Origin of the sequence: Serratia sp. B501, assembly GCF_051172315.1 — a bacterium.
In the GTDB taxonomy this organism is placed as follows: Bacteria; Pseudomonadota; Gammaproteobacteria; order Enterobacterales; family Enterobacteriaceae; genus Serratia; species Serratia ureilytica.
The window spans coordinates 558602-615511 of the sequence record NZ_JBPIZB010000001.1 but is presented as its reverse complement, the minus strand read 5'-3'; the positions used below and the strand labels follow the sequence as shown (position 1 = coordinate 615511).

52 protein-coding genes (2 of these 52 only partly in view) are annotated in these 56910 nt (G+C 60.4%); 21 read left to right on the top strand and 31 right to left on the bottom strand.

What is annotated here, in order from left to right; translation table 11 throughout:
* A protein-coding gene (locus ACSBQV_RS03170) for a LysR family transcriptional regulator (RefSeq protein WP_099782982.1) crosses the window boundary here: on the top strand, window positions 1-542 show its 3' portion. It extends 370 nt beyond the left edge of the window; the window shows 542 of its 912 coding nt (coding positions 371-912); its start codon lies off the left edge, out of view; its stop codon occupies window positions 540-542.
* 290 nt (window positions 543-832) lie between these two features.
* Window positions 833-2002, top strand: a complete 1170-nt coding sequence (locus tag ACSBQV_RS03165) for a cupin domain-containing protein (RefSeq protein ID WP_099782980.1) — start codon at window positions 833-835, stop codon at window positions 2000-2002.
* Between the two features lie 122 nt (window positions 2003-2124).
* Here the strand turns inward: ACSBQV_RS03165 and ACSBQV_RS03160 are convergent, their stop codons facing one another.
* From ACSBQV_RS03160 to ACSBQV_RS03145, 4 genes are all read right to left on the bottom strand, one after another.
* Window positions 2125-2535, bottom strand: a complete 411-nt coding sequence (locus ACSBQV_RS03160) for a GNAT family N-acetyltransferase (RefSeq protein WP_099782978.1) — start codon at window positions 2533-2535, stop codon at window positions 2125-2127.
* A 271-nt stretch (window positions 2536-2806) separates the two neighbouring features.
* Window positions 2807-3772: a nucleoside hydrolase gene (locus ACSBQV_RS03155; RefSeq protein ID WP_099782976.1), complete on the bottom strand. Its 966-nt coding sequence runs from the start codon at window positions 3770-3772 to the stop codon at window positions 2807-2809.
* Window positions 3769-4824, bottom strand: coding sequence for an adenosine deaminase (gene add / locus ACSBQV_RS03150; protein WP_099782974.1), 1056 nt, complete (start codon window positions 4822-4824; stop codon window positions 3769-3771). The genes ACSBQV_RS03155 and add overlap by 4 nt, the downstream gene beginning before the upstream one ends.
* 489 nt (window positions 4825-5313) lie before the next feature.
* Entirely contained in the window at window positions 5314-6657 is a 1344-nt protein-coding gene (locus ACSBQV_RS03145) for an MFS transporter (RefSeq protein ID WP_143557056.1), read from the bottom strand.
* An 84-nt stretch (window positions 6658-6741) separates the two neighbouring features.
* Here ACSBQV_RS03145 and ACSBQV_RS03140 point away from each other — a divergent pair, with 84 nt between their 5' ends.
* Entirely contained in the window at window positions 6742-7656 is a 915-nt protein-coding gene (locus ACSBQV_RS03140) for an AraC family transcriptional regulator (RefSeq protein ID WP_099818268.1), read from the top strand.
* A gap of 39 nt (window positions 7657-7695) precedes the next feature.
* Here the strand turns inward: ACSBQV_RS03140 and ACSBQV_RS03135 are convergent, their stop codons facing one another.
* The 6 genes from ACSBQV_RS03135 to ACSBQV_RS03110 form a co-directional block, all read right to left on the bottom strand.
* Entirely contained in the window at window positions 7696-9159 is a 1464-nt protein-coding gene (locus tag ACSBQV_RS03135) for an aldehyde dehydrogenase family protein (protein WP_434991410.1), read from the bottom strand.
* Between the two features lie 22 nt (window positions 9160-9181).
* Complete coding sequence (locus tag ACSBQV_RS03130; RefSeq protein WP_033634470.1) at window positions 9182-9931, bottom strand: SDR family NAD(P)-dependent oxidoreductase; 750 nt, start codon at window positions 9929-9931, stop codon at window positions 9182-9184.
* 127 nt (window positions 9932-10058) lie between these two features.
* A complete protein-coding gene (locus ACSBQV_RS03125) occupies window positions 10059-10691 on the bottom strand; it encodes a LysE family translocator (RefSeq protein WP_099782968.1) in 633 nt (210 codons plus the stop codon).
* A 67-nt stretch (window positions 10692-10758) separates the two neighbouring features.
* Window positions 10759-11574, bottom strand: coding sequence for an AraC family transcriptional regulator (locus ACSBQV_RS03120; protein WP_168177257.1), 816 nt, complete (start codon window positions 11572-11574; stop codon window positions 10759-10761).
* Between the two features lie 167 nt (window positions 11575-11741).
* Complete coding sequence (locus tag ACSBQV_RS03115) at window positions 11742-12587, bottom strand: MBL fold metallo-hydrolase (RefSeq protein ID WP_232095588.1); 846 nt, start codon at window positions 12585-12587, stop codon at window positions 11742-11744.
* A 168-nt stretch (window positions 12588-12755) separates the two neighbouring features.
* The gene (locus ACSBQV_RS03110; protein WP_099782966.1) at window positions 12756-13499 is read right to left on the bottom strand and encodes an SDR family oxidoreductase; all 744 of its coding nucleotides are present in this window, start codon (window positions 13497-13499) and stop codon (window positions 12756-12758) included.
* Window positions 13500-13609: 110 nt separating this feature from the next.
* On the opposite strand from ACSBQV_RS03110, the gene ACSBQV_RS03105 reads away from it, so the two are divergent.
* Window positions 13610-14503: a LysR family transcriptional regulator gene (locus ACSBQV_RS03105; RefSeq protein WP_099783203.1), complete on the top strand. Its 894-nt coding sequence runs from the start codon at window positions 13610-13612 to the stop codon at window positions 14501-14503.
* A 29-nt stretch (window positions 14504-14532) separates the two neighbouring features.
* On the opposite strand, the gene ACSBQV_RS03100 is transcribed toward ACSBQV_RS03105, so the two are convergent.
* From ACSBQV_RS03100 to ACSBQV_RS03055, 10 genes are all read right to left on the bottom strand, one after another.
* Window positions 14533-15117, bottom strand: a complete 585-nt coding sequence (locus ACSBQV_RS03100) for a LysE family transporter (protein ID WP_099782964.1) — start codon at window positions 15115-15117, stop codon at window positions 14533-14535.
* 237 nt (window positions 15118-15354) lie between these two features.
* Window positions 15355-16659, bottom strand: coding sequence for a c-type cytochrome (locus tag ACSBQV_RS03095; RefSeq protein ID WP_099782962.1), 1305 nt, complete (start codon window positions 16657-16659; stop codon window positions 15355-15357).
* 11 nt (window positions 16660-16670) lie between these two features.
* Window positions 16671-17129, bottom strand: coding sequence for a (2Fe-2S)-binding protein (locus ACSBQV_RS03090; RefSeq protein WP_033650458.1), 459 nt, complete (start codon window positions 17127-17129; stop codon window positions 16671-16673).
* Window positions 17129-19351 carry a molybdopterin cofactor-binding domain-containing protein gene (locus ACSBQV_RS03085; RefSeq protein ID WP_434991409.1) on the bottom strand — a complete coding sequence of 741 codons (2223 nt, stop codon included), beginning with the start codon at window positions 19349-19351 and terminating at the stop codon, window positions 17129-17131. Before ACSBQV_RS03085 ends, ACSBQV_RS03090 begins: the two co-directional genes overlap by 1 nt.
* A 201-nt stretch (window positions 19352-19552) precedes the next feature.
* Window positions 19553-20377 carry a M55 family metallopeptidase gene (locus tag ACSBQV_RS03080; protein WP_047575890.1) on the bottom strand — a complete coding sequence of 275 codons (825 nt, stop codon included), beginning with the start codon at window positions 20375-20377 and terminating at the stop codon, window positions 19553-19555.
* A gap of 15 nt (window positions 20378-20392) precedes the next feature.
* Window positions 20393-21448: a P1 family peptidase gene (locus ACSBQV_RS03075; RefSeq protein ID WP_099794529.1), complete on the bottom strand. Its 1056-nt coding sequence runs from the start codon at window positions 21446-21448 to the stop codon at window positions 20393-20395.
* Window positions 21449-21620: 172 nt separating this feature from the next.
* Window positions 21621-23720 carry a peptidase domain-containing ABC transporter gene (locus ACSBQV_RS03070; protein ID WP_099784675.1) on the bottom strand — a complete coding sequence of 700 codons (2100 nt, stop codon included), beginning with the start codon at window positions 23718-23720 and terminating at the stop codon, window positions 21621-21623.
* The gene (locus ACSBQV_RS03065) at window positions 23713-24987 is read right to left on the bottom strand and encodes an HlyD family secretion protein (RefSeq protein WP_099784677.1); all 1275 of its coding nucleotides are present in this window, start codon (window positions 24985-24987) and stop codon (window positions 23713-23715) included. The genes ACSBQV_RS03070 and ACSBQV_RS03065 overlap by 8 nt, the downstream gene beginning before the upstream one ends.
* 261 nt (window positions 24988-25248) lie before the next feature.
* On the bottom strand, window positions 25249-25527 hold the full coding sequence (locus tag ACSBQV_RS03060; protein ID WP_099784682.1) for a hypothetical protein: 279 nt from the start codon (window positions 25525-25527) through the stop codon (window positions 25249-25251).
* Window positions 25528-25837: 310 nt separating this feature from the next.
* Window positions 25838-26581: a sulfite exporter TauE/SafE family protein gene (locus ACSBQV_RS03055; RefSeq protein WP_099784679.1), complete on the bottom strand. Its 744-nt coding sequence runs from the start codon at window positions 26579-26581 to the stop codon at window positions 25838-25840.
* 107 nt (window positions 26582-26688) lie between these two features.
* Here ACSBQV_RS03055 and ACSBQV_RS03050 point away from each other — a divergent pair, with 107 nt between their 5' ends.
* Entirely contained in the window at window positions 26689-27570 is an 882-nt protein-coding gene (locus ACSBQV_RS03050) for a LysR substrate-binding domain-containing protein (protein ID WP_099784681.1), read from the top strand.
* Between the two features lie 6 nt (window positions 27571-27576).
* Here ACSBQV_RS03050 and ACSBQV_RS03045 read toward each other — a convergent pair whose 3' ends face one another.
* The 4 genes from ACSBQV_RS03045 to ACSBQV_RS03030 form a co-directional block, all read right to left on the bottom strand.
* Window positions 27577-31146, bottom strand: coding sequence for a molybdopterin cofactor-binding domain-containing protein (locus ACSBQV_RS03045; protein WP_434991408.1), 3570 nt, complete (start codon window positions 31144-31146; stop codon window positions 27577-27579).
* A complete protein-coding gene (locus ACSBQV_RS03040; RefSeq protein WP_046686997.1) occupies window positions 31139-31681 on the bottom strand; it encodes a (2Fe-2S)-binding protein in 543 nt (180 codons plus the stop codon). The genes ACSBQV_RS03045 and ACSBQV_RS03040 overlap by 8 nt, the downstream gene beginning before the upstream one ends.
* 85 nt (window positions 31682-31766) lie before the next feature.
* Complete coding sequence (locus ACSBQV_RS03035; RefSeq protein WP_028128198.1) at window positions 31767-32240, bottom strand: MarR family winged helix-turn-helix transcriptional regulator; 474 nt, start codon at window positions 32238-32240, stop codon at window positions 31767-31769.
* A gap of 66 nt (window positions 32241-32306) precedes the next feature.
* Window positions 32307-33365, bottom strand: coding sequence for a 2,5-dihydroxypyridine 5,6-dioxygenase (locus tag ACSBQV_RS03030; RefSeq protein WP_046686996.1), 1059 nt, complete (start codon window positions 33363-33365; stop codon window positions 32307-32309).
* Between the two features lie 326 nt (window positions 33366-33691).
* On the opposite strand from ACSBQV_RS03030, the gene ACSBQV_RS03025 reads away from it, so the two are divergent.
* From ACSBQV_RS03025 to ACSBQV_RS03005, 5 genes are all read left to right on the top strand, one after another.
* A complete protein-coding gene (locus ACSBQV_RS03025; protein WP_033645813.1) occupies window positions 33692-34843 on the top strand; it encodes an FAD-dependent monooxygenase in 1152 nt (383 codons plus the stop codon).
* Window positions 34840-35634, top strand: a complete 795-nt coding sequence (locus ACSBQV_RS03020) for an alpha/beta fold hydrolase (RefSeq protein ID WP_046686995.1) — start codon at window positions 34840-34842, stop codon at window positions 35632-35634. Before ACSBQV_RS03025 ends, ACSBQV_RS03020 begins: the two co-directional genes overlap by 4 nt.
* A gap of 15 nt (window positions 35635-35649) precedes the next feature.
* Entirely contained in the window at window positions 35650-36402 is a 753-nt protein-coding gene (locus ACSBQV_RS03015; protein WP_099782943.1) for a maleate cis-trans isomerase family protein, read from the top strand.
* A 9-nt stretch (window positions 36403-36411) separates the two neighbouring features.
* Window positions 36412-37041 carry an N-carbamoylsarcosine amidohydrolase gene (locus tag ACSBQV_RS03010; RefSeq protein WP_033634448.1) on the top strand — a complete coding sequence of 210 codons (630 nt, stop codon included), beginning with the start codon at window positions 36412-36414 and terminating at the stop codon, window positions 37039-37041.
* Window positions 37042-37183: 142 nt separating this feature from the next.
* Entirely contained in the window at window positions 37184-38494 is a 1311-nt protein-coding gene (locus tag ACSBQV_RS03005; RefSeq protein ID WP_016927840.1) for an MFS transporter, read from the top strand.
* Window positions 38495-38625: 131 nt separating this feature from the next.
* Here ACSBQV_RS03005 and ACSBQV_RS03000 read toward each other — a convergent pair whose 3' ends face one another.
* The 3 genes from ACSBQV_RS03000 to ACSBQV_RS02990 form a co-directional block, all read right to left on the bottom strand.
* On the bottom strand, window positions 38626-39846 hold the full coding sequence (locus ACSBQV_RS03000) for a hypothetical protein (RefSeq protein WP_099782941.1): 1221 nt from the start codon (window positions 39844-39846) through the stop codon (window positions 38626-38628).
* A gap of 137 nt (window positions 39847-39983) precedes the next feature.
* Entirely contained in the window at window positions 39984-42185 is a 2202-nt protein-coding gene (dcp, locus tag ACSBQV_RS02995; protein WP_099782939.1) for a peptidyl-dipeptidase Dcp, read from the bottom strand.
* A 106-nt stretch (window positions 42186-42291) separates the two neighbouring features.
* A complete protein-coding gene (locus ACSBQV_RS02990; protein WP_099782937.1) occupies window positions 42292-43206 on the bottom strand; it encodes a LysR family transcriptional regulator in 915 nt (304 codons plus the stop codon).
* Between the two features lie 103 nt (window positions 43207-43309).
* Between ACSBQV_RS02990 and ACSBQV_RS02985 the strand changes: the two genes are divergently transcribed.
* Complete coding sequence (locus ACSBQV_RS02985) at window positions 43310-44476, top strand: MFS transporter (protein ID WP_099782935.1); 1167 nt, start codon at window positions 43310-43312, stop codon at window positions 44474-44476.
* Here the strand turns inward: ACSBQV_RS02985 and guaD are convergent.
* Together guaD and ACSBQV_RS02975 are read right to left on the bottom strand one after the other, a co-directional pair.
* Window positions 44458-45774, bottom strand: coding sequence for a guanine deaminase (gene guaD, locus ACSBQV_RS02980; protein ID WP_099782933.1), 1317 nt, complete (start codon window positions 45772-45774; stop codon window positions 44458-44460). The two genes, ACSBQV_RS02985 and guaD, sit on opposite strands and share 19 nt — an antisense overlap.
* The gene (locus ACSBQV_RS02975; RefSeq protein ID WP_143557055.1) at window positions 45731-46060 is read right to left on the bottom strand and encodes a hypothetical protein; all 330 of its coding nucleotides are present in this window, start codon (window positions 46058-46060) and stop codon (window positions 45731-45733) included. The genes guaD and ACSBQV_RS02975 overlap by 44 nt, the downstream gene beginning before the upstream one ends.
* Window positions 46061-46202: 142 nt before the next feature.
* Here ACSBQV_RS02975 and fecI point away from each other — a divergent pair, with 142 nt between their 5' ends.
* The 5 genes from fecI (at window position 46203) to ydfG (ending at window position 51742) form a co-directional block, all read left to right on the top strand.
* Window positions 46203-46727: a ferric citrate uptake sigma factor FecI gene (gene fecI, locus ACSBQV_RS02970; RefSeq protein ID WP_046686988.1), complete on the top strand. Its 525-nt coding sequence runs from the start codon at window positions 46203-46205 to the stop codon at window positions 46725-46727.
* The gene (gene fecR, locus ACSBQV_RS02965; protein WP_099782931.1) at window positions 46724-47680 is read left to right on the top strand and encodes a ferric citrate uptake sigma factor regulator FecR; all 957 of its coding nucleotides are present in this window, start codon (window positions 46724-46726) and stop codon (window positions 47678-47680) included. Before fecI ends, fecR begins: the two co-directional genes overlap by 4 nt.
* 114 nt (window positions 47681-47794) lie before the next feature.
* Window positions 47795-50146: a TonB-dependent Fe(3+) dicitrate receptor FecA gene (gene fecA, locus ACSBQV_RS02960; protein WP_099782929.1), complete on the top strand. Its 2352-nt coding sequence runs from the start codon at window positions 47795-47797 to the stop codon at window positions 50144-50146.
* A 199-nt stretch (window positions 50147-50345) separates the two neighbouring features.
* Window positions 50346-50867, top strand: a complete 522-nt coding sequence (locus ACSBQV_RS02955) for a GNAT family N-acetyltransferase (protein ID WP_033650472.1) — start codon at window positions 50346-50348, stop codon at window positions 50865-50867.
* 125 nt (window positions 50868-50992) lie between these two features.
* Window positions 50993-51742 carry a bifunctional NADP-dependent 3-hydroxy acid dehydrogenase/3-hydroxypropionate dehydrogenase YdfG gene (gene ydfG / locus ACSBQV_RS02950; RefSeq protein WP_033642989.1) on the top strand — a complete coding sequence of 250 codons (750 nt, stop codon included), beginning with the start codon at window positions 50993-50995 and terminating at the stop codon, window positions 51740-51742.
* Between the two features lie 36 nt (window positions 51743-51778).
* Here the strand turns inward: ydfG and ACSBQV_RS02945 are convergent, their stop codons facing one another.
* Window positions 51779-52105: a YnfA family protein gene (locus tag ACSBQV_RS02945; RefSeq protein WP_004938563.1), complete on the bottom strand. Its 327-nt coding sequence runs from the start codon at window positions 52103-52105 to the stop codon at window positions 51779-51781.
* 148 nt (window positions 52106-52253) lie between these two features.
* Here ACSBQV_RS02945 and ACSBQV_RS02940 point away from each other — a divergent pair, with 148 nt between their 5' ends.
* Entirely contained in the window at window positions 52254-52622 is a 369-nt protein-coding gene (locus ACSBQV_RS02940) for a DUF1283 family protein (RefSeq protein WP_033633135.1), read from the top strand.
* Between the two features lie 89 nt (window positions 52623-52711).
* The gene (locus tag ACSBQV_RS02935; protein WP_033642988.1) at window positions 52712-53011 is read left to right on the top strand and encodes a DUF1161 domain-containing protein; all 300 of its coding nucleotides are present in this window, start codon (window positions 52712-52714) and stop codon (window positions 53009-53011) included.
* A 51-nt stretch (window positions 53012-53062) separates the two neighbouring features.
* Here ACSBQV_RS02935 and ACSBQV_RS02930 read toward each other — a convergent pair whose 3' ends face one another.
* A complete protein-coding gene (locus ACSBQV_RS02930) occupies window positions 53063-54550 on the bottom strand; it encodes an MDR family MFS transporter (protein ID WP_099782927.1) in 1488 nt (495 codons plus the stop codon).
* A 509-nt stretch (window positions 54551-55059) separates the two neighbouring features.
* Between ACSBQV_RS02930 and ACSBQV_RS02925 the strand changes: the two genes are divergently transcribed.
* The 3 genes from ACSBQV_RS02925 to osmW form a co-directional block, all read left to right on the top strand.
* Complete coding sequence (locus ACSBQV_RS02925) at window positions 55060-55776, top strand: ABC transporter permease (RefSeq protein ID WP_033642986.1); 717 nt, start codon at window positions 55060-55062, stop codon at window positions 55774-55776.
* Between the two features lie 64 nt (window positions 55777-55840).
* On the top strand, window positions 55841-56698 hold the full coding sequence (locus ACSBQV_RS02920) for a glycine betaine ABC transporter substrate-binding protein (RefSeq protein WP_227711513.1): 858 nt from the start codon (window positions 55841-55843) through the stop codon (window positions 56696-56698).
* A 9-nt stretch (window positions 56699-56707) separates the two neighbouring features.
* Window positions 56708-56910 carry the start of an osmoprotectant ABC transporter permease OsmW gene (gene osmW / locus ACSBQV_RS02915; protein WP_015377782.1) on the top strand. The gene runs 448 nt beyond the window's last position, so 203 of the gene's 651 nt are visible here — the first part of the coding sequence; it begins with the start codon at window positions 56708-56710; its stop codon lies beyond the right edge, outside the window.

Here is a 56910-nt window from a genome sequence, read left to right as displayed (position 1 = left end):
TCACCACTCAACTGGAAGAAGCCGGCAGCGGCGAACTGATGGAGGCGTTGCTGGAACAGCGCCTCGACGCCGCCTTCGTGCGCTCGCCGGCCAACGGCATTCCCGGCCTGAGCGTCGAGCCAGTGCTCAGCGAGCCGATGATCGTCGCCCTGCCGCTGGGCCACCGGCTGGCGCAAGAAACGCAGCAACCGCTGCCGTTGGCCGAACTGGCCCACGAGGCGTTTATTCTCTATCGCCGCCCGGCCGGCCAGGGGCTGTACGACGCCATCCTGGCCGCCTGCCACCGCGCTGGTTTCAGCCCGCGCATCGTGCAGGAAGCGCCGCGCCTGCCGGCCACCCTCAGCCTGGTGGGCGCCGGATTAGGGGTGTCAATCGTGCCCGGTTCCATGCGGCGGCTGGGCGGCGACGGCATCGTCTACCGCACCCTCGCCGCAGAAGCGCAGCTCAGCGCCCCGCTTTACCTGGCGCTGCGCCGCAGCCCGGCTTCGCCGATCGTCGAGCGCTTTCGTCAGCTGGTGCTGGAGACCGTGGGGCAGTCATGAAAAGCCCGAACGGCCAATAAAAAATGACGTTCGTTTATTATTTATTTAAGCCTGTGAGCGGTGAAAATTAATTCCAATCCATGACTATTCAACTTCCGGTTAATTAATTAAACCCGCTCTCACTTAGTAACAAACGCAAACAAATAAGCGCCTACCCAATAAATTCCAGCCACTAGGATTTAAGGGTCACCGCCTGTTCCCACCGATGACAAAAAATCATTTCAATGGCGATCGCGCCTTCCCTGTCGCCTGCCTCTGCGGGCGCACGGTTTTATATTGGAGAAAACGCTATGCTATCGCGTCGTGATATATTGAAAGTCTCCGCCGTCAGCGCGGCGGCCGCCGGCATGATCGGCGGCATCGCTAAAAATGCCGCTGCCGATGACCATCGCAATATCGTGCCTCCCAGCAGCTATCAGCCGCCTGCCGATGCACAGCATCTCTATAAGTACAAATTCACCGACAGCAAAAAGCGCAGCCTGCCCAACGGCTGGGCGCGCGAAGCCACCGTCGAGCAATTCCCGATCTCCGAAGGCGTGGCGGGCGTCGACATGACGCTGGAGCCGGGCGGCGTGCGTGAGCTGCACTGGCACGCCATCGCCGCCGAATGGGCGTTTATGCTCGAAGGCCATGCGCGCATCACCATCCTCGATCCCGAAGGCAAATGCGAGGTGGCGGATTTCGGCCCCGGCGACGTGTGGTATTTCCCGAAAGGCTATGGCCATTCCATTCAGGCGCTGGCGGACGGCGCGCATTTTATTCTGGCGTTTGATAACGGCCACTTCTCCGAATTCGGCACTTTCAGCATTACCGATTGGGTGGCGCATATGCCGAAAGAGGTATTGGAAAAAAGCGTCAACATGCCGGCGGCGGTATTTTCCAAGGCCAAACAGGGCGAAGCTTATATTGTCGGCGGCGCCGTTCCGCCCGCTCTGCCATTGCCGAAAAACGACGGCGGATTAAATAATGCCCCGCTGACCCACCGCTATGAATTAATGAAGCAAAAGCCGTTCTTTGAAAATGACGCCGGCAGCGTCCATTTGGTGTCGTCGAAAGAATTTCCCATTTCCACCACCATGACCGGCATCATCGAGATCGTGAAACCCGGCGCGATCCGGGAATTGCACTGGCACCCCAACGCCAACGAATGGCAATACTATATCGCCGGAAAGGGCCGCATGACGGTGTTCAGCTCGCACGGCCACGCACAGACGGAAGAGTACGCCCCTTCGGACGTCGGTTACGTGCCGCAGGGCTTCGGCCATTACATCGAGAACATCGGCGATGAGGATTTGAAGGTGCTGATCGTGATGGACAACGGCATTTATCAGGATATTTCGCTGTCCGACTGGCTGGCGAAAACCCCGGCCTACCTGCTGGCGGATAACTTCAACAATCAGGTTGAGGACTGGCAGGATCGGCCGAAAGACAAACGGGTCATGTCACGGCGCAGCCGCTGACGCCACGGCGAGGGAGAGACTCCCTCGCCATCCGTCACATCGGCCAAAGCGTCATATTTCATATTAAGAACAACACCTTGCTCTCAGTGAGTTAACCGAATTCCTTTTATAAAAAACAGATATTACAGTTGTTTGTTCAGATAGGAGCGTGTTATTTCATTGCCGCAATCCAACTCGCCAATCATTTGAAAACCCTGTTTCAGGTAGAAATTGGGCGCCTGAAAGCTAAACGTGTCCACGGAGACGCTGGCGCATCCCAACTGTCTGGCATGAGCCTCTGCAGCTTCCAGCAGACGGTGGCCTAAACGCCGGCCGCGCTGCGCTTCATCAATCCAAAGATAATGGATGTAAAAAACGGCCCCGTAAGACTCTGCATAAAGTCCCGCGATTATTTTCTCATCGCCGTCTTTATAATAAACACCATACTCGTGAGCATTTAATCCCATGAACTTTGAATTAAATCTATCGAGCTGGCCCTCCAGAAAGGAGCGTGCATCATTGTCATGATGCAACGTTAAATTTTCATTTTCCACAACATGTTCCGCATATATAAAATAAAAAAAGAAGATTGGTTAATACTTTATGGCTCGGCTTAATTCGGCAAAACGCATCAATAATCAGACTGTACAGGGGCAACACTGTACTCAACATGCGCTAAACAAATACCAAACGCATCCATCGATTTGGATTCGTACGCCTGCGGATCGTTAAATCCTACCCGATCTCTTGCCCCCTTCTTCAGTGCTCATTCAGAGGCCTCCGGAAAGGCCTCTTATACACTCAGACGTTGTCGATAGAGACGAATTACGCCAACGACAACAGCTTCGCGAGCAGCAACTCCGACATATTAATCTCGGTGCTTAATACCACATGGCAGTTGGCATCGGGCTGCGGCGGATAGTTCATATATCGCCCCCGCATATCGCACAGGGTTTGCCCGCGGCCTGGCCCGTCGGAATCATCGATCGTCACCTTCACGTTAGGCGCAAGGCAGGCGCCGATGCCCTGCACCGCCAACACCGCAGCCACCGGATCGTGCAGCGCGCAGGCTTTGCGGCCGTAGGTATTGATATAAAACTGGATATACCGTTCCAGCATTTGCCCTATCGCCTGCGCAAACCGGCTCTCGCCCGACAGCAGTTTGAGCCGATCCGCCTCTTCAAAGGTATGCGACATGGTGACATCAAGCGGCACCATCACGATATTCTTCATCGCCTTAAACACCATGGCCGCCGCCTCCGGATCGCAGGCAATATTCGCCTCCGCAACGGGCGTTCGGTTGCCGGGCGCCAGTGCCGCACCGCCCATGATCGTCAGCGTGCCGATAAGCTCTCCTAGCGCGGGCTCAAGCTGCAAGGCCTTGGCGATGTTGGTCAGCGGGCCGGTCGCCAAGATGTCCAGCTCCCCCGGGTGCGCTCTGGCCAGCTCAACCAGCAGCTCGGGGGCCGACAGCGGCGCCAGCTTGGCGTGTGAGGCTTCCAGCGCGATGTCGCCGATGCCGTTGTCGCCGTGTATATGCTGCACATCGCAAAGATACGCCTGGCGCAGGTAGTCCCGTTCCCCCACGGCGACGGGGATCGCGGGAAAACCGGCCAGGCGGGCAAGCTCCAGCGTATTTCTGGCTCCGGCATCGGCGGCGACGTTGCCGCAAACCGTGCCGATCGCCAGAATATCCACCTTGTCGCTTTCTGCAAGCAAATAGCCCAGCGCCATCGCATCATCGATGCCGGTATCGCAATCAAAATATAATTTTATTTTCTTCTCGCTCACCGCTTGTCTCCATTTTCTGTATTAAGAGAAGCAACCCAAGGGGCCATTTTCTTCCGATACGTCATTTTGGCCTCGTCGCCGGCAAAACTGGCGGCAAAAGCATTCAGGGCCACATCGACGATATCCTGGGTGGAAAATGCAAATTCGCTCTGACAGATCAGATATTCATCCACCAACGTGGTGTGCAATAAGACCGGGTCGTCGGTATTGATGGTCGCGATGACCCCGGCATCCCGCAGCCGGCGCAGCGGATGTTCCGCGTAGCCGGGATAGACGCCCAGTTTGATGTTCGAGGTCAGGCATACGCCGATGGGGATGCGCCGTTCAGCCAACAGCGCCACGACGGCCGGGTCGTCTATCGCCCGAACGCCGTGATCGATGCGGTCGGCCCCCAGCAGCAAGATGGCGTCGCGCACGCCCTCAGCGCCGCTGGACTCCCCGGCATGCACGGTTCGCTTCAACCCGGCCCTGCCCGCCTGGGCGAAAGCCTGCGCGAAACGCGCACCGCTGCCTTTGGTGACGGCCTCATTGCCATCGACGGACAGCGCGACCACTCTGGGGTGCCGCAGCGCGGTTAAAAAATCCACCAGCTCACTCGCCTCGGCGGCGGTTTGCCGGCGGAGCAAACTGACGCACAGCCCAACGGACGCCAATCCATCTTCTTCGGCCGCGCGCAAGCCGGCGTCAATCGCGTCGATCATGTCACCGAGCCTGCCGCGCCACGCTTTCCAATGGGTCGGGTTGAAAATCAGATCGGCGTACAGCCCGCCATCCCGCGACAGCCGTTGTGCATAGGAGTAGCTTAACTGCGCCAGGCGTTCACGGCTGCTCACCAGGCTGCAGGACCAATCGAGGAAATCGAGAAAGTCGGCAAGCCCGTTAAAATTCAGCAGCTCGTCCTGCTTTCTGGGCATCGGTATCCCCGAGGATAACGCCCATGCCGAGAGCTGTTCCGGCTCAAAGCAGCCCTCCAGATGCACATGCACTTCCGCCTTCGGCAGGGAAACCATCTGCGCTCGAGAGAGCGTGGTTTGGTTTACATTCCATTCCATAAAATGGCTCCCAAGGGGTATTTATGCAGGCCAACGAGCACGTTTTCGCGCACCGTGAGTGACGGCATGAGTGCGAAAGCCTCGCTGAAGAGGGAGTGAATGCGGTAAAAAACGCGGTGAGACGAGGAATGATCTAGGGTAAGCATCGCAATATGTTAATCCTGTAATGAGTCAGACGGCAGGCCATCCAAAAATTCATCAACAGGTCAGTAACCTATGCGTGAGGCAACCGGTGAAGGCGGACATGCCTCTCATCACCGAAGCCGGCACGGCATCACCCCATCCTCACTGCAACGCCCGATTTCCGTGGGCGCCGGCAAAAAAAGTATGGGGCCGTTCTCTTACCTGAACCTATGTAGAACATGGCGTGTTAACCGCAGATTGTTCGCCGGGCATGCGCGGCAATCGCCAGCAATCAGCGCCAAAACACGCCGCCAAGCTTATGGAAGCCAGGGGGGCTTGTAAAGCCCTTCCCCAACGCCGGAAACGTCAGGCCTTTCTCAGCAACAGCGCCCACAGCGCCAACATGGCAAAGGTGATGTATATCGCCATAAAAAGGACAATGGCGGCGAACAAGGCGCTCACTACCCCTATTTCATCCGCCAGCCAACCTGCGGCCGGCGGCATGATATTGAACAAATAAACGATAAAGTAAAACTTCGACACCGCGTTCCACCCAGGCGCCGCAAGCGAGAGCTTATTGACCAGGATGGCTCCGCCCACAAAAACCGCGCCGTACGAGAAGCCGGACAGCGCCAGACTCACCGCTGCGGTGGCTACAGAACCGCTCTCAAGCGCCATGGTCATCATCACCATGGAGAAAACCTGCGCAATCAGCCCTAGTACCAAAGAAAACTCAGGCTTCAGAAAACGCGGGATCGTGAACTGCACCACGCCGGCCACCAGTAAATAACCGGTGGCGATATAGCCAAAGCCCGCGGGTGACTGGAGCCCGAAGACCCGGATCGCGGCCGTCGGCCCCAGCGACAGGATCAGCGCGGCGTATGACCAGGAGATAAACACGCACAGCGCAAGCAGATAGAACAGCGGTTGGCTAAAACCGGCGCCCTTTTCTGCCGTTTTCGTGTCCGCAACGCCGAGGGTAGGCAATCCTTTCTTCGGCCAAAGCAGGACGATGGCGATCGCGGAGAGGAAAACCAACGCGGCGATGGTCACCGCCGGCGAAGTGAGCGGGTAAAACGCCAGCTGGGCGTAAACGCTGCTGATCACCGGGCCCAGCGCCAGGCCGGTCACCAAAGCCAGGCTGCCCAACAGCGCGGCGCGTTTGGCGCTGTCGCCGCGGCTGACGTTGATCAACAAGATGTTGATGATGGCCGTGGCCGTACCGGCCCCTAAACCGGACATAAACCTGAACAGGCACAGCGCCTGCAAAGAACGAGCAAAGGAAAAGCACAGCGTAGGCACCACCACCACCATCAGCGACACCACCACCAGCAGCCGGGCATTTTTATCGGTGATGGTGAGCCTGCGTGATAAAAACAAGGCCAGCAATACGCCAAACCCGTAGGAAGAGAAAATGAAGGTCAGGTCGATATTACTCAGGCCAAGGGTTTCTTGATAGAGGGGATATAACGGCGTAGGAGAGCCGCTGTTCAACAAGATAAAAAATAAAGCGATCGTCAACGCCGCCAATAGGCTCACCTGGCTGCGGTTTGTCTGGTCAGAAGTCATTATGCCACCATCATGGAAAATACCGATCGTAGCACCCGACCGGATCGCGAACTTTCGCGTTCGCACTTTTTTTCTTATCGTTCGGACAGGACGGCGGGATAGCCTGTACACCGGCTGGCGCCTCACCCATAATGCGTTCACCTCGCCGCACTGCCGGGGTCATGCATAACCCTGGCGCAATAGCGACTATGCTCAACAGTAAATGCATCAGACAAGCAGGTAATAATGGATCCGTTATCCGATATTGTTTCCAGGCTAAAAATCAGCAGCCAGAAAATTGTGACGTTTGACATGAGCGCCAATACCAAAGCGCTGTTTCCCGACTATTCCGGGATGAAAATTTATATCGCCAAGCGCGGATCTTTTTTCATTAAACTGGCGGGCGACGCCAACAGTTACCCAATTGAACAAGGCGATGTGCTGATTTTATCCAGCGGGCGCGAATTCAGCATTTTTGATAACCCTAACGCGCCGGCCATCGATATAACAAAAATTCACGTGATGAAAGACCGCTCATCCTGCTTCAGCAACGGCGGGTGCGATTTCTCCTTTGTGGGTTGCCGCTTCGTATTTCAGATCAACGATACCTTCCGCTTTATCACCAGCCTGCCCGAACCCATCGTGATCAAAACGCAGCGGGAGGAGAACGCCGGCATCAAGGATTTCCTGAGCCGTCTCTCGTCGGAGATAGAAACGCCAGGCCCGGGCAGTGAACTTATCACCGAGCATCTGCTGCAGATCATTTTGACGCAGGCGCTGCGCATGCTGCTCTCTTCCGGCGCGCTCGGCCGCGGCGAGGGCTGGTTTTACGCGATGGCGGACAAACATATTGGCCTGGCGCTGACCCGCATACACGACCAGCCAGGCAGAAAATGGCGCCTGGACGAGCTCGCCGGCGTGGCCGGCATGTCGCGCACCGCCTTTACTACCCGATTCAGAAAGCTGGCCGGCTACAGCGTCAACGAATACATTCGCATCTGGCGTTTTAGCCTGGCCATCGAGCGAATGGTCGCCAATAAAGAAAAAATATCCCAGATCGCCTTTGACCTGGGATATGAATCGGAAAGCGCTTTCAGCACCGCGTTCAAGAAAAGCATGGGCGCGTCGCCAAGGAGTTATATCGGCAGCCATACCCCCTGAAGCGGCCAACGGGGGCACGTCCCTGTGCCGATCTTATCCTTATTCTGCAAACCAGACCGCGGGCAGATCCGTCTGCAGCGTGATGGTTTTTATCTGCGTGTAGGCATTGAGCGTTTCCTTGCAGAACTCGCGGCCGATCCCGCTGTTCTTGTAACCGCCGAACGCGGTGCCATCGGTAATGTTCGAGTAGCGGTTGATCCAAACGGACCCGGCTTCCAGCCGGTCTGCGGTGACCAGGGCGTTTTTCAGGCTGCGGGTGTAGATCCCCGACGCCAGCCCATATTCGCTGTCGTTAGCCTGGGCGATCATTTCGTCGTAGTCTGACCATTTGATCAGCGTCAGCACCGGCCCGAAAATTTCTTCCTGGCAAATGCGCATGCCATTTTCCGCAGCAAAAATCGTCGGCTCAATGAAGTAACCGTGCTCGCAGCCGGCGACGGCGCGGCGCTTGCCGCCGGTCAGCAGGGTGGCGCCCTCCTCGAGGCCAGTCTGAATATAAGCCAGCACTCGCTTGCCCTGCTTCTCAGAAACCAGGCAGCTGACCCGGGATTGCTCGGCCAGCGGTGAACCGACGCGCACCCGTTCGAAAGCCGTCACCAGTTTGGCGCTGAAACGGTCGTAAATGTCCGCGTGGACGAACAGCCGGGTGCCCGCCAGGCAGGACTGACCGTTATTGTGGATGGCGGCAAAGGTCACGTTGTCCACCACCGCGTCCAGGTCTTCGATGTCCGGGAACACAATATTGGGGCTCTTCCCGCCCAGCTCCAGCGTGACGGGCACCAGCCGCTCCGCGGCGGCCTTGGCCACCCGCTTGCCCACCTCCGTGCTGCCGGTGAACGAAAGCTTGCGCACCTTGCGGTTGCCGGTCAGCGCCGCCCCCGCCACGCTCCCCAGCCCGGTAATGATATTGACGACGCCGGCAGGGAAAATGTTGGCGATCATCTTGCCCAGCTCCAGCGTAGAGAGCGAGGCGTTTTCATCGGCCTTCAGCACCACCGTGTTGCCGGTCACCAGCGCCGGCGCCAGCTTGAACGCCGCCATGATCGCCGGCGCATTCCAGGGGATAATCTGCCCGCAGACGCCGAGCGGCTCCCGTTTCGCCAGACTGTAGCCGTCCGCGATGCTTCTGCCGCTGTCTTCGTGCCCCATGACAACCGCGGCGAAATAGCGATAGTGTCTGACCGCCGTTTGATAATCGCGGCGCACTTCGCTGATACAGCGGCCCACATCCCGCGCGTCGATTTGCGCCATTCTTTCCAGATCGCTTTCCAGCACATCCGCCAGCTGCGCCACCAGGCGGGCGCGGACCTGCTGCCCTAATGCCTTCCAGGCGGGGAAAGCCGCTTCCGCCGCCAACACGGCGCGCTCGACGTCCCGTTCGTTGCAGTAGTGCAAATCCGCCAGGCGCTCCCCGGTCGAGGGGGAAATAACGGGATGAATGTCCGTGCCATCCAGTTCGAATACGCCGTTAATCAGTGGCCCGTAGGCTTTATCTAATGTCATTTCTGTTCCATTCTTCGCTAAATTAATGCAAACCGCCGCCGACGATCAGGCTCTCGCCGGTCACCCAACCCGCCTCGTCAGAGGCGAGATAGGCCACGGCCGGGGCGATATCCTCCGGTGTGCCGATGCGCCCCAGCGGGGTGATGGATTCAATGTGCGTTTTAAAATCGGTATCGAAAAAGCCGCTGTCATGCACGCCTTCCGTGATGACTAAGCCAGGATTGACCGCATTGACCCGGATTTTGCGCCCGCCAAGCTCGTTGGCCAGCGTCTTGGTGATCGAATCGACCGCGGCTTTGGAAGCGGTATAAACCAGCGAATTGGCCGGCGTAAACGAGGTCACGCTGGAGCTGATATTGACGATGCTGCCGCCCGATTCAGGCATGGCGGCGACCGCCGCCTTGCAGCAATAAATCAGCCCTTTGACATTTAAATTGAAGTGCCTTTCATATTCCGCGTCGCTGAATGCTTCCAGGCTATTGGTGGCATAAACCCCGGCATTATTGACCAGCACGTCCAGGCGACCATACTGCTCGACAATGTTTTGCATCAGGCCGTTGACTTCGGCCTCAATGCCGACATTGGCCTGCAGCGGAAAAGCGACGCCGCCCTGCTCATTGATCTCTTTAACCAACCGGTTGGCATCTTCACGCCCGCGGGAATAGTTAATGAAAACCACGGCGCCTTCCGCCGCCAGGCGTTTAGCAATGGCTGCGCCAATTCCCTTTGAACTGCCCGTCACCAGGGCAACTTTATTTTCAAAGCGTTTCATTCGTCATTCTCCTCAGTGTCTGTGAAACTCGGGAGAAGATTACGGTAAATGCTCGCCGAGCAGCATAGCGGGGCGAACATAAAACCTTATCGAACGAACAACTTTGCCCAAAAGAGAAGTGGCATTTTTAGAGTAAACGCGCGGCCAAAATGGTGCAGGCTAATAACAGAATGACGCCACCGAAGCATTTATTGATATAAATCCCGATGACCGGACGCCGTTTTATCCTCAGCGCGATCTTTCCCGCCAGAAATACCAGGGGAACTTCAATCAGAAACATGATGACGATGAGTTCAATGCCTAATATCAGCATCTGCATTCCCGGCCTGCCCGCCTCCACTCGAATAAACTGCGGAATAAACGCCAGCATGAAAATAATGGCCTTGGGGTTAAGCAGGTTGGTCAGCAATCCTTGCGAATAGAGCCTTTTGCCGCTTTTGCGCTCGCCGTGGCTTTCCAGGCCAATCGCATTTGCCTGGGTAAAAATGCTCAACCCAACCCACATGATGTACAGCGCGCCGCCGATGACAAAAAGCTGATACAACAGCGGCGAAGAGGCGATCAGCGCCGTGACGCCGGCAATCGCAAAACAGACATGGCATATCACCCCGGTGACCGCACCCAATACGGTAATCAGCCCCGCTTTCGTTCCCTGGCTGACGGCGTTGGACAATGCGCAAAGCATATCGGCGCCGGGAATAAGCGTTAAGGCGGCGGCCGAAAGGGCAAATAAACCCAGCGTGGATAATTCGATGACCATGATTTTCTCGCGTCGTAAATAGGCGCATTGTCGGCCCCCATAAGTCAGCGAGATAGAACGATATTGCTCAAATGCAGCGATCGCGATAGCCGCGCGGCGTCACGCCGTAACTCGACTTGAACGCCCTGCCCAGGTGCGACTGATCGGCGAACCCGCAGGCGATGGCGATTTCCGCGATGTCGCCGCCCCGGGATAGCAAGGCCTTCGCCTGCTGCAACCTAAGCTGCCGCTGATAGCGACTCGGCGACAAGCCGAATGTTGCCGAGAACTGGCGGCAAAGGTGAAACCTGGACAGACCGGCGGCCTGCGACAGCCTCTCCAGACGCACTTCCCGCGCCGGGTTATCGTGCAGATACTCTTTCGCCCTGCGCAAGCCCGGTGCGATGCCGGCGTCTGCCAATGGCGCGCGCCGCGGGGAACACACCACCAGCAGATCCGCCACACAGTGGCTCCAGGCCACCTCCTGGTCGAAACGGCTGGATTGCGCCGCGGTCAATACCGTCGCGGCCTCACACAGCCGGTTGGCGAAAGGCGCATGGTCGATATGCTTCCCCTTCACTGCCGGCGGCAGAGGCATCTCCATGTTTTCCGCCGCGTCCAGCAGCATCTCGTGGCTGGGGTAAAACATGAAATAATGGCATCCCTCTTCTCCCAGCACCGTCCCGGCATGCATCTGCCCCGGCGCGATGAGGCTGACTTGCCCGCTGCTGACGATACCGTCGGCATCGCCTTTGGCGCTGTTGTTATTGGCGCCGCGCAGGACAACGCCAATCGACCAGGTATCATGCCAATGCACGTCAAACCGATGGTCTGAAAAGTCCGCGACGAGCAGTTCAAGCCCGCCCAATGCGTCAAAACGATGCATAAATGCCGAATTGCCCATCCTCTTTTACCCGTTTGCCGGTTATCCACAGCGGCCAAAATAACACACAACGTACCGTGTGAAAGCCCTGCGCTCTGCACGGAAGCGGCTTTCTGAACGTCGGCAAAAAGGGGCCGCCTGGCCCCTTCACATTATTCGTCTGCCTTCTTGCCTTGCTCTCATGCCGATTAATGTGGATTCATCGCGCCATAGTTCAACGGCTGCCAGTCGTAACCTTTCCCTTGTTTATTGATGTAGCCAAGGCCCGGGAAAGACAAATGCGCCCCTGCGACCAGCGCCCTTTGCTGCGCGAGGTCATCGAACAGCCGCTTGCGCTGCGCAACGGCGGCGGGGACGTCGATGTCATAGGCGATGGCGACATTCGGATCGGGAAACTGCACCGAGCCGACGTGGATCATATCCCCCAGAATCACCATCTTTTGCCCTTTGCTTTCGACGGCGAACACGCTGTGCCCTGGCGTGTGCCCACGCGTATCGATAGCCGAAATGCCCGGGGTGAGCACCTGATTGCCTTCAAACGTTTTGAGTTTCCCCGCCGTGGCGTAAGGCTGCAATGAGGCGATGGCGGCATCGAAGAAACGTTTATCTTTCTCTTCCGCCTGCCGTTTTTTCTCTTCGCTCAGCCAAAAAGCGACTTCGTCTTTTTCCACCCAGACGGTGGCGTTCGGGAAGGCGAGACGCTTGTCCGCCATCAACCCGCCCACATGGTCGGGATGCAGGTGCGTTAAATAAATCTCATCCACCTGCTCCGCCTGATAGCCGGAAGCGTTCAGGTTTTTCATCATTTTGCCCAGCGCTTCGCCATGCAGCGCGCCGGTGCCGGCATCAACCAGAACCAGTTTGCTTCCGGTATTGATCAGGTAGGCGTTCACCGAGGTCGGCAACGGTAGCGACAGGTTGTTGGCCGCCATCGCCTTTTCAAGCTGCTGCGGCCGGGTGTTGATCAAGATTTTATCGGCGGGCATCGGGCTGATGCCGTCAGACAGGGCCGTCACTTCCACATCGCCCAGCATGATCCGGTAAAACCCGGGATTGTCTATTGTAGAAAAAGGCGCCGCGGCCATTGCAGCGGCAGAAAAAGCGGCGAAAAAGGCGCCAATAAGCAGATTGCGACGCATAGAAAACCTCATAACGATAAGAAGATACGGCTAAAAGCCCTGCTGGGAATGCCCCCTGGCGATTTAAAACTCCTGCACGGTCGGCCTGATGACAATCTCACTCACGTCCACATCCGAAGGCTGCTCGATCGCATAGGCGATGGCGCGCGCGATGGCATCGGCAGAAATTGCCTGGCTCTGGTAGAGTTCGCCGACGGCCTGCAAACTTTCCGCGTGCGAACTGCCCTGTTTCAGTTCGGTGTCGATCAGGCCGGGGGCGATCGTCGTGGTTCTGATCTTCCCGCCGACTTCGTGACGCAAACCTTCGGCGATCGCGCTGACCGCGAATTTGGTGCCGCTATAGACCGTGCCGCCGGGGCTGAACACCTTCTTGCCGGCAATGGAGGAAATGGTGATGTAATGACCGAATTGCTGCTTTTCGAACAGCGGCAAGGTTGCCGCGATGCCGTACAGCACGCCTTTCACATTGATATCGATCATCCGTTCCCATTCATCGACCTTTACGGCACTCAGCGGTGCGATTGCCATCAGCCCCGCGTTGTTGACCAGGACATCAATCTTGCCAAACTGCCTGACGGCCTGGGCGATCATCGCTTCGACCTCCTGGCGCTTCGTCACATCCACCTGCAGCGCCAACGCGGTGCCGCCGTCGCCAACGATTTGCCGAACCAGCGCATCAAGACGATCTTTCCTGCGCGCCGCCACCACCACCGTCGCCCCTTGCGCGGCCAGATGTAATGCGGTCGCCTCGCCCAGCCCGCTGCTGGCGCCGGTAATCACCACCACTTTGCCTGAAATACGGTTCATTTCTCGTTCCTCTTGTTAGGGTCAGTGCGAATACTTTATCCGCCGTTTCCGCCCGGTAAATGGAAGTGTTATGCTTTGAGAATTCCATTTTTTGGAACAAAGAGGTCAACATGCAAAACAGACAAGAAGCCTTGCGCATTTTCTGCGCCGCCGCCGAGGAGATGAACTTTAAACACACGGCGACCAGGCTCGGCATTTCCCCGCAAAAAGTGACCCGAGCCATCAAAGAGCTCGAGTCGGTGCTCGGTGAGCAGCTGTTCCACCGTAATACCCGCAGCGTGAAGATCACGGATTTCGGCCTCGGTTTTCTTGAGCAGGCCAAAACGGCGATGGATCAGTTGAACAGGCTGTTTCAGCCGCAGGGGAAAGCGGCGGAAGATCTCGGCGGCGTGGTGCGCATTACGGCGCCGCATACCTATGGCAGCGAGGTCGTCATGCCGATACTGGCGGAATTCGCGCGCCAGTATCCTGCGATTACGATCGAGTTCCACCTGTCGAATATCCACAGCGATCTGGTCGAAGAAAGAATTGATATCGGCATTCGCATCGGCTTTCTGCACGACCAAACCTGTATCGTTCGCCAGCCCAGAACCATGCCTTTCCATCTGGTTGCCTCGCCGACGCTGCTCGATCGCCTGCCGCCGCCGGAGCAGGTAGACCAACTCGCCCATCTGCCGATTGTCGCGCTGGTGAACCGCAAGACCGGGCGCTACTGGCCCTGGGAATTTAGCCAAAAACGTTATCTCTACCCGAAGTCCGCCGCCTTCGTCACCGACACGCCCGATATAGAGCGTAAAGCGGTGCTCGCCGGTTTAGGCTTTGGCCAACTGGCCGGGTATTTGGTTGAAAAACACCTCGCTGCGGGTGAGCTGGTAGCCGTTCTGCCGGGCGACGCCCCGCCGCCCTGGCCGGTCAACCTCTATCATACGCATCAGCACGCCTGCCCGGCGCGCGTGCGCGTGGTCTTTGATTATCTTTTCAATCAATTAAGCCAGGGCGATTAACCGCGGCTCACCTACAGACCCCGAACAGCTTAAATAATCATTTTGCAGGCGAAATAGATCAGCACGGCGGCCATGGTTATATTCACCGCTTTGAAGTGCCTCAGATAAGCTTTTTTGAGAAACGCCCCTGCGACCGCCCAGGTCAGCGTGCCCAAACACGCTATCAATGCTGTGACCAGGCATGCCCCTAAAATGAACAACAGGCCGCTACCGACCGGAATGATAAAAGCGGAAATGGCCGTTATGGTGAACAGTATGATTTTTACATTGATAACCTGAAGAACAAAACCGCTAAGAAAACCATAACCGTTTTCGCGTTGTTCCTCGTCAAAACGGCTGCTGGTGGCAATTTTATACGCAAGCCAGACCAGATAAATAAATCCCAGTCCTCTTAAAAAAACGACAGCCGCCGGAAAGGTGAGCAAGATCCAGGAGGTCAATGCCCCCGTGACCAACATGGTCACGCCCATTCCGGCGCCTATTCCCAATAAAAAGGGGGCACTGCGCCTAAGACCGAGCGCCATGACCGATGCCAACGCAACGATATTGTTGGGGCCGGGCGTGAAGGCAGTTGCAAAAGTGTATGAAACCAAATCAATCATATTCCCTGTCATACCCGCCTCTTTGCATTCGGTTATTTTCTTTATGCACGTGCATAAATGCGCACAACGTTCATGCTGAGAAAAACAGAAAGCGAGAGGGAGAGATAGAATGAAATTGCGCCTTCACGTATGACGTCGATCGTTCTATGCAGAAGGAAGAAGCTGATTTGCCTTGCTTTATAAAAAAAGCGGCGATATCCGCGATATCGCCGCCTTTAACCTGCTCGCCGCCGTGGCGGCCGCGATGCGCTACTGCTTGCGCTGCTCCGCCACCTGCTTGGCGGTGACGTTGCCCTGCTTATCGCCGAAGTGGCCGACCACGAAGTTGGCGACCGCCGCCACTTCCTCGTCGGAATACGCGCTGCCGAACGCCGGCATCATCTCATGCCGCTCGCCGACGCTGATGCTTGTCCCCTTCAGGATGGCCTGCACCACGCTGCGCCCCTGCGGATCGTTCACCGCCGTGCTGCCGACCAGCGACGCGTACTCGCTCTGGCGGCCCGGCCCGTTCCACTGGTGGCAGCCGCTGCAGTCGTTGGCGAACACCCGGCGCCCGAGCGAGCTGTCTTGCCCGCCCGGCAGGATCGGCGTGGAAGCCCCCGCACCCTTCGGCTGCAGGTTCACCGCCGCGGCGCCGTCGCCGGCGATCGGCTCGATATCGCGCAGGTATTTCACCAGCGCCAGATTATCTTCCGGCGTCAGGAACTGCAGGCTGTTTTCCACCGCTTCCGCCATCGGGCCGGCGGCGCTGCTGCGCCCCGGCGCATGACCGGTGGCCAGATATTGCGACAGCTGCTGGTCGCTCCAGCCGCCGATGCCGGTTTGTTTGTCCGGCGTGATGTTGGCGGCGAACCAGCCCTGCACCACTTCACCGCTCAGGTGCTTGCTCTGGTTAAGACCGAACCCCAGATTGCGCGGCGTATGGCACTCGCCGCAGTGGCCGAGCGCCGTCGCCAGATAGGCGCCGCGATTCCACTGTTCATCCTTGTTGAGATCCGGCGCGAAGCGCTGCTCCTGGAAGAACGCCAGGTTCCAGAATTTCATGCCCCAACGCTGGTTGAACGGGAACGACAGATCGTTTTGCGGATTGGCCTGTTTCACCGGCGGCAGGCTGAACAGATAATCCTTGATCGCCAGCACGTCGTCGCGGCTCAGCCCGGTGTACGAGGTGTACGGCATCGCCGGGTACAGGTTGCCCTGCGGGCCGATGCCCTCACGCACCGCGCGCACGAACTGATCGTCGCTCCAGTTGCCGATGCCGGTCTCCTTGTCGGCGGTGATGTTGGTGCCGTAAATGGTGCCGAACGGCAGCTTAAAGGCGAAGCCGCCCGCATAAGGCGCGCCGCCCGGCGCGGTATGGCACGCCACACAGTCGGCGGCGCGCGCCAGGTACTCGCCGCGCGCCAGTTTATCGGTCATGCCGGCCGGCGCCCCGGCGATCGGCGCCGCAGGCTCCGCGCCGGCAGGCCGCAGCAGCGTGTACAGCACGTATCCTCCCGCCAACACCACCACGGCGATAATCAGCCATAACAGCCCTTTCAAGGCGTTGCTCATCGCATCTCTCCCTAACCCAACGCCTTGGCGGCCTGGTGGATGGCGGCGCGAATGCGCACATAGGTGGCACAGCGGCAGACGTTGCCGCCCATCGCCGCGTCAATGTCCGCATCGCTCGGGTTTTTGCTCTGGGCCAGCAGCGCGCTGGCGCTCATGATCTGGCCGGACTGGCAGTAACCGCACTGCACCACGTCCAGGTTGAGCCAGGCTTCCTGCACCGCCTTGCCTTCCGGCGTGGCGCCGACGGCTTCGATGGTGGTGATTTTCTTGCCGGCGGCGGCGGAGACCGGCGTCATGCACGAACGCACCGGCACGCCGTCCAGATGCACGGTGCAAGCGCCGCACATGGCGATGCCGCAGCCGAACTTGGTGCCGGTCAGGCCGGCTTCGTCACGCAAAAACCACAGCAGCGGCATGTGCGGATCGCCCTCAAAGGTCAGCGGCTGCTCGTTTACGGTTAAATGAATCATCAGGTTCTCTCCTTGTCAGACGCCGGATTCGCAGTGGGATTATGCAGCGGCAGGCTCAGCGAGGCGCGAGGCCGCCCGAGCAGCGCCAGCGCGTTGCCGACCGCCGGGGCGATGGTCGGCACCCCCAGTTCGCCCACGCCGGTCGGTTTCTCGGTCGAGGGTACGATGATCACCTCAACCTCCGGCATCTCATTGATGCGCAGCGGGCGGAAATTATTGAAGTTGGACTGTTCGACCACGCCGTCTTTCAGCGTGATATTGCCGTACAGCGCCAGGTTCAGGCCGTAGCCGATGCCGCCTTCGATCTGCGCACGGATCACGTCGGGGTTCACCGCCACGCCGCAGTCCACCGCGCACCACACCTTGTGCACTTTCGGGATGCCGCCTTCGCCGATCGATACCTCGGCCACCTGCGCCACATAGGTATCGAACGCCTTGGCGACGCCCACGCCGCGCGCGCGTCCGTCCACCACCTTGGCGCCCTGCCAATCAGCGGCTTTGGCCACCGCCCGCAGCACGCCCGCCGCGCGCGGCGCGTCGCCCATCAGCGCCAGCCGCCCTTCCACCGGATCCTGCCCGGTTTCCTGCAGCAGTTGATCGATAAAGCTCTCTACCGCGTGGCCAGTGTGGGTGCTGGCGACCGACCGCAGCGAGGTGGTCGGCACCTTGCCGGGCACGATATGCGCATCGCAGCGGAAGGCTTCGAAGGTATAAGGCACCTCGCTGGCGCCCTCGACCATCATCTGATCGAGGCCGTTGACCACCAGCGCATCCATCGCGCTGTGGCGCGTCCAGGAGTGTCCGACTACGGTATCGGTCCAGCCCACCACCTTGCCGCCGCGAATGGCGCCGCGCAGGCGATGCAGGATCATCGGGCGATACCACCCGTTGCGGATGTCGTCCTCGCGCGTCCATACCACCTTCACGCCGTGGCCGGGGCCGATGCCCTTGGCGGCCGCCGCCATGTCGGCCGCCAGATCCGGCCCCAGCGTCGGGTTGCCCAGATCGATACGCCGGCCGAAGCTGCCGCCTGCCAGAATGGTTTCAATCTGCACCTTCTCCGGCTGCAGCTCGAACAGATCGCACAGCTGCTTGTGGTCGAGCGTCTGGATTTGGCAGCCGTAGCGCGCCTTGACGCTTTCGCCGTCCCAGAACAGATAGCCGTCCAGCGGCTCCATCGGCGCGTGAGCGACGTAGGGGAAGGTGTATTCGGCCTCGATCACCTTATCGGCCTTGTCGAACACCTCGTCCGGCTTACCGAGACTCTTCGCCACTACGCCGGTTTTCTGCGCCACCTGGCGGAATTCGGCGTAGATTTCCTCGGTGTTGCGTCGCTCCGCCTGCGCATCGTCCCAGGTGACCCTAAGCCGATCCCGCCCCTGGATCGCCGCCCAGGTATTTTTGGCGTAAACCGCCACGCCGGTGGCAACCTGTTTCACCGCCACCACGCCCGGCACCGCCAACGCACGTTCGGCGTCGAACGTCGCCACCTTGCCGCCGAAGCGCGGCGGTTTCTTGATGGTGACGGTCAGCATGTCCGGCTCGTGGATATCCTGCGAGAACTGCGCGCTGCCGTTGGTTTTCGCCAGTGAATCGACGCGGTGCAAACCGCGCGTTTTGCCGATCAGCGTGAAATTGGTCGGATCCTTCAGCGCCAGGCTGGCGGGATCGGGCGGCGGCAGCGTGGCGGCCAACTCGGCGAACTCGCCGAAACCCGCTTCGCGCCCGCTGGCGGCATGGCGGATCTTGCCCGCCTGCACGGTGATTTCCTGCGCGGAGGTTTTCCAGCTCTGCGCGGCGGCCTGCACCAGCAGCGCGCGCGCCATGGCACCCATGCGCCGCATTTGCTCATAGGCATTGGCCACCGAGCTGGAACCGCCGGTGCCCTGGAAGCCGAAGGCCAGGTTTTTGTAGATATTGGTATCCACCGGCGCGGCCACGACCCGCACCTGCGCCCAGTCGGCGTCGAGCTCTTCGGCGACCAGCGTCGCCATGCCGGTATAGACCCCCTGGCCCACTTCGGTGTGTTTACTGATGACGGTGACGATGCCGTCGGCGCCGATCTGGACGAAGGCGTTGGCGTCAAACGCCGTCGCGCCGGCGGCGGCCGGGGCGTTCGAGCGCGCCAGCGCACCGGTGGACGGCAGATAGGCGCCGATCACCAACGCCCCGGCGCCGACGATAAACCGCCGCCGCGAAAGCGGAACTTGGGATATGCTCATTGCTCATGACTCCAAAAAAACCGAAGGCGTCACTGCCTTCGGCGAAACAGCGCTAATTATGGGAATGGCTTGCCGCGCCGGTCAGGTGACATAGCACAACAGAGCAATAATTAGCGTAGCCTATTATCCAGTAGGCTTAATGTTGAAGAGGGATTTTCTATTGGAGAATCGTGCGGTGCGGACGGAAACCCGCACCGGGGGTCAGCTCTGCGTCGTCGCCAGATAGGAGAAGACGCTGAGCAGGCGGATTTGCGCCGCCATGTTGTCGCTGTCGAAGGCCACGGTGAGCGCATCCTGGCGCTCCACGCCGGGCACCAGGCTGAACAGATCCGCCAGCACCGGTTTGGCCGCCATCAGCGTCAGCCGGTAAGGCGGCATAAAACGGCGCTCCACCGGCAGTCTGGCGCCCTGGCGCACCTGTTGCATCGCGCGCTCGCGGATCTCGGCGCGCGCCCGCTGTGGGCTGAGTGATTCGGCGGCGGTTTGCGAGAGGGCGCGCTTCACGCAAACATAGCCGGATTGCGGATAACGTTCAGCGATCCAGCGTTGCAGCTCGTCGTCACCGCTCACCAGCCACAGCGGCACGTTCAACTCGGCCGCCGCCGCCGCATACAGATCGCTTTCGCCTACCGCCTCGCCGTTCAGGCTGACACGGTAAAAGGCCCGGCCGTTGATGGTATGCGCCAGCACGCCGCGCTCGCCGGCGGCGCTGTGATAACCGATAAACATCAGGCCGTCGTAACGTTGATGCTGCAGCCCTTCCACCATCGACAGCCCGCGCGGTTTGCCCTGCACCAGGCGCGCCCGCGCATCGATGCGTTCGGCGCGCAGGTTCTGCATCATCGCGTGGCTGTCGGCCACCGTCACCTCGGTGGCGCCGCCGGCAAAAGCGCCGTCGATGGCGGCGTTGACCTCCTGCTCCATCAGCTCGCGCGCCGCCGCATAGTCGGCGTGGGCCGGGTTGCACTGCTCCGGCCGCATCACGCCGGCGATCCCCTCGATATCCGCAGAGATAAAGACTTTCACATCAGGCTCCTGTATTTAATTTGCCGCCAGCCGATCGAGCAGCGGGCCCAGCGCCACGCGCGCATGCTGCTCGAAGCCGCTGACGCCTTCGGCGCTGAGCAACGCATCCAGCACCGCGTATTCGGTGGCGTCCGCCGCCGCCGCGAACAGCGGCTCCAGCCGTTCGTCCGGCAGCGTCGCCCCCAGTAACCGAGTGGAGAACGCCAGCGCGATGTCGCCGGAGCCGTGCCCCCAATGGCTGCCCACCCGCCCCAGGCCCGCGCCCGCGCGGCGGGCGATGCGGTTCAGCTGGCGGCTGTCCAGCGCCCGATCGCAGGCGATGATGATGATGACCGAACCGGCGTCCACCTGCGGCGGCGGATCCGCCAACAGCTTGCCCAACGCCTGGCCAACGCGCACGCCGCTCAGCGTCAGCGAGTCGAGGGTGCCGAAATTGGCCAGCACCAGCACGCCGAGCGTGGTGCCGAGCCCCGGGCAATAGCGCGAAGCGGTGCCGATGCCCCCTTTCAAGCCGAAACTGCTCATGCCGCGCCCGGCGCCGACGCTGCCGCGCGCAAAGCGGGTGGAATGGTTATCCAGCGCGTTGAAGACGTGCTCCTCACGCACCGCCATCGCCTGAATATCGTTGAGGTAGCCGTCGTTGCACTCCAGCACCAGCGGGTTGATGGTGGCGCTGCCGCGGCCGATCTGCGGGTAGCGCCGGCAGCTGCGCCGCACCATGGCGTTGAACAGCGTGCCGACCGCGAAGGTGTTGCTCAGCAGGATAGGCGTTTGCAGCACCCCCAGTTCGTTCAGCTGCACCAGCCCCAGCGGCTTGGCGAAGCCGTTGAGCACCGCGCTGCCGCACGGCAGCGGCTGGTTGAACAGATCGCCCGGCGGCACGATGGCGGTGACGCCGGTCTGACATTCGCCGTCGGCCAGCGTGTGATGCCCGACGCTGACGCCCGGCACGTCGCACAGGGTGTCGGTCGGGCCGGCCGGATAACGCGCGCCCGGCAGGCGGCGGTGGCGCCGCCAATAGCTCAGCAGATTATCGAGGCTTTGTTGTTCAAATGCCTGGCTGTCTGTCATGGTTCCCTCATCCGCCGTTAGCCCATCAGAAAACCAGAATATCGCGCAATGCGCCGCGCCGTAAATTGAAAGCGGAAGCGAGCAGTAAAAATAGCCTTGCCCCATCGCCACTTATTGGGTTTTTAGGGAGAAAAGCAATGTAAATGGCTTGTGGCGCGGGTGATATCCCCCCTTATCCAAGATGTATAACCCGATCTGCCGACGCAATGGTCGTTTCACGGTGGGCAATGATCAGCTTAGTGATATTGAGTCTCTTAATTGCCTGATTCACGGCAGCTTCGCTCTCCTTATCCAGCGCACTGGTGGCCTCATCCAGGAACAAAATAGCCGGTTTCTTGTAGATTGCCCGGGCTATGAATAGCCGTTGTTTTTGCCCGCCGGACAACCCTTCCCCCAACTCGCCGATCGGGGTTTCATACCCCATCGGCATGCGCATGATCACCTCATGCAGATAGCTGGCACGGGCACAGGCTTCCATCCAGGCATCATCCATCTTGTCCGCGAACCCGCAAATATTTTCGCGGATTGAGCCGGAGAACAGTTTGTCGTCCTGCATCACGCAGGCAATCATTTTGTGGTAGTTGTTGATGCCGAGCTGCCGGATATCGACGCCGTTCACCTCAACCCGCCCTGCAGCCGGGGTAAACAGTCCGCACAACACCTTCATCAGCGTGGTTTTTCCGGCGCCGGACGGGCCCACGATGGCCACGCTTTCGCCCGGCGCAACGCTGATGTCCAGGCCATCAAAGATAGCCGGTGACTGGCTGTCGTAACGATAGCTCAGGGCATGGGTCGTCAATCCCAAAGGTTGCAGGCCCGCCGTGTAAGGGTGATCGGGTTTACGCTCCTCCCGCGGATGCAGGGCAATATCGGCAATGCGCTCGTTATGCAGGCTCATCATGCGCAGCTGAAGCAAAAATTCCGTCAGCGACCCGATGCGGTCGGAGAACTGCCCCCGAAAGGCGCCGAACGCCACGAACATGCCGAGGGTCATCTGGTTATCGATCACCAGGCTGGTTCCCAACCACAGAATGACGATCTGGTCACACGCCGCTATAAAGGTGTTGATCCCGCCAAACAGCATGTCCATTCGGGTGACGCGGATCCCCGTGTTGATGGTGTCGATTTCAAGGTTTAGCCAGTGAGCGATGCGGCGTTCTGCCATGCCCTGCATCTTGACGGTAGCGATACCGTACAGCGTTTCCATAAAATACGAGCCGGCCCGAGCCTCTCTCACCAGCGCCTCCTCAGACAGCTGACGGTAATAGCCGTAGGTCAGCAGTCGCATCAACACATAAAGCGCGGTGAAAGTGAGCACTACCCAGGTCAGCCAGCCGCCATACAGCGCCATCATCACCAGCACACCGATCACCATGATGCCGTCCATGATGGCGCCGACGATGCTGGTGGTGAAAGTGCTGCGCAGCGTATCCAGTGAACCGAAGCGTGACTGAATGTCCCCCAGCTTACGACGTTCAAAGTAACCGAGCGGCAGGCGCAGCAGATGGGTGAACAACCCGGACTGCCACTGAACGTTGATAAGCGTCGCCATGACCAATCCTGACCATGCCCGCACCATGCCGATGGCAGCCCGCAACAAGATAAACAGCATCAATCCGGCGCAGATGAGCGACAGTAACCCGCGATCTCCGGCAGGAATAGCGTGATCCATCACCAGCTGCGTGCCGATGGGCATCACCAGGTTGATGGTTTCGAATACCAGAGACAGGCAAAAGATTTTGCCGAGCGCCCCCTTGAGGCCATGCACGCTGCCGATCAGCGTGCGAAGATGAATGCGATGGCGGACGCTGTCGGCGGTGAATTCGCTGCCAGGCCAGGCCTCAAGCGCTACGCCGGTGAAACTGTGCGACAGTTCCGTCAGGCTGACGGCCCGGCGCCCGCGCGCCGGATCATGCAGCACTGCGCGGTGGCCTTTGACGCTGACCAGCACCACAAAATGGTTGAATTCCCAGTGCAGAATGCAGGGCAGTTTTAGCGCGCCGAGTTCGTCCAGATCCAGAGACAGGGGACGGGTGCTCAACCCCAATTGCTCGGCGATACCGGTCAGTCCAACCAGCGTTGCACCGCGGGTTGACAGGTTGAACTGCCGGCGTAGCGCGATCAGGTCGATATTTTTGCCGTAATAACCGCAGATCATCGCCAGACAGGCCAGCCCGCATTCTGACGACTCGGTCTGGTGCACCATCGAAACCCGGTGGCGCAACCGCAGATCCAGTTGGCTGACCCGTTGTTTGAATGTGGCCCTACTCATTGACTGGCCCCGTCGCGCTGTGTTTCATGTCGTAGAACGGCGACAGCATCCATTGATAAATCTTCCTTTTTTCCAGAAACAGGGTGCTTTGCGCTTTCATGCCGTTTTCCAGGCTCAGACGTTTACCGTCATAGGCAACGGTCTGTTTCTCCGGCATGACGATCACTTTGTAGTACGGCACGGCGGCGGTCAGCGCCGCTTTGGGCGCTCCCTGATAGGTCAGCATTTCCTGCGGCGAGGCCGGGGCTTTGGAGATGACGGCCACCGTACCGGCAAACTGGCCAAATTTCTCCGCCGGAAAAGCGTCATAGCGCACATTGACCTTATCGCCGGCGACGATGTAGGGGATAGCGTCGTTGGGCACCCACAGTACCAGGGCATAGCGATCGATGTTTTGCGGGATAATCTGCAGCAGACTGTCGCCGACGTTGACCATTTGGCCAACCGTGACGCTCAGCGAATCGATACGGCCGCCGGCCAGCGCGCGAACGATAATATCGCCAGTGGCATCTATGTTTTGCCGCTCCTTTTGCAGCTCGTAGCGCTGCAGCTCCATCTGGTAAATCTGGTTGTCGAATTCGGCAGCCTGGATATGGATCTGGCTTTCCAGCGCGGTGATCTGCAGCGCATTCTGTTCGTTCTGGCCGGACAGGCCCAGCAGGTTGTTCTGCTGCTGGTAATACAGCGCCACCTGGTTGGTGAGCTGATCCTTATTTATCAGCCCCTTGGTCTGATAGTGCCGGTAGTTCTCCATGTTTTCCTTCATGATGCGAATCCCTTCCTGGGCGCGTTTGAGGATATCGGTGGAACGGGTGAATGCGGCGGTGTATTGCGCCTTCTGTTGTTCCAGCATGATAAGAGTGGCCTGCTTGCTGCTTTCCAGTCGGTTGATGATTTGCGCAATGCGTGCCAGCTGGCCATCGATATCCCGGCGCTGATTGTCGCTGATCACACCGCTACGGGTACTCTTGCTGACGTCGATCTGGTAAATGGGGGCACCAGCGGCAATCACCTGCCCTTCGGTGACGAATTGCTTGACCACTATCCCCTGGACGGCGGAATAAACGTTGGCGGCGCGCGGATAAGTGCTGATCTCACCGGTCACGTTGACCCGCCGGGTATAGGTACCGGCGATCGCGAAGGTGAGAAAGGCGATGAAGAAAAACAGGCAGAGCCCTGTCGTGCCCCAAACGGGAATACCGGGTAGCAGGAGCGCCCTGCCACGCCATTTCATTTTCTGATTATCGATCGCTTCCTGGCGAAACATGAGCAGCGTCCCTTAGTGATAGCTAACATTCAAATTCACAGGCTACTGTATTGACAATAAAATAAGCAGAAGGTCAGTTAATTTTGGTGAGAGGATATGAAACCATTACAATAAACACCTTTAAATATTCTGAGTGAACCTGGCGCCAATAAATTTTTACGAACGTATGTTTCACCCAATGGCAGTATCATATCCAGAGAAAAATCATAGAGATCCAGTTCGACAAGCCTTTTTATTCTTTAAACTCTACAGTATCTACTTCTAACTCATTTTCATCGTGGCAAAATAGACTATCGTCATAACAATGACACAAATAGAACAGAACAATAAATCACCTGAAAAATTTCTCAATGAATCCAAATAATCATTGCTGTTCTTATTTAATTTGTTAATGGCATCGCTTTCGTTATCAGCCTCTACTTCGATATGATGCTTTCTGAACCCCTTCTGCTTCATGTCTTTAATTATTTCTCGTGTAACCACTTCCTTTCTTAGCACTTTTGATTCATCACTCTTTATAAAAACAACATATCTATTCATCATATACCCCATCTCCGTTATCAGACGCTCTTTTTCCACTCCTATCTCGAACCTGCCATCCATCTGACAACGCATCGAATTGGCTGCTTAAAATTTCCTTCATCAATGTTCCCCTATGCATTCATTGGGGTTATCCCATTTTTAAAGGGTTATAGTTGAAAAAGTAAAATACACTAATAATACATAACTACTCTGTATTTCATAAAAAATCCAATAAAAAAGTCCATTTTAAACATTGAAAACAATCATATTGAAATAAAAACAAGAATAATATACCGAACCTGATTACACGTAGGTACTATCGATTCAATTAATTGAATCGCCAAATAATCTCAACGCCCAAGATTAATAACCCAATAAAGAAGAGGCGGCGGAACAGCTGCGGGCGACAATGACGACGCACCCTCTCCCCCAGCCACATGCCGCCCAACGCCGGCAACAGCGCCAACAGCGAACCGCCGAGCAGCGTGGCGGGCAGCGCCTGATGCCAAGCTAAACCGGCGGCCAGCGCCAGCGTCGAGACGCTGAACGACAGCCCCAGCGCCTGCACCAGATCGTCGCGCGCCAGGCCCAACGCATTCAGGTAAGGCACCGCCGGAATGACGAACACTCCGGTGGCGCCGGTCAGCGCACCGGTCACCAGGCCGCACAGCGGCCCCAACCAGGGTTCCGCCGCAGCGGAAACGCGCCAGTCGAAACGGGTAAAACCCAGCAGCGCATAACCGATCAGACACACGCCCAGCGCCAGCGGCGCCAGGCGGCCGTCGCCGGCAGTGAGCGCCCCCGCGCTCAACAACGTGCCCAGCGTGACGCACAGCATCATCGGCCAGAGCCGCCGCCACAGCGCCCCCAACCGCGGTCCGCACAGCAACTGCCACAGGTTGGTGATCAGCGAGGGCAACAGCAGCAGCGCGGCGGCCTGCCCCGGCGGCATCATCAGGCTGAGCAACCCCATCGACACCGTCGGCAACCCCAGACCGATCGCCCCTTTGACCGTGCCGGCCAGCGTAAAAATGCCCGTCAGGGCGACAATTTCGAGTAACGTCAGCGACATGCGTCTATCCTTATGGCGAATCAACGGCTCGATTGTGGCCGGCGGTATAGCGCGGCACAATGCAGCAATGGCAGAGCCTGCCTGCGGCAAAGACAGAGGGAAAACGCATGCATTTTGACTTTATCGATCTGCGGCTGTTGGCGGCGGTGCTCGAGACCGGCAGCATCACCGCCGGCGCCGAGCGCGTCGGGCTGTCGCTGGCCGCCGCCAGCGCCCGCATGCGCGGGCTGGAGCAACAAGCCGGCGTAGCGCTGCTGACGCGCAATCCGCGCGGCGTCCAGGCGACGCCCGCCGGTGAGCGCCTGTTGCATCACGCGCGGGTGCTATTGCAGCAGCGTGAGCGGTTGCGCGGCGACCTGGCCGAGTTCACGCCGGGCCAGCGCAGCCGGCTGCGCATCGTCGCCAATACCGTCGCCGCCGACGCTTTTCTGCCGGAGCTGCTGGCGGATTTTCTGGTGCTGCACCCGCATACCGATATCGTACTGGAGGAGCTGCCCAGCCCGGCCATCGCGCAGGCGGTCGCCGAACGAGCGGCGGATATCGGCATCGTCGCGGATCACGCCGATCTGCGCGGGCTGGCAAGCTACCCTTTTCGCCAGGATCGCCTGGTGCTGGCGCTGCCGCCGGGGCATGCGCTCAGCGGCCATCGACAGATCAGCTTTGCGGACGCCCTGCCTTTTGATTTCATCGGCCTGCCGGAAGAGAGCGCGCTGCAACAACATCTTGAGCAATTGGCGATACGCAGCAGCGGCCCGATGCGATTGCGGGCGCGCGCGGCTCATTTCGACGCCATCTGCCGCATGGTGCTGCGCGGCGCCGGGCTGGCGGTGGTGCCGGAAGAGAGCGCCCAACGCCATCCGCAAATTCGGCACAGCGCACTGCCGCTGACGGACGAGTGGGCGACCCGACGCCTGTCGATCGCGGTGCGTGACCTGGCGCAGCTGCCGCTGCCGGCGCAGCGGCTGGTGGCGTTCCTGCGCCAAGCCTGAGGCGGCTCAGTGCGTGCCCGGCTCTGCGCGCAGCCGCGCCACCTGAGCCTCCACGTCGCGCCAGGCCGGTTTGTCGCCGGCATAGCGTTGGCGCAGATAATTCACCAGCGCCGTCACCTGCCGATCGGAAAAGCTGTCCTTAAAGCCCGGCATAAAGCCCAATTCGGCGGTGGCCGGTTTGGGGATCCCTTGCAGGATCACCTTGATCAGGTTATCGGGGCGATCGCTGAAGATATTGGTGTTATTGGCCAGATCCGGGCTGACGCCGAACAGCTGCGGCCCGCCGGCGGCGGCGCTGTGACAGGCCTGGCAAGCGCCCTGAAACAACCGCTCGCCCGCCAGTTGACCCGCAGGCAACGCGCGGGCCGCCAACTGCGCCTGCGGTTCCACATTCAGCGTCGCCTTGGCGCTCAGCGACATCACATAGTTGGCCATCGCCCGCAGATCGCTCTGCGGCAACGTCGCCAGTTCGCTGACCACCGGCCCCATCGGCCCGGCCGCCACGCCGTGCTCGGCGGAATGCCCGCTGCGGAAGTACTGAAACAGCTGTTCCTCGGTCCAGGGTTTGTCCGCGTTGGCCAATTGATTCAGCGCCGGCGCTTCCCACCCGTCCACCATCCCCCCCGCCAGGAAAGCCGCGCCGCCCTTTTCCGCCCCCAGCAGATTGCGCGGCGAATGGCAGGCGGCGCAGTGGCCGAGCCCGTTGACCAGATAGGCGCCGCGATTCCACTGCGCGCTTTGTTGCGGATCGGGTTGAAATTCCCCCTGGCGCAGGAACAGCGCGTTCCAGCCCGCCATCAGCGGCCGCAGGTTAAACGGGAAGCGCATCTGATTGGCCGGGTTGCTCTGGCGCACCGCCGGTTGCGACATCAGATAAGCGTACAGCGCCTGCATGTCGCCGTCGGTCATTTTACTGAAGGCGGTGTAAGGAAATGCCGGATAGAGGTGGCGACCGTCGCGGGCGATGCCTTGGCGCATCGCCCGATCGAATGCGGTAAATGACCAGTTGCCGATGCCGGTTGCCACGTCCGGGGTAATGTTGGTGCTGTAGAGCGTGCCGAACGGCGTCACCATCGCCAGCCCGCCGGCGTTGGTCGCCCCTTCCGACGCGGTATGGCAAACCGCGCAGTCTCCGGCGGCGGCCAACTGACGGCCGCGCTCTAGCGTAGTGGCCGACCAGGTGCCGGCGCCGGGTGTCGCCACCGGCGCGATCTCCGCCCGCCACGGCAAGGCGCTGCCGGCGATGCCCAGCACGGCGCCGAACAGCCCCGCCGCGCCGCCGAACCACCATTTGCCGCGCTTCTTTTTCTTGGGCGGCGCGGCCTGCCGCTCGGCGTCCGGCCCGTTCAGCGCCTCACGCAGCTTGTCCGAGGTGATCGGCAGCTCGCGAAAACGAATGCCGGTGGCGTCGAACACCGCGTTGGCGATGGCCGCCGCGCTGGGCACCAACGCCGACTCCCCGGCGCCCAGCGGCGGATCGTAAGGGCGCGGCATCATCACCACGTCCACCTCCGGCACCTCCGGGAAGGTCAAGATCGGGTAAGCCCCCCACTCTTTGGCGGAGACCGTCGATTCCTCAAAGGTCACGCGCTCTTTCAACACCCGACTGGTCGATTGCAATACGTTGCCGTGAATTTGGTGGCGCACGCCGTCCGGGTTAACCATCATGCCCGCGTCGTGGCCGACCACGATGCGCGTCACCGCCACTTCGCCGCTGGCTTTGTCGATCGCCACGTCGGCCACCCAGGCGGCCCAGGCCGCGCCAAAGCCGGGAAACTTGCTGTGGATGTAACGGGCATAAGCAAAGCCGCGCCCGCGCAGCACGCCGTCTTCCGCCGGGGTCTGCATCGGTGCGGTGTGCGGCGTCCAGCCGGCGCGTTCTGCGGTGCTGCGCATCAGTTCACTGGCGCGTTCGTCATGGATATAGCGCAGCCGATACTCCAGCGGATCGACGCCGGCGGCGTGGGCCAGCTCATCGATATAAGATTCGTGGGCGAAGGTGTTCGGCAAGGCGGAAACGCCGCGCATCCAGGAGGCGCGCACGATCGGCGCCATGTCCTCGATGCTGACGCGCAGCGCCGGATACTCATAAGGTGGCACCGAGGTGCGGTCGCCCATTTCATAGGTCACCGGCAGCGGTTCGACCCGGCCGGTCAGCAGCAGCGCCAGCGTCGGCGCGCCATTGGAAGGATAATAGGTGCGAAAATCGTAGGCGACCGGGTGCCCGGCGGCGTCCAGCCCGCCGTCCACCTCCATCAGCTGCGCCGTGCCCTTCGGTTCCCACACATGTTCTTGTTCGCGGGTCAGCTGCACCCGCACCGGCCTGCCCACCGCGCGCGACAGCAGCGCCGCGTCGGCGCAGACGTCATCGGCGCAATTGCGGCCATAGCAACCGGCCGCCTCCATGCGAACGATCTCGATCTGCGCTTCCGGGTACTCCAGCAGCCAGGCCAGATCGGCGCGCAGCAAGTGCGGGTTCTGGCTGCCTGACCAGACCTGCAGGCGCTCCGGCCGGTAGTCCGCCAGCGCGCAGGAAGGGCCAATCGAGGCATGCAGCTGATACGGCCACAGGTAGCTGCGGGTGAAACGCCTGTCAGCCGCCGCCAGCGCCGCGTCCACGTCGCCGGTATCGTGCACCACCCGGGTCGAGTGCGGGTTGTCGCGCAGCGCCTGCGCCACGTCGGTCATCTGCTGCAAATTGCGGCGCCAGTCTTTCCAGCTGACCTGCAGCGCCTGCGCCGCCTTGACCGCCTGCTCTTCGCGCTCGGCGACAATGCCGATGAAATCGCCGATCACCACCAGTTTGACGATGCCGGGAATATGCGCGATCGAGGTTTCGTCCACCGCCAGCAGGCTGGTGCCGACAAATTCGCCGCTGTCGTACCCGGCATAGGGCGGCCGCACCACCCGGCCATGCAGCATGTTCGGCAGGCGCATATCGTGTACGTAGGTGGTTTCGCCGGTCGCCTTGGCCGGAATATCGACGCGCGCGGCGCTGGTACCCACCAGGCGATATTCCGCCTGCGGTTTCAGCGGCGCGTCGCCGGAAATCGGCAGTTCGACATGGTCGCCGGCCACCAGCTCGGCGTAGCTGAGCGCCTGCCCCTGCGGGCTGCGGATCACGCCCTCTTCCAGCGTCAGCTGTTCCACCGGCGCATCGAAGCGCTGCGCCGCTTGGCGCAACAGCCAACGGCGCGCCTCGGCGGCGGCGTTGCGCAGCGGCACGGCGGCGATCTGCAGCGTGGCGCTGGCGATGGTGGCGCCCTGATTCGGCGCGCGTTCGGTATCGCCCAACACCATTTGCACCTGATCCATGCGCAGGTACAGCTCTTCGGCGACGATCTGCCCGAGCGCGGTGCGCACGCCGGTGCCGAGATCGACATGGCCGTTAAAGGCATAGATTTCGCCGCTGCCGCACAGGGCGATAAACAGCCCCTGCTCTTTGGGCTTCAACACCGGCGTTTGCCCTTTGGGCACCAGCCCCGGCGGCGGTTGCACGCTGTCGACGATCAGCAGCACGCCGTCGCGCTGCAGCAAGTCGGCCTGGCTCGGCGATGGGACACGGGAATCAGTCATGGGCGTGGGCGTCCTCATCGCGGCAGAGAATGATGGCGCGCTGAACCGCACGCAGGATTTCGAGATGGGTGCCGCAGCGGCACAGGTTGCCGGACAGCGCCTGACGGATCTCCGCCTCGCTCGGGGCGGGATTGCGATCCAACAGGGCTTTGGTGGTCATGATCATGCCATTAAGGCAGTAGCCGCATTGCGCCGCCTGCTCTTCGATAAAGGCACGCTGCACCGGGTGCAGGCGCTGGCGATCGCCAAGGCCTTCCAGGGTCACGATCGCCCTGCCGGACACGCCGAACGCCGGGATCACGCAGGAGCGCGCCGCCACGCCGTCGATCAACACGGTACACGCACCGCATTCGCCCAGACCGCAGCCGTATTTCGGGCCGTTGAGCGCCAGATCGTTGCGCAGCACCAGCAAGAGCGGCGTATCCGCCATCACCTGCGCATGAAGCTGTTCGCCGTTCACCGACAGCATCAGCGGATGCTCCGTCAGCGTGGTTTTCGCGCCGTCCCTGGGCGATTGCACTTCAGATATCGCCATTGTTCGCGTCTCCGCCTGCACGTGATGATCTTATGGGCTGGCCTCTCGCCACCGACCACCAGGCAACCGACGTTGCGCGGGCGAATCAGCCGGTGGCAGGTTCTTCCAGCATTTTATTCAGCAGGAATATCAGCGCTATCCGTTCGGCCGGGTTCAGCGTACCGAACGTCAGTTCTGTGATTTTCGCCGCCTGCGGCACCGTTTCCGCCAGCAGCGCGCCGCCGGCGTCGGTGAGGCCGACCACCACCTTGCGCCGATCGATCGGATCCGGCGTTACCGTGATCAGATCGCGCGCCTTCAGCCGTTCGACGATGCCGCGGATGGTGGCCTGATCCACCGCCGTCACCTGCACCAGCTCGGTCAGCGAGCTCGGCCCCATATCGCGCACCGCGCACAGGGTGATGAACTGCACCGCCGTCAGCTGCGAATCGCCGACGTTTTGCTGGAAAATCGCCACGTGGCGCTGATAAACCTTGCGCAGCAGGTGCCCGACTTGCTCGGTAAAATGATAATTTTCGGGTTGGCCGCTCACGGCTGACGGGTATTCGGGGGGCGTCATTGCGTTACTCTCACCATCTATGGAATCCACGAGAATAGTACAAACCCCCGCCGTTGGCAGCAACGATTACGCCCGGCGCACGCGCGACGCCTCCGGCGCCACCACTTCACCGTCCGCCACCACCGTTTGCCCGTCGAGGCGAATGTCGCAGCGGCGCAGCGCGATATCCATATGGCAAGGCGTTTTGCGCGTGCCGCCCACTTCGGTGTTCGGCCCGGTGGAGAACAGGAAGTTGCCGTAGAACGCGCGCGCGTCCATGCACATACCGTCGTTCTTGTCGTGCAGGCCCATCGCCGTCCACTGGGCGCGCGGCTGCAGGCCCCAGCCGATGTGCGAGATGCCGTACACCTCCGGATCGTCGAAGTATTTCATATATTCGCGCAGGTATTCCGCCTCGAAGCCGCCGTGAATGCGGGTGACGAACCCTTTTTCGATCTCCAGCGTGATGCGTTCGCGCGCATAGCTTTTGAACGGCAGCAAAATATCGCCGACCTCCAGCACCAGCACCCCTTCCGCCTGCTCCTCATTTGGCCAGGTGAACAGGAAACCGCTCGGCCAGTGATCCCAGCGCCCCGGTTCATCGGCATAGCCGTACTCGGTCACCGTCGGGTATTGCCCCAGCGGCGCGCGGAAATCGCTGCCGGCGGCGGAGGTTACCTGCATCAGCTTCGCCTGCTCCAGCACGGCGGCGGCGGCCAGCACCCGCGCCTTGTCCTCCGCGTTGGGCAACATGCGCGCCAGCACCTCCGGCGGCTCCACCGCCAGCAGGATGCGGGTGCCGGTTTTCAGGATCTGTTCCTGCTCCGGCGAATGCAGCAGCATCATGGTATCGACGATCAGGTCGGCGGCCTCCAGCGCACGCTGCGCCGCCAGATTGCCGGTCAGCGCGGTATCGCCGCAATAGGCGGTCATGTCGTTGCCCATCGCTCGCGGATGGTTGAACGCCGGCAGTTCGACGGCATACACCTTGGCGCCCAGCCGCAGCGCCGCGTCGGTCGCGGCGCGCACCGTGCGCGCATCGGAATAATGGCTTTTCAAAATCGCCACGCTCTGCGAAGCATCGACCTTCGACAGCGTAAGCACCTGCTCGAACAGCTGTACCAACTGGGTTTCATTGACCGCCATGGCCTGTCTCCTGTCTCGTCAAGGGTGACCGACGCCCGCAAGGCGGCGGTTATTTTTCAAGCAATTTAAAGTGAACACACTCGTTTTATCTAAGTCAAAAAAGCAAAGGAAAGCAAGCTGCGAATATCCACCATAAGAAAGTCCTATTTCATCCCGCGTCAATCCTGTGATTAACATGAGTTTAACAGTAATACGCCGTCAATTAGCGTGAGTAAGATCTGATTTAACACTTTTGCAACTTTGCGTTATCTAGCGTGTGCACTATAAATCGATCGTCCAGCCATGCGTTGGACCTACGCTGAAAAAAGCCAACAGACAGGGGAAACATGATGAGCAAACAACCACGCATCGCCGTCGTCGGCGCCGGGCTGGGGGGCGCCGCTGCCGCCGGGCTGCTGCAAAAAGCCGGCTTTACCGTCGATCTGTATGAACAGAGCCCGGCGTTCTCACGCCTCGGCGCCGGCATTCACATGGGGCCGAACGTACTGAAGATTTTCCGCCGCCTCGGTATTGAGCAGCGGTTGGAGCAGATGGCGTCTCATCCCGATTTCTGGTTCAGCCGCGACGCCGAAAGCGGCGACTACCTGTCGCGCATCGAACTGGGCGCCTTCGCCCGCCGGGAGTACGGCGCCGCCTATGTGACGGTACACCGCGGCGATTTGCAGGCGTTGCAGCTCTCCGCGCTGCAGCCCGGCACCCTGCACTTCGGCAAATGCCTCAGCAAAATTGAAGATCGCGGTGACGAGGTGGTGCTGAACTTCGTCGACGGCACCTCGGCCCACGCCGACATCGTGATCGGCGCCGACGGCATCAATTCGCGCATTCGTGAGCACCTGCTGGGCGCTGAAGCGCCGACCTACAGCGGCTGGGTAGCCCACCGCGCGCTGATCCGCGGCGAGAAGCTGGCGAAATACAACCTGACGTTCGAAGACTGCGTGAAATGGTGGTCGGCGGATCGCCATCTGATGGTCTACTACACCACCCAACGGCGCGACGAGTATTACTACGTCAGCGGCGTGCCGCACCCGGCCTGGGATTTCCAGGGCAGCTTCATCGACAGCAGCCGTGAAGAGATGTTCGAGACCTTCGCCGGCTACCACCCGATCGTGCAGGCGCTGATCGAATCCAGCGAGCAGGTCACCAAATGGCCATTGCTGAACCGCAAACCGCTGCCGCTGTGGAGCGAAGGCCGTCTGGTGCTGCTCGGCGATGCCTGCCACCCGATGAAACCGCACATGGCGCAGGGCGCGGCGATGGCGATCGAAGACGCCGCCATGCTGACCCGCTGTCTGCAGGAAACCGGCCTCGGCGACTACCGCACCGCCTTCCAGCTGTATGAAGCCAACCGCAAGGAGCGCGCATCAAGGGTGCAGGCGGTGTCCAACGCCAACACCTTCCTGCGCACCCAGGAAGATCCGGCCTGGGTCTACGGCTATGACCTGTACGCGCAAGCGCTGAAATCGGAGAACGCCGCATGAGCACCTTCCTCTACGGCGCCCACGTTCACGCCAACGACATTCGCCAACATTACCTGCGCTACGGCGGCCACGGCCCGGCGCTGATCCTGGTCCCCGGCATCACCAGCCCGGCGATCACCTGGGGCTTCGTCGCCGAGCGACTGGGGGAAAAATACGACGTCTACGTGCTCGACGTGCGCGGCCGCGGTTTGTCGTCCAGCGGCCCGGAGTTGGCTTATGACGCAGAGACCTGCGCACAGGACGTCAACGCCTTCGCCGCCGCGCTGAACCTGGGCAGTTACGCCCTGCTCGGCCATTCGATGGGCGCCCGCTTCGCCCTGCGCGCCGCCGCTTTGCAGCCCGACGGCGTGCGACGGCTGGTGCTGGTCGATCCGCCGGTTTCCGGCCCCGGCCGCCGCGCCTATCCCGGCCAATGGCCGTGGTACGCCGACTCCATCCGGCAGTCGCTGCCGGGCATGAGCGCCGAGCAGATGCGCGCCTTTTGCCCAACCTGGAGCGAAGAACAGCGCCAGCTGCGCGCCGAGTGGCTGCACACCTGCTACGAGCCGGCGATCCAACGCGCCTACGACGATTTTCATCAGGTGGACAGCCACCGCGACTACCCGCAGCTGACCATGCCGACGCTGCTGATGGCCGCGGGCAAAGGCGGCGTCATTCAGCCCGAAGACCGGGCTGAGATCCGCGCGCTGCAGCCGGAGATCGCCATCGTCGAGGTCGAGAACGCCGGACACATGATCCCGTGGGACGATTTCGACGGCTTCTTCCGCGCCCTGGGCGATTTTCTGGATTAACTGAGGAACACCGACATGAGCAACCACTACCGCATCGGCCAGATCGTGCCCAGCTCCAACACCACGATGGAAACCGAGATCCCGGCGATGCTGGGCGCGCGCCAGCTGATACGCCCGGAGCGTTTCACCTTTCACTCCAGCCGCATGCGCATGAAACACGTCAATAAAGAAGAATTGGCGGCGATGGACGCCGAGTCCGATCGCTGCGCGCTGGAGCTGTCCGACGCGCGGGTCGACGTGCTCGGCTACGCCTGCCTGGTGGCCATCATGGCGATGGGGCTGGGTTACCACCGCGAATCGCAGGCCCGGCTGGCGCTGGTGACGAAAGACAATCAGGCCGCCGCGCCGGTCATCAGCAGCGCCGGCGCGCTGGTCAACGGCCTGAAGGTGATCGGCGCCAAACGCATCGCGCTGGTGGCGCCCTACATGAAACCGCTGACCCAGCTGGTGGTGGACTACATCCAGCACGAAGGCATCGAGGTCAAGGTGTGGCGCGCGCTGGAGATCCCGGACAACCTCGACGTCGGCAGGCACGATCCGGCCAGGCTGCCGGGGATCGTCGCCGAGATGGATTTACGCGAGGTCGATGCTATCGTGCTGTCCGCCTGCGTGCAGATGCCTTCGCTGCCGGCCGTCCCGACGGTGGAGGCCCAAACCGGCAAACCGGTGATCACCGCCGCCATCGCCACCACTTACGCGATGCTGACCGCGCTGGAGCTGGAGCCGATCGTTCCCGGCGCCGGCGCCCTGCTGTCCGGCGCTTATTGAGGAGGCAGAATGAACGACACCCTCAGCGACAACTATCGCGGCGTCTGGGGCCAGCGCATCGGCTTCGGCCGGCGCCCGGCGCTGCTGGCGATCGACTTTATGCAGGCCTACACCACCGAAGGCGCGCCGCTGTTCGCGCCGGGCGTGGTGAGCGCGGTCGAGGAAAGCCGCGAGCTGCTGGCCTGCGCGCGCCGAACGGGAATTCCGGTGATCCACACCCATATCCGCTATCATGCAGGCCATTTTGCCGATGGCGGCCTGTGGGTGAAGAAAGCGCCGGTGATGAAAGACATGGTGGCGGGCAACCCGCTGGCGGCGTTCTGCCCGCCGGTGGCGCCGCTGGCCGATGAGGTGGTGCTGAGCAAGCAATACGCCAGCGCCTTCTTCGGCACCGCGCTGGCGCCGCTGCTGGTGGCGCAAGGGATCGACACGCTGCTGATGATCGGCTGCTCCACCAGCGGCTGCATCCGCGCCAGCGCGGTGGATGCGGTGCAGCACGGCTTTCGCGCCATGGTGGTGCGCGAGTGCGTCGGCGATCGTCACCCCGGCCCGCACGAAGCCAACCTGTTCGACATCGACAGCAAATACGGCGATGTGGTGCACAAACGGGAGGCGCTCGACTACCTGAACCGGTTATGAGTCAACGATTCACCTGCAACGACAATAACGAAGGCGCAAACAGCGCCTCACGCGACCGCCCGAAACAGGGCGGCGCCCATGCAACGCAAACACAACAGGCGCCTCCTGCGGAGGCCAACACGCACCACCTGGAGACAACATCATGGCCATTGTCGACACCCCGCTGGCGGGGAAAGCGGACGCAGAATCGCTGCTGCTGTACCGCAAAATCACTTGGAAACTGATCCCGTTTCTTTGCCTGTGCTACCTGGCGGCCTACCTCGATCGCATCAACGTCGGGCTGGCCAAGCTGCAGATGGCCGACGCGCTGCAGCTGAGCGAAGCGGCCTTTGGTCTGGGCGCCGGGCTGTTCTTCGTCGGCTATATTCTGTTCGAGGTGCCGAGCAACCTGATCCTGCAGCGCGTCGGCGCCAAGATGTGGATCGCCCGCATCATGATCACCTGGGGGCTGCTGTCCACCGCCACCATGTTCGTCACCACGCCGACCCAGTTCTACGTCATTCGCTTTTTGCTCGGCGTGGCGGAGGCCGGTTTCCTGCCCGGCGTGCTCTTTTACCTGACGCTGTGGTTCCCGACCTATCGCCGCGGCCGCATCATCGCGCTGTTCATGATCGGCCTGCCGCTCTCCAGCGTGATCGGTGGGCCGCTCTCCGGCTGGATCATGGGCCATTTCGACATGCGCCACGGGCTGCACGGCTGGCAGTGGTTGTTTTTGCTGGAGGGCATTCCCAGCGTGCTGTTGGGCGTGCTGACCTTCTGGCTGTTGCCTAACACTTATCAGCAGGCCAAGTGGCTGACGCCCGAGGAAAAACAGCGCATCGCCGACGATTTGGCGCGTGACGACGCCGAGGCCGATCACGGCAAGCACAGCTTCCGCGACGGCTTCTTCAACCTGAAAGTGTGGATGCTCGGCGGCATCGACTTCGCTATTCTGCTCAGCGCCTACGCCATGGGCTTTTGGATGCCGACCTTCATCAAAACCGCCGGCGTCACCGACATCACCACCATCGGCTACCTGACGGCGATCCCCAGCGTCGCCGCCCTGCTCGGCATGCTGCTGATCGGCAGCAGTTCGGACCGGCTGCGCGAACGGCGCTGGCATATCATCGTGCCGTTTATCATCGGCGCGCTGGCGATGGCCGGCAGCACCTTCTTCACCCACAATGCGTTGGCCACGGTGCTGCTGTTTTCCATCGCCCAGGCGGCGATCATCGGCGCGGTGCCGGTGTTCTTCAGCCTGCCGGCCACCTTCCTGCGCGGCACGGCGGCGGCGACCGGCTTCGCGCTGGCCTGTTCGCTGGCCAACATCGCCGGGCTGGTTAGCAATTCGCTGATGGGGTTGGCGCTGGATCTGACCGGCAAGAGCGGCGGCGCGCTCTGGGCCTTCGCCGGCTGCCTGCTGCTCAGCTCGCTGCTGGTGGTGGCCCTGCCGGCCAAGGTGGTGAACCGCTGAGCGTTATAGGAATGGTTAACTACCACCCTATAATCAATCTTGAACCACCTCCTTAGGAGGTGGTGTTTATGCAGGGATAAAAATATAGCCCCTCTTTTGGGGCTATATTAAATCAAATATCATACGAATTATCATGTAATTTTAGGAAGTTTTACCTGCAAACCGGGGAGATATATACTAATAGGATTATCTTCAGCTCGACTTTGTTCTGACTCGTTGTAATATCTTATATGTTCTAGCAGTTCTTTTTTTGCTGATTCTATTTTATCTATAACATTATAAATATCGGTCACATCAATGACGATAGTCCTTCCCTGTGCTACATCGAAAGGTATTTTGTCCCCTTTCCTTATTATTTGTATGGTTGGCAATTTAGTCATATGCCTAACACCTAGCTCATAGAACGCATTCGGATTGCCAAATGAAAGATCTGCAACACAAAATCGACTCGATATAATATATTCAAATATCTGCTGAGAAATTAGACCAGACTTGCTTATTTGATCTGCTCTTACAACCTCAACACCAATGCTTTTAAATACAGGCTCAACTAAGTGTTTCAAAAACATATCAGAGTGTTTTCTTTCCACAGCACCTTCATCGCCAATTGGCGTAATATAAAAACATATGTTATCGCCTTCTAAAGATACGGGATTGGTTGAATTGTTACTTCTTGTGCTATCAGGCTCATAAGCTAGTTCTTCAACTGCAACCTCTTTGTTATCATCGGGTTCATACGGCTTTTTGTTAATACCCTCCAGCCTAATGGTTTTCCTCCCATTACTATGAGTCATAAGTATATTAGCAAATTCCGCATTGCTTAATATAATATTCTTTGCTTCTTGCGTTCTATTTCTAGGGATATTAAATCGCGTTTCCAATATATTATTAAAGTAAACATCATCTGGAACAGGCTTTCCATCATAATCAGAATAAAATTTACTTAGTATTGTCGGAATGGTAACCGCTTTTAATATTGCTTCTTTTTTCTCCTCAGGATCAGTCGGAGATATGATTTTTCTACCTGTTTCTGTAAGCCTGAACTTTTCACCATCTTTTATTATAATTTCATAAGCTTGAGCTGACCAAATAAGATATTTTGTTTTATTACTCTTGCCACCCAAACCTATGGCGCTTGCAATTTCATCTATGCTTGCAGCGCTACCAGCATAAATTTCATGAATTGGCCTAATAACACTAATACTCTCTTCCAAACTTTTTCTTGGCAAGTCACTTCCACTGATCTTTTTCGATACCGTTCTGCTTTTCTTTTCCTTCTCATCTTGTTCTAATTCGAGGTTATCTCCACTCTCAGGCTGAGCATAAATTAAATCAGTATCTTTTTCCGACATTTCATCCCCCAGAAAATGTGATGCATGACGCAATCATTATAACAAAAAAACAACCACCTTTGTTTTAACAAAATAAATATTTAAAAGCTATCATAGAGAACGCCTAATGCATTCTCTATGATTATTCATTAGATCAATTACTCGTCCTTCAGCCCGCGGTTGATCAGCATCGGCTCGATGCTCGGCTCTTTGCCGCGCCAGTCGATGTACAGCTTCTCCAGATCCTGGCTGTTGCCGCGCGACAGGATCATGTCGCGGAAGCGCTGGCCGTTTTCGGCGGTCAGGCCACCGTGTTCGGTGAACCACTGGAAGGCGTCGTCCGCCAGCATTTCCGTCCACAGATAGGCATAGTAGCCCGCGGCGTAGCCGTTACCCCAGATGTGCTGGAAGTAGCTGGAACGGTAACGCGGCGGCACGTAGCTGAGATCCACCTTGTCTTTTTGCAGCGACTCGGCCTCGAACTTGTCCACATCCTGCTGCGGCTGATCGGCGGTCAGCATGTGCCAGTGCATATCCAGCAGCGCGGCGGACAGCAGCTCGGTCATGCTGTAGCCCTTGTTGAACTTGTCGGCCTTCTTGATCTTGTCGACCAGTTCCTGCGGCATCGCCTCGCCGGTCTGGTAGTGCTTGGCGAAGTGGCTGAACACTTTCGGATCGCTGACCCAGTGCTCGTTGAACTGCGACGGGAACTCGACAAAGTCGCGCGCGGTGTTGGTACCTGACAGGCTCGGGTATTCCTGATCGGCGAACATGCCGTGCAGCGCGTGGCCGAACTCGTGGAACATCGTGATCACGTCGTCATACGACAGCAGCGCCGGCTGCCCCGGCGCCGGTTTGGTGAAGTTGGCGACGTTGTAGATCACCGGCTTGGTGCCATTGAGCTTCGACTGATCGACGAAGTTGCTCATCCAGGCGCCGCCGCCCTTGTTGTCGCGCTTGAAGTAGTCGGTATAGAACAGCGCCAGCGATTTGCCGTCCTTGTCGAACACTTCATACACCTTAACGTCCGGCTGGTAGACCGGAATGTCCTTGCGCTCTTTGAAGCTGATGCCGTACAGCAGGTTGGCGGCGTAGAACACGCCGTTGTTCAGCACGTTGTTCAGCTCGAAGTAAGGTTTGATCTGCGACTCGTCCAGATCGTACTTGGCCTTGCGCACCTGTTCGGCGTAGAACTGCCAGTCCCAGGCCTGCACCTTGAAGTCGCCTTTCTGCTGGTCGATCACCGCCTGAATATCTTTGGCTTCACGTTCGGCGCGCGCGGTGGCCGCCGGCACGATGTTGCGCATAAAGCTCAGCGCGGCATCCGGTGTCTTGGCCATCTGGTTTTGCAGTTTCCAGGCGGCGTAGTTCGGGTAGCCCAGCAGCTTGGCCTGCTCGGCGCGCACCTTGGCCAGTCGGGAAATGGTCTGGCGGGTATCGTTGCCGTCGCCCTTCTCCGCCCGCGTCCAGGAGGCGTCGAACAGCGCTTTGCGGGTATCGCGATCTTTCAGGCTCTGCAGCAGCGGCTGCTGGGTGGTGTTCTGCAGCACCAACAGCCACTGTTTCTCCAGCTTGCGCTCGGCGGCCGCCTGCGCTGCCGCCGCCAGCTCACCTTCGGACAGACCGTCCAGCTTCGCCTGGTCGGTTATCGCCAGCGCGCCGTTTTTGCTCGCCGCCAGCAGTTTGTTGGTGAACTGGGTGCTCAGCGTCGCCGCTTCCTGGTTCAGCGTTTTCAGCTTGGCCTTGTCGGCGTCCGACAGGTTGGCGCCCGCCAGCTCGAAGTTCTTATAGGTGACTTCCACCAGCCGACGCGACTCCGGATCCAGCTTCAGCGCATCGCGATCTTGATAGATGGCCTTGATGCGCGCGAACAGCTTGCCGTTGAGCATGATGTCGTCGTTCAGCGCCGCCAGCTTCGGCGAGGTTTCTTCATCCAGCTTCTGCAGCGCATCGCTGGTATTGGCCGAGGTCATTGCGCCGAACACGTTCATCACCCGCGTCAGCAGCGAACCGGCCTGCTCCAGCGCCACGAAGGTATTCTTAAAGTTAGGCTTGGCCGGGTTGTTGGCGATCTTCTCCACCTCTTCCCGCTTTTGCTTGATGCCCGCTTCGATCGCCGGCGCGTAGTCGCTTTCCTTGATCAGGTTGAACGGCGGCGCCTGGAACGGCAGACGGCTTTGATAGAAGAACGGATTTTGGGTCTTTTGCTTGTCGTGCTGATTGGCTTCACCGGTCACGGTAGCCTCCTTCGCCTGGCCGCTGGGCAGCGCGCTATGGTCGGCGTGAGGTTGGGTTTCTGCTGCCTGTGCTTGCGAGCCGAGCGCCATGCCGATCGCCAGCACCAATGTGGATAAACGCATCAAATCGAAACTCCTCCATGTTCACGGAATAAGGTCTCGGGGAATGGCTCCCTCTGAGTCACCTCCTAGCTTAGGCGCAGTTGGCAGTTTGAGCAAAAACAAGTGATTAGAAGTGAGCCGCCTCGCCGATCTGCTGTATCAGAAAGGTCAGCAGCGCGCGCGTTTTGGCCGGCAGATAGCGGCGGCCGGGATAAACGGCATACAGCTGCAGCGGCGCCGGCGGCAAGGCCAGCGGTATCTCAACCAAACGTCCGTCGGCCAGAAACGGCCGGCAGCCGAGCTCGGAGAGCATGGCGAACCCCACGCCGGCCAAGGCCGCCTTCAGCGCCATCTCCCCGCTATTGACGCGATAGCGCGCATTGACCGGGACGGTAACGAACTTGCCGTCCGGGCGGACGAATTGCCACGGCATGCCCTTCAGCGCATCCACCGTACTGATACAGGGCAATTGCGTGAATTGCTCAATCTCCGACGTCGGCGGCCACTGCGCCACCAGCGCCGGCGCAGCCACCACGATGCAGGGAAAGGTCGCCAGCGGCTGCGCGACATAGTCGCTGTCGTCCAACAGGCCCCGGCTGACCATGACCGCCAGATCGACATCGTCAAGCAGCGACGCCATGCCCGCCAGATTGGTGACGCAGCTGATTTCGATCTGCGGATGCTGCAGGGCGAAGGCCGCCAACGGATCGCCCAACAGATATGGCCCCACTTCATTCGGCACGCACAGGCGCAGCGGCCCCCGCAGCTGTTGCTGCCGTTCGCTGAGCGTTTGCGCGGTGTGATCGAGCGACGCCAGCAACGGCTGAGCCCGCTCATGCAACAGTTGGCCGTTCGGCGTCAGCCGCATTGAGCGGGTGCTGCGCTCGATTAAGCGCTGGTCGAGCTGGCGCTCCAGCTGCGAGATAGCACGGCTGACGTTGGAGGTCGGCATCGCCAGCGCCCGAGCGGCCCCGACGAAGCTGCCTTGCTCCACCACCGCCACGAAAATGCGTAACAGGTTTAAATCCAATTTGGCGCGCATGATTATCCCACATTTGATAACAAACCATGCCATTTCTACCACCTAATCCCGCGCAACGCCACGCGCTACACTGCCGGCCTGATTCTGCAACCGATGGATGCTTATGACACCCACGAGAAAGCTGACGGCGATAGCGCTGGTCATCGCCTTTATTCAATTCACCAATGCCCTGGAATACATGGTGTTCAACCCGATATTTCTCTATATGGCCGCCGACTTTTCCGTGCCCGTCAGCTACGCCGGTTATGTCAGCGCGGCCTATACGCTGGCAGCGGTGATTTCCGGCATCGGCGCGTTCTATTGGATCGGCGGCGTTGAAAAGCGGCGTTTTCTGCTGCTCAACGTCGCGCTGCTGGGGGTGACGACCTTACTGATCGCCGCAACCCAGCAGTTTTATTGGCTGTTGGCGCTGCGGCTGCTGGCCGGTCTGCTGGGCGGCACCACGATGGGCGTGGGGATCGGACTGCTGCTCAACGCCGCGCCGGCCGCGCTGCACGGCCGAATGTTGGCGACGGTGATCGCGTCTTTTTCGCTGGTGAGCATCGTCGGCATGCCGGGCATGCTGTACCTGTGCGAGGTGGCAAGCTGGCGCGCCGCGCTGGTGACTATCGGCGGGCTGTGTCTGCTGGCGGCGGTGTTGGTGGCGCTGTTCGTTCCCAGGGATGCGCCGCAGCCACAGGCTGCCGCGCCCGTCACGCTCGATCGCCGGCTGTTGCTGTTCGCCTCCGCCGCCGGTCTGACGCAGTTCAGCCCGATGCTGCTGATCCCGGTGCTGGCGCCGCTGCTCACCCAGCGGTTACAGGTGGCAGACGCGCATTTGTCCTGGCTGTTTCTCATCGGCGGCGTGGCCGGCTATCTGGCGACCGTGCTGGCGGGCCGCTGGCTGCAACGCTTTGGCGCCGTGACGCTGACGGTGAACGCCACACTGTTGCTGCTGGGCAGCCTGTGGCTGGCGGCGCGCGGTGGCGATCGCGCTGAACTGTTTATGGTGACGTTTCTCGCGGCGGCCTACGCGCGGCTGGTGGCGATCTCTTCCCTGAGCATGCGCTGGCCGGACAATCGGCAACGCGCCGCCTTCGGCACGCTGCAAACCGCCCTGATACACCTGAGCGCCACGGTGGCCTTCTTGCTCTCCTCCGCGCTGCTGAGCGGCGGCCTCACCCCGCGCAGTTTGCAACGCCTGCTGTGGTTATGCGCACTGAGCGCCGTCGCCGTCGCGCCGCTCAGCGTTTGGCTGCAGGCGCGGCTGCGTCAGCGCGACGCCCGATAAACCACCTTACCGTCCACATAGGTGCGATAAATGTTGCGATCGTCCCCCAGGGTCATCAGCACAAACCCTTGCTCCATCAGCGTGGCGCTGTTGGCGTGACGCAGCTGCTGCAGCGGCGTGACCGCCGGATCGAGCACCACGAAATCCGCCTCTTTGCCGACGTTGAAGTTGCCGATTTTGTCGTCCAGCGCCAGCGCGCGGGCGCCGCCCAGGGTGGCATGATAGAACGCTTCTACGGCGGAGAGCCGGTAATGCTGCAGCTGGCCGACCTTGTACGCCTCGCCTAACGTGCGCAGCATATTGAAGGTAGTGCCGGCCCCCACGTCGGTGCCGATACCGAGCTTCACCCGCTTGCGCCAGGCCTGCTGCAGGTCAAACAACCCGCTGCCGAGAAACAGGTTGGAGGTGGGACAAAAGGCGATCGCCGAGCGGGTATCGCACAGGCAATCCCACTCCTGCTCCTCCAGATGCAGGCAATGGGCGAATACGCTTTTATCGCCGGTCATGCCGTAGCGGTGGTAAACATCCAGATAGCTGCGGTGTTGCGGGAACAGCGCTTTTACCCAGGCCACTTCCTGCGGGTTCTCGCTCAGGTGCGTCTGCAGCCAAACGTCGGGATATTCTTCGCGCAGCCGCTGCACCTGCGCCAGCAGCGCCGGCGTACTGGTGGGCGCAAAGCGCGGCGTAATGGCGTAACCGAGGCGGCCTTTGCCGTGCCAGCGTTCGATCAGTTCGCGCGTCTGGCGATAACTCTGCTCCGGCGTTTCCAGCAGCGCCTCCGGCGCATGGCGATCCATCATGACCTTGCCGGCGATCAGGCGCATGTTCAGCGCTGCCGCCTGGCTGAACAGCGCATCGACCGACTGTGGATGCACGGTGCCGAACACCAGCGCGGTGGTAGTGCCGTTACTCAGCAACTGCTGCAGAAAGAAAGCCGACATCGCGTCGGTGTGCTGCTCACAGTCGTAACGGCTTTCGGTCGGGAAGGTGTAATTGTTTAACCAGTCCAGCAGTTGATCGCCATAGGCGCCAATCATTTCGGTTTGCGGATAATGGATATGGGTATCGATAAAACCCGGCACGATCAGCTTGTCGCGATACTCCGTGACCGCGAAGCCCGGCGGCAGCAGCGCCTCGCCCTGCCGCCAGCTGCCGAACCAGACGATGACGCCGTCGTTCAGCAGCAGCAAACCGTCGGGAACATGCCGCAGGCGTTCTTCGAGCTGTTGCGGCGCCTCCACACAGGCTGCGATATCAAAAAAATTGCCACGAATAGCCGTGGTGAATTGCAGTGCCATTATTTTCTTCCTTGTGACGACCGACCAAGCTCACCCGCGAAATAACCTGCGCCGATGAAACAAGGCCCTTTTTACCCAAACGCAAAGACCGGATTAAGCATAGCAAGCCGTGTGCCAACAGGCGGCGATAAAATACATTTTTAAATAAAAACAATTGATTGGTAATTAACCTAAAAGCATAGACCGGCGAAAGAGAATAAGACCCACGCTCAGTCTTCGACGGCAGATAAATAGCAACCGTTTGCTTGCCGAAATAACACCGCGCCGCTGCACCTTTAATGGGCAAACGACGCTCTTTACGACCGTCCGCTTTATTTCAACGCCGCGTCCGGGGGCGGAACCCCAGCCTGGAGGCAACGGTCAAACTTGAAACGATAACTATTCTCAATTATCATCCGCGCATCTTTTTGACCAGCAATGCGAAAACCATGTCCGCCACCGCCTCTGCCCCGCACGCCGCGCTGTCGCGCCTTTACGCCACCCACCACGCCTGGTTGCAGGGATGGTTGCGTCGGCGGCTGGGCTGCGCTTTCGACGCGGACGATGTGGCGCAGGACACCTTTATGCGCCTGCTGAAAAGCGACGCCGCGGCGACCCTGCGCGAGCCGAAAGATTTTCTGGTCACCGTCGCCAAGCGGGTGATGGTCGATCTGTTCCGCCGCAGAACGCTGGAGCGCGCCTATCTTGAGATGCTGGCGCTGATCCCGGAAGGCTACGCCCCGTCGCCGGAGCAGCGCCAGAGCCTGCTGGAAAGCCTGCAGCAGATCGACGCCATGCTCGACGGCCTGGGGCCGAAGGTAAAGCAGGCCTTTCTGTTGTCGCAGCTCGAAGGCCTGGGCTATGCGGACATCGCCGCGCGCCTCGGCGTGTCGGTCAGTTCGGTTAAAAAATACATGGCCAAAGCCACCGAGCATTGCCTGCTGTTCATCCTCGAAAACGACGTTTATTCATGAGCAACGCCATCACCCCCGAGCAGCGCCAGGCGCTGAAAATGGCCGCACACTGGTATGCCCTGCTGTGCGACGAGCACGTCACCGAACGCCAGCGCCAACAGTGGCAAGCCTGGCACCAGCAGCATGACGATCACCGCTGGGCCTGGCAGCGCGTCGAAGCATTGCAGAGCCAGCTGCAGGGCGTGCCGGGCAAATTCAGCTATCGCACGCTCGATCGCGCCGGCCGTCAATCGGCGATCGATCGCCGCACCCTACTGAAAAGCCTGCTGCTGTTGCTCGGCGTGGGCGGCGGCGGCTTCTTCTACCGGTCGCCGCTCGGCCAAGAGCTGCGCGCCGACTACCGCACCGCCACCGGCGAAATCAAACCCATTGTGTTAAGCGACGGCACCCAGCTGGTGCTGAACACCGCCAGCGCGGTGGACGTGCATTACGACGATCGCCAACGGCTGATCCGCTTGCACGCCGGGGAAATCAGCCTGGTTACCGGACGCGATGCCCGGCCGCTGTGGGTGCAGAGCCCGCAAGGGGCGATGCGCGCGCTCGGCACCCGTTTTTTGGTGCGCGAGAGCGGCGGCGAAACGCACCTGACGGTGCTGGAGCATGCAGTCGAAGCGCAGCTGGCGCAAGACGCGCAACAAAAGCGCCGGGTGAACGCCGGCGAACAGATAAGCTTCAGCGCGGCGGCCTTCAGCGATAAGCAACCGGCTACGGCGGAAGACGGCTGGCTACACGGGGTGCTGAGCGTCAGCCAGTGGCGGCTGGACCGGGTGATCGCCGAACTGGCGCGCTATCGGCGCGGCCACCTGAGCTGCGATCCGGCCGTTGCCGGCCTGCGCGTCAGCGGCAGTTTCCCGCTCAACGATACCGATCGCGCCCTCGCCCTGCTCAGCCAGACGCTGCCGGTACGCCTGCAAAGCTTTACCCGCTATTGGTTGCAAATCGTCCCCGCCTGAATTTTTTAAATGAAAATGATAAAAAATCGCATTCTTGATTGTCCCTTTTGCTTTGCTCATCCGACTCCCAGGAAAACACTGCAGCAATAAATAAAAAATGATTCAGGAGAAGGTATGAACAACGCTTGGGGAAAGGTCGCTCCGGCTTCGCTTTGGGGAAAACGTGCCACGCCGCTGGCCGTGGCCATTGGCCTGGTCTTCGCTGCACCGCAGATGGCGAGCGCCGCCAGTGCCGCTGCCGCCTATCACATTCCGGCCGGTGAGCTGGACGGCGCGCTGAACGCTTTCGCCGCGCGCGCCGGCATCGCGCTCTCGGTAGACGGCGCGCTGACCGCCGGTAAACGTTCGCCGGGCCTGAGCGGCAGCTACGGCGTCGATGACGGCCTGAACGCCCTGCTGGCTGGCAGCGGCCTGCAGGCTAAAGCGCTCGGCAACAACGGCTACACGCTGGCCAAACTGCCGCAGTCGCAGAAAGAAGAGGACATCACCGTGGTCGGCGACTGGCTGGCGGAAGGCCGTCAGGCAGACGTGTTCGAACACCCCGGCGCGCGCGACGTCGTGCGCCGCGAAGACTTCGTTAAAACCGGCACCACCACCGTGCGTGAAGCGTTGAACCGCGTGCCGGGCGTAGTGGCGCCGGAGAACAACGGCACCGGCAGCCACGATATGGCGCTGAACTTCGGCATACGCGGCCTCAACCCGCGCCTCGCCAGCCGCTCTACCGTGCTGATGGACGGCATTCCGGTGCCCTTCGCCCCTTACGGCCAGCCGCAGCTGTCGCTGGCGCCGGTCTCGCTCGGCAATATGGATGCGATTGACGTGGTGCGCGGCGGCGGCGCGGTGCGCTATGGGCCGCAGAGCGTCGGCGGTGTCGTCAACTTCGTTACCCGCGCCATCCCGAAAACCTTCGGCCTGGAGGCCGGCATGCAGGGGCAGCTCAGCCCGACCTCGCGCCAGGATCACCCCAAAGGCACCGGCAACCTGATGATCGGCGGCACCGCCGACAACGGCTTCGGTGCGGCGCTGCTTTACTCCGGCACCCGCGGCAGCGACTGGCGCGAGCACAGCGCGACCAAGATAGACGACGTGATGCTGAAAAGCCGCTACGCCCCGAACGAGGTGCACACCTTCAACAGCCTGCTGCAATACTATGAAGGCGAAGCGAACATGCCGGGCGGCCTGAGCCGGGCGGACTACAACGCCAACCCGTTCCAGTCTACACGCCCGTACGACAAGTTCTGGGGCCGCCGCCAGTTGGCGAACTTCGGCTACCAATATCAGCCTGATCAGCAGCATAAGTTCGACGTGCAGAGCTTCTACACCTACACCCTGCGCAGCGGCTATCTGGATCAGGGCAAGAACCTGACGCTGTCGCCGCGCGAATACTGGGTGCGCGGCGTAGAACCGCGCTACAGCCAAAGTTTCCGCTGGGGAGATTCTGCCCATGAGGTCGGCGTCGGCTACCGTTACGTCAGTGAATCCACCCATGAGCTGCGCTACACCAGCAAGGCCAGCACCGGCAGGCTGCCGTCCACCGCCAGCCCGTACGATCGCGACACCCAGTCCGGCACCGAGGCGCACGCCTTCTATCTCGACGATCGCATCGACATCGGCGACTGGACCATCACGCCGGGCATGCGCTACGAGTACATCAAGTCGTATCAGAACAACTACATCAAGAACAACCGCCTCGACGTCAGCTATAACGCGCCGCTGCCGGCGTTGAACGTGATGTATCACCTGAACGAATACTGGAACCTGTACGCCAACACTGAAGGCTCCTTCGGCACCGTGCAATACAGCCAGATGGGCAAGGCAGTCGACAGCGGCAAGATTGAACCGGAGAAGGCGCGCACCTGGGAACTGGGCACCCGCTACGCCGGCGATGCGCTGACCGGCGAGATCGGGCTGTTCCTGATCAACTTCAACAACCAGTACGATTCTAACCAGGTGACCGACAGCGTGACCGCGCGCGGCAAAACCCGCCACGCCGGGCTGGAAGGCAGCCTGCGTTACGATCTGTCGCAGCTGACGCCGAAACTGGACGACCTGACCGCCTACGCCAGCTACGCCTACGTCAACGCCACCATCCGCGAAGACGGCGGCTACAAGGGCAACCAGGTGCCGTTCTCGCCGAAGCATAAAGGCACCCTGGGGCTGGACTACACGCCGGGCAACTGGGCGTTTAACCTTAACGGCGAGTTCCAATCCAACCAGTTCGCCGACAACGCCAACACCGTGGCGGAAAGCGCCGACGGCAGCACCGGCCGCATTCCCGGCTATATGCTGTGGGGCGTGCGCGCCGCCTATGATTTCGGCCCGGAAATGGCCGGCCTGAATCTGGGCGTCGGCGTGAAAAACCTGTTCAACCACGAGTATTTCACCCGCGCCTATGACGACAACAACAAAGGTCTGTACATCGGCCAGCCGCGCACGATCTATCTGCAAGGTTCGGTGAAGTTCTGATCCTCAACGGCGGGCGCGGTTAACCGTGCCCGCCGCCTTTCCCGTCGACGTGACGACGTCACATAAAACCGTTCCTCCGCGTCGCCGCAGCGGCGAAAAATAAGTCGCTTCTGACGCCAATACGCGTAATATCGACGATCCGCCCCGATTTATGTGCGCGGATTTTTTGCCGTTATGGCCTGAAAAGCGAGGAAATAAAATGAATCACAATGACCTTTCTCAGTGCCGCGTTGACACCGACCGTTTGTTGATTGCCCCCTTTACCGCAGCAGACGCCGACGATGTTTACCAGGCGATCACCCCCACGCTGACGCGCTTTATGACCTTTGAGCCGGAGGCGTCGCCGGAAGATTTCGCCAACGTTTGGCAAAGCTGGCTGCCGCTGATGCGCGAAGGCGAAGAAGTGATCTTCGTCGCCCGCCGGCGCGAAGACCGGCAGTTCGTCGGCGTCGGCGGCGCGCACAACCTGCGCAGCCCCACCCCGGAGCTGGGCATCTGGGTGAAAGAGAGCCTGCATGGCCAGGGCTACGGCCGCGAAATCGTGCAGGGCATCGCGCGCTGGGCCAGCGAGCGCTTTCAGCCGCCGCACTTTCTCTACCCGGTGGCCGAGCAGAATACCGCCAGCCGCCGCCTCGTCGAGTCGCTGGGCGGCGTGCTGGCCGGCAAACGTGAAAACATCAAGTATGACGCCGTGGTCTACCACCTGCCGCCTCAGCGCTAATCAGCATCGGGCCGCTGGCCCGGTGTGACCTTTTTTCCTTTCCGCCGTGATAACCGCTGCCACTGCCTGCGGGTTTGTGCTAATGATAGAAGCATGTAGGGTAAAAACAGTTGAGGAACAGCAACATGATTATATTTGTTACCGGCGCCACCTCCGGTTTCGGCGAGGCGATCGCACGCCGTTTTATCCGTGAAGGCCACCAGGTGATCGCCGCCGGGCGCCGCCTTGAGCGTCTTGAAGCGCTGCAGGAAGAATTGGGGGAAGCGTTGCACATCGTGCGGCTCGACGTGCGCAACCGCGCCGCCATTCAGCAGGTGATAGAAGCGCTGCCGGCCGAGCTGCGCCAGATCGACGTGCTGGTGAACAACGCCGGGCTGGCGCTGGGGCTGGAGCCGGCGCACAAGGCCAACGCCGATGACTGGGAAACCATGATCGACACCAACGCCAAAGGGCTGGTGAACATGACCCGCGCGCTGCTGCCCGCCATGGTCGAGCGCAACGTCGGCCACGTGATCAACATCGGTTCCACCGCCGCCAACTGGCCCTATGCCGGCGGCAACGTGTACGGCGCCACCAAGGCGTTCGTCAAGCAGTTCAGCCTGGGCCTGCGCGCCGATCTGCACGGCACGCGCATCCGCGTGACCGATATCGAGCCGGGCCTGGTGGGCGGCACCGAATTCTCCAACGTGCGCTTCAAGGGCGATGACGGCAAGGTCAATAAAACCTACGAAGGCGCCGATGCGCTGACGCCGGAAGACATCGCCGAGTCGGTATTCTGGGTCGCCACGTTGCCGGCGCGCGTCAACATCAACACGCTGGAAATGATGCCGGTCAGCCAGTCCTTCGCCGGGCTGAACATCCACCGCGGCGCCTGAGCCCTGTCGGCGGGAGGCGACTCCCGCCGTGTTTCCTCAGGCCGCGCGCCAGCCGGAAACGATAATCAGCATGCCCGCCAGCGCCACCCCGGCGCCGACCCAATCCAGCGCAGACAGCTTCACGCCGTCCACCACTCGCAGCCACAGCAGCGCCGTCGCCACATACACGCCGCCATAGGCCGCGTAGACCCGCCCGCTGGCCGCAGGATGCAGCGTCAACAGCCAGACGAACAGCATCAGGCTCAAGGCCGCCGGCAGCAGCAGCCAGGCGCTGCCCTGCTTCTTGAGCCACAGGTAAGGCAGGAAACAGCCGATAATTTCAGCGAGGGCGGTGGCGAAAAACAACAGCGTAGTTTTTAACATCGGTCGCAGTTTTCTCTCGATAAAGTAAACGAATCGGCGCTTGGCTGGTGAATTCCAGGAGCGCGGTGGTATATTTGTCACCACGCCTGCGGGCGAGGTAACGCCAGTGCCGCCTTCATCAGGCGCACTCACTCATAAGGATGAAACGATGAAAACATTTTCGACCCAACGACTGCTGCGCGGGATGCTGCCGGTCGCCATGCTGGCCGTAATGGGCGCCTGGCAGGCGCCGGCGCTGGCTGCCACCTGCACTCAGGGCAGTACCTGCGTCACCGTCGATGGCAAAGGCAGCGGCGCGATGAGCACCGAAGAAGCGCGCCAGAGCAAAGAGCAGTGGAATGATACCAAATCCCTGCGCCACAAGGTTAACACCCGCGTCGAGAAAGAATTCGACAAGATCGATCGCGCGGCGGATGACGAAGATCGCTGCAACGACAGCAACAACGTCAACGCCTACTGGGAGCCGGACACCCGTAAATGTCTGGATCGCCAGACCGGGCGTCGGATTAATCCTTAATCCGCCTGCGGCGGGCGGGCAAGCGTGAAACCCGGCCGCCGTTGCTGCTATCCTGTTACAGGAAGTCCATTGTCTAAAAGGATGACGTGATGAAAAAAACGCTGATATTAACCGCTGTGTTGCTGGCCGGCGCGCCGATAGCGGCCCTGGCCTCCTGCGAAAGCGTGAAAGCGGACATTTCGCAAAAAATCGTCAATAACGGCGTACCGGAGTCCGGCTTCAAACTGGAGATCGTGCCAAACGATCAGGCCGATCAAGCGGGCGGCCAGGTGGTCGGCCACTGCGAAAACGACACCCAGAAGATCGTCTACACCCGCCTGAACAACGGCGACGATCGCGGTGATGCGGCGCAGACCGGCACCAGCCAGGATACCTCCAACACGCAGTAAGCCGCACCGACTACCAGGGCGCTCTGCAGCAGCGCCCGCTCCTTCTCTTCCTTACGCCTGTTCCGCCTCTTCCTCTTCGCCCTGCGGCCGACAACGCGCCGGGATCAGCATCGCCGCCGCCAGCGCCAGCAACGACACCAGCGCCGAAACCAGAAACACCCAATGCAGCGAAGCCGCCACTTGCTGGGTCAGCTGCGCCAACGCCTCGCTCGCCATGCTCTGGCGCACCGCCGGTTCCATCAGCCGCTGCACAGGATCGTCAATCTCCGGCAACCGCCACTGCAGGTTGAGATTCAGCGTCGCGCCCAAAATCGCGGTGCCGATGGCCGAGCCCACCATGCGGGTAAACACCGTACAGGCGGTGGCGATGCCGCGAATGCTGTAATGTGCCGCGTTCTGCACCGAAACCAGAAACGTGGTATTGCACAGCCCCATGCCGGCGCCGACCATAAACGCCGCCACCCGGCCCCACAGCAAGCCGCCCTCCGGCTGCAGCAGCAGCAAGATCAGACCGCCCGCCACCAACAACAGCGCGCCCAGCAGCGCCGTGGCGCGGTACGAGGTCATCAGCATCAAGCGGCCGCTCAGCGTGCTGGCCAGCGGCCACCCGATCGACATCAGGGCCAGCGTGGTGCCCGCCTCCAGCGGCGAGCCCCCCATCACGCCCTGAATGAAGGTCGGCAGAAAGGCGCTGATGCCCATCATCGCCGCGCCGATCACCAACCCGCCGATGTTGCCGGCGACGATCACCCGGCTTTGCCACAGCGCCAACGGGAACAGCGGTTCGACCGCGCGCCGCTCCTGGCGGACAAGCAGCGCCAGCGCCGCCGCCGCCAGCGCAAACAGCGGCACCACCCACCAGCCCAGGCTTTCCATCTGCAACAGCGCCAACAGCAGCGCCGAAACGAACAGCGTCAGCCAGGCGGTACCGGCCAGATCCAGCGCGTGCTGGCGCAATGGCTGATGCGCCGGCAGATAGCGCCAGAGGAAGAACATCGCCAACAGGCCGATCGGCAGGTTGACCCAGAACACCAACGCCCACGGCAAATGCTGCACGATAAACGCCCCCAACAGCGGGCCGATGATCGCCGACACGCCCCACACGCTCGACAGGTATCCCATCACCTTCGGCCGTTCGGTGGCGCTGTAGATATCGCCGATGATGGTGGAGGCGATCGGCATGATGGCGCCGGCGCCCAGCCCCTGCAGCAGACGAAAGCCGATCAGCCAATACATGTCGGGGGCGAAACCGCACAGTACCGATCCCAACAGGAACAGCGTGGCGCCGAAGAAGAACACCCGTTTGCGGCCGTAGAGATCCGCCAGTCGCCCGTAGATGGGAATGGTGATCGCCTGCGACAGCAAATAGACCGCGAACACCCAGCCCAGCAGCGAGAAACCGCCGAGATCGCCGATGATGGTCGGCATGGCGGTGGCGACGATGGTGGCTTCGATCGCCGACATGAACATCGCCAGCATGCAGGCGATCAGAATCAGCGGGCGGTGAGCGATGGGTGCGGGTGAAACGTTATTTGTCATGGCGTTATGCAGGTTTCCTGGCGTTTTTGTTTTCCCTGAGTATATCAGCAAGCGCCTGCACCGAGTCTATCCGCCCTCACATCCCGTCTTCGCCGACGGCGGATCGCACCATTTGGACTCATTGTTACGGCGTAACGTTATGCGGCGGATTTTTTTCACTTTCCCCCCATCCCAGCGCTGACGCGGGCTGAGACGCCGATCGGCGCAAACTCAATCACCTGATTTTGTTCATAAAACTTGGCACGGTCAACGACAGGGTGCTATACCTTCCCTAGCCGGAGTCGTTGGGCTTCGTGCTTTCTCGGGTTTAAATATCAGTATCTTATGCTGATTAACTCACGTATTGAGCCTACGTTCAGCACGCTGTGCCGAACGCACCCTTCGCTCAATGTCGCTAACCTCATGCGAAACGCCCGTTTTGTACCGCCACGCCCGCCGGGCCGTGGGTAACAATCAGAGCGGAATGCGCCGTCTCGTCGGCCGCTCCGCGCAACGGAGGACGCAACATCATGCACAAGTCAGCGCCATACCGGCGCCTGCTCCTCGGGAGCCTGTTGTTTATCGCCGTCATCGCACTGCTGGTTTACGGCATCGGTTGGGACACCCTCAAGTCGCGCCGGGAAGATTTGATCTACCTCGGCCAGCAACACATGTTCCTGGTGGCCTGCTCCATGCTGCTATCGCTGCTGGTCGGCATTCCCAGCGGTATCTTGCTGAGCCGCCCTTTCGCCCGCCGCTGGGCGGAACACGTGATGCAAATCTTCAACGTCGGCAACACCCTGCCGCCGCTGGCGGTGCTGGCGCTGGCGATGGTGATCATCGGCATCGGCGATCGGCCGGCGGTGGTGGCGCTGTTCCTCGCCTCGCTGCTGCCCATCGTGCGCAATACCTATGCCGGCCTGCGTTCGGTGCCGCCGGCGCTGGTCGAGGCCGCCAACGGTATTGGCATGACCGCCGGGCAGCGGCTGCGCCAGGTCGAACTCCCTAACGCGCTGCCAGTGATCTTCGCCGGGATACGCATCGCGATGGCGATTAACGTCGGCACCGCGCCGCTGGCGTTTTTAATCGGCGCCAGCAGCTACGGCGAGCTGATTTTCCCCGGCATCTACCTGAACGACTTCCCGACGCTGATCCTCGGCGCCGCCGCCACCGCGCTGATCGCCCTGCTGCTCGATCTGGCGCTGGCCGGTCTCGGCCGCCGGCTCAGCCCGCACACCGCATCCTGATGGGAGAAACGCGATGACTCGATGGTTACAACGCCTCCGCCACGCGCTGCTGTTCTCCTTGCTGATGACCGGCGCGGCCGCCTGGGCCGCCCCGCTGACGCTGGCGAGCAAGAACTTTACCGAACAGCGCATTCTGTCGGCGATCACCGTGCAATACCTGCGGGCCAAAGGTTTTCAGGTCGAACCCAAGACCAACCTGGCCACGGTGATCACCCGCAACGCCATGATCAACAAGCAGATCGACATGACCTGGGAATACACCGGCACCTCGCTGATCATCTTTAACCACATCAATAAGCGCATGACGCCGCAGGAAACCTACGACACGGTGAAAAAGCTCGACGCCAAACTCGGCCTGGTGTGGCTGCAGCCGGCGGACATGAACAACACCTACGCCTTCGCCATGCAGCGCCGGCGCGCGGAAAAAGAGCAGATCCGCACGATGTCGCAGCTGGTGGCCAAAGTGGAACAGGTGCGTAAAACGGACCCTAAACACAACTGGCTACTGGGGCTGGATCTGGAGTTCGCCGGCCGCTCGGACGGCCTGAAGCCGATGCAGGCGCTGTACGACATGCCGCTCGATCGCCCGCAAATCCGCCAAATGGACCCCGGCCTGGTCTACAACGCCATTCGCGACGGCTTCGTCGATGCCGGGCTGGTGTACACCACCGATGGCCGGGTGAAAGGCTTCGATCTGCAGGTGCTGGAAGACGACAAGGGCTATTTCCCGAGCTACGCGGTCACGCCGGTAGTGCGCGCCGACGTATTGCAAAACACGCCGGGGCTGGAAGAGGCGCTGAACACGCTGTCGAAACAGTTCAATAACCAGGTGATCACCGAGCTGAACGCTAAGGTGGATATCGACTATCAGACGCCGCAACAGGTCGCCGACGCGTTTCTCAAGCAGCGCGGCCTGATTTAAGGAGGCATGATGAATACCTTACTCTACGCCTGGCAAAACTGGGCCTATATCGCCGGGTTGACGCTGGAACACCTGCTGCTGGTCGGCGTCGCCGTGGGTCTGGCGATCCTGATCGGCGTGCCGCTTGGCGTGCTGATCGTCCGCCACAAATGGCTGGCGACGCCGGTGCTGAGCCTGGCCACGCTGGTGCTGACCGTGCCCTCCATCGCCCT

Bases quoted from the DNA above. Each gene is read 5' to 3' on its own strand.
- ACSBQV_RS03165 (WP_099782980.1), top strand. From the start codon at position 833: ATGCTATCGCGTCGTGATATATTGAAAGTCTCCGCCGTCAGCGCGGCG.
- add (WP_099782974.1), bottom strand. From the start codon at position 4,824: ATGGAATGGAATGTAAACCAAACCACGCTCTCTCGAGCGCAGATGGTT.
- ACSBQV_RS03140 (WP_099818268.1), top strand. From the start codon at position 6,742: ATGGATCCGTTATCCGATATTGTTTCCAGGCTAAAAATCAGCAGCCAG.
- ACSBQV_RS03135 (WP_434991410.1), bottom strand. From the start codon at position 9,159: ATGACATTAGATAAAGCCTACGGGCCACTGATTAACGGCGTATTCGAA.
- ACSBQV_RS03130 (WP_033634470.1), bottom strand. From the start codon at position 9,931: ATGAAACGCTTTGAAAATAAAGTTGCCCTGGTGACGGGCAGTTCAAAG.
- ACSBQV_RS03125 (WP_099782968.1), bottom strand. From the start codon at position 10,691: ATGGTCATCGAATTATCCACGCTGGGTTTATTTGCCCTTTCGGCCGCC.
- ACSBQV_RS03120 (WP_168177257.1), bottom strand. From the start codon at position 11,574: ATGGGCAATTCGGCATTTATGCATCGTTTTGACGCATTGGGCGGGCTT.
- ACSBQV_RS03115 (WP_232095588.1), bottom strand. From the start codon at position 12,587: ATGCTGGGCGATGTGGAAGTGACGGCCCTGTCTGACGGCATCAGCCCG.
- ACSBQV_RS03110 (WP_099782966.1), bottom strand. From the start codon at position 13,499: ATGAACCGTATTTCAGGCAAAGTGGTGGTGATTACCGGCGCCAGCAGC.
- ACSBQV_RS03105 (WP_099783203.1), top strand. From the start codon at position 13,610: ATGCAAAACAGACAAGAAGCCTTGCGCATTTTCTGCGCCGCCGCCGAG.
- ACSBQV_RS03100 (WP_099782964.1), bottom strand. From the start codon at position 15,117: ATGACAGGGAATATGATTGATTTGGTTTCATACACTTTTGCAACTGCC.
- ACSBQV_RS03095 (WP_099782962.1), bottom strand. From the start codon at position 16,659: ATGAGCAACGCCTTGAAAGGGCTGTTATGGCTGATTATCGCCGTGGTG.
- ACSBQV_RS03090 (WP_033650458.1), bottom strand. From the start codon at position 17,129: ATGATTCATTTAACCGTAAACGAGCAGCCGCTGACCTTTGAGGGCGAT.
- ACSBQV_RS03085 (WP_434991409.1), bottom strand. From the start codon at position 19,351: ATGAGCATATCCCAAGTTCCGCTTTCGCGGCGGCGGTTTATCGTCGGC.
- ACSBQV_RS03075 (WP_099794529.1), bottom strand. From the start codon at position 21,448: ATGACAGACAGCCAGGCATTTGAACAACAAAGCCTCGATAATCTGCTG.
- ACSBQV_RS03070 (WP_099784675.1), bottom strand. From the start codon at position 23,720: ATGAGTAGGGCCACATTCAAACAACGGGTCAGCCAACTGGATCTGCGG.
- ACSBQV_RS03065 (WP_099784677.1), bottom strand. From the start codon at position 24,987: ATGTTTCGCCAGGAAGCGATCGATAATCAGAAAATGAAATGGCGTGGC.
- ACSBQV_RS03060 (WP_099784682.1), bottom strand. From the start codon at position 25,527: ATGAATAGATATGTTGTTTTTATAAAGAGTGATGAATCAAAAGTGCTA.
- ACSBQV_RS03055 (WP_099784679.1), bottom strand. From the start codon at position 26,581: ATGTCGCTGACGTTACTCGAAATTGTCGCCCTGACGGGCATTTTTACG.
- ACSBQV_RS03050 (WP_099784681.1), top strand. From the start codon at position 26,689: ATGCATTTTGACTTTATCGATCTGCGGCTGTTGGCGGCGGTGCTCGAG.
- ACSBQV_RS03045 (WP_434991408.1), bottom strand. From the start codon at position 31,146: ATGACTGATTCCCGTGTCCCATCGCCGAGCCAGGCCGACTTGCTGCAG.
- ACSBQV_RS03040 (WP_046686997.1), bottom strand. From the start codon at position 31,681: ATGGCGATATCTGAAGTGCAATCGCCCAGGGACGGCGCGAAAACCACG.
- ACSBQV_RS03035 (WP_028128198.1), bottom strand. From the start codon at position 32,240: ATGACGCCCCCCGAATACCCGTCAGCCGTGAGCGGCCAACCCGAAAAT.
- ACSBQV_RS03030 (WP_046686996.1), bottom strand. From the start codon at position 33,365: ATGGCGGTCAATGAAACCCAGTTGGTACAGCTGTTCGAGCAGGTGCTT.
- ACSBQV_RS03025 (WP_033645813.1), top strand. From the start codon at position 33,692: ATGATGAGCAAACAACCACGCATCGCCGTCGTCGGCGCCGGGCTGGGG.
- ACSBQV_RS03020 (WP_046686995.1), top strand. From the start codon at position 34,840: ATGAGCACCTTCCTCTACGGCGCCCACGTTCACGCCAACGACATTCGC.
- ACSBQV_RS03015 (WP_099782943.1), top strand. From the start codon at position 35,650: ATGAGCAACCACTACCGCATCGGCCAGATCGTGCCCAGCTCCAACACC.
- ACSBQV_RS03010 (WP_033634448.1), top strand. From the start codon at position 36,412: ATGAACGACACCCTCAGCGACAACTATCGCGGCGTCTGGGGCCAGCGC.
- ACSBQV_RS03005 (WP_016927840.1), top strand. From the start codon at position 37,184: ATGGCCATTGTCGACACCCCGCTGGCGGGGAAAGCGGACGCAGAATCG.
- ACSBQV_RS03000 (WP_099782941.1), bottom strand. From the start codon at position 39,846: ATGTCGGAAAAAGATACTGATTTAATTTATGCTCAGCCTGAGAGTGGA.
- dcp (WP_099782939.1), bottom strand. From the start codon at position 42,185: ATGCGTTTATCCACATTGGTGCTGGCGATCGGCATGGCGCTCGGCTCG.
- ACSBQV_RS02990 (WP_099782937.1), bottom strand. From the start codon at position 43,206: ATGCGCGCCAAATTGGATTTAAACCTGTTACGCATTTTCGTGGCGGTG.
- ACSBQV_RS02985 (WP_099782935.1), top strand. From the start codon at position 43,310: ATGACACCCACGAGAAAGCTGACGGCGATAGCGCTGGTCATCGCCTTT.
- guaD (WP_099782933.1), bottom strand. From the start codon at position 45,774: ATGGCACTGCAATTCACCACGGCTATTCGTGGCAATTTTTTTGATATC.
- fecI (WP_046686988.1), top strand. From the start codon at position 46,203: ATGTCCGCCACCGCCTCTGCCCCGCACGCCGCGCTGTCGCGCCTTTAC.
- fecR (WP_099782931.1), top strand. From the start codon at position 46,724: ATGAGCAACGCCATCACCCCCGAGCAGCGCCAGGCGCTGAAAATGGCC.
- fecA (WP_099782929.1), top strand. From the start codon at position 47,795: ATGAACAACGCTTGGGGAAAGGTCGCTCCGGCTTCGCTTTGGGGAAAA.
- ACSBQV_RS02955 (WP_033650472.1), top strand. From the start codon at position 50,346: ATGAATCACAATGACCTTTCTCAGTGCCGCGTTGACACCGACCGTTTG.
- ydfG (WP_033642989.1), top strand. From the start codon at position 50,993: ATGATTATATTTGTTACCGGCGCCACCTCCGGTTTCGGCGAGGCGATC.
- ACSBQV_RS02945 (WP_004938563.1), bottom strand. From the start codon at position 52,105: ATGTTAAAAACTACGCTGTTGTTTTTCGCCACCGCCCTCGCTGAAATT.
- ACSBQV_RS02940 (WP_033633135.1), top strand. From the start codon at position 52,254: ATGAAAACATTTTCGACCCAACGACTGCTGCGCGGGATGCTGCCGGTC.
- ACSBQV_RS02935 (WP_033642988.1), top strand. From the start codon at position 52,712: ATGAAAAAAACGCTGATATTAACCGCTGTGTTGCTGGCCGGCGCGCCG.
- ACSBQV_RS02930 (WP_099782927.1), bottom strand. From the start codon at position 54,550: ATGACAAATAACGTTTCACCCGCACCCATCGCTCACCGCCCGCTGATT.
- ACSBQV_RS02925 (WP_033642986.1), top strand. From the start codon at position 55,060: ATGCACAAGTCAGCGCCATACCGGCGCCTGCTCCTCGGGAGCCTGTTG.
- ACSBQV_RS02920 (WP_227711513.1), top strand. From the start codon at position 55,841: ATGACCGGCGCGGCCGCCTGGGCCGCCCCGCTGACGCTGGCGAGCAAG.